Here is a 56430-nt window from a genome sequence, read left to right as displayed (position 1 = left end):
TGCACAAGTCCACCGCCCTGCGCCTGCTGCGCACCCTGCACGAACACGGCCTGGTCTTCCGCCAGTCCGACCAGCGCTACCGCCTGGGCGCCCGGCTCTTCGCGCTCGCCCAGGAGGCCGTCGAGAACCTCGACGTGCGCGAGATCGCCCACCCGCACCTCCTCGCGCTCAACGAGAAGTGCGGCCACACCGTCCACCTCGCGGTGTACGAGGACCACGAGGTCGTCTACATCGACAAGGTCGAGAGCCGCTACCCGGTCCGGATGTACTCGCGCATCGGCAAGCCCGTCGCGATCACCGTCGCCGCCGTCGCCAAGCTGCTGCTCGCCGACTTCCCCGAGGCCGAGCGCCGCGTCATCGCGGAGAAGCTCGACTACCCCACGTACACGTCCCGTTCGACGCCCAACGCGCAGGCCTTCCTCAGGGAGCTCGCGCTGGTGCGCGAACAGGGCTGGGCCACCGACCTCGGCGGCCACGAGGAGTCCATCAACTGCGTCGGCGCGCCCATCCGCGGCGCCGACGGCCGGGTCGTCGCCGCCATGTCGGTGTCCGCGCCCAACGTCGTCGTCACCGCCGACGAACTCCTCACCCTGCTCCCCGCGGTGCGCCGCACCGCGGAAGCGATCAGCCGGGAGTACTCCGGCAAGGCCCCTATCAAGGAAGACGGAAGCACCCCATGAGTGACACCACCGCGAAGGTCGCGCTGACGCCCGCCACCCACACCACCCCGCCCGCCAAGTTCTCCCACGGCGTGAAGAAGGGCAACATCCTCCAGGTCGCGGGCCAGGTCGGCTTCCTCCCCGCCGAGGAGGGCAAGGCCCCCACCCCCGCGGGCCCGACCCTGCGCGAGCAGACCCTCCAGACCCTCGCCAACGTCAAGGCCATCCTCGAAGAGGGCGGCGCCACCTGGGACGACGTGATGATGCTGCGCGTCTACCTCACGGACGTCGACCACTTCGCGGAGATGAACGAGATCTACAACAAGTACTTCGAGGAGCAGCAGCTCTCGGCCCCGCCCGCCGCCCGCACCACCGTGTACGTCGGCCTGCCCAAGGGCCTGCTCATCGAGATCGACGCGCTGGCCGTACTCGGCTGACCAAGCCCTGACCCCCGTCACGCACGCCGTTCGTCACGGCGCGGCGCCCCACACCCCCGAGGCGCCGTGCCGTGATCCCCCCTGCCCAGAAAGCCCCATGCACTTACGAGGTCAACGATGTCCCCGTCTGCACTCTCCGCGCCCCTCGCGGCCACCGCCCCACCACCACCTGAGGTCCCGCACACCGGCGGCCTGATGACCGTCATCGACGGCACGGCGGGCCTGCTGACCGTCGCCGCGCTCGGCATCCTGCTTCTGCTCTTCCTGATCATCAAGGCCAGGCTGCAGCCCTTCGTGGCGCTGCTCGCGGTCTCCATAGCCGTCGGCCTCGCGGCGGGCCTGTCGGTCACCGAACTCTTCGGCACGGTCCAGAAGTCGAACGCGACCTCGCTCATCGAGACCGGCATGGGCGGCATCCTCGGCCATGTGGCGATCATCATCGGCCTCGGCACGATGCTCGGCGCGATCCTCGAAGTCTCCGGCGGAGCCGAAGTGTTGTCGCGGCGCCTCCTCGAACTCTTCGGAGAGAAGCGCGCCCCCGTGGCGATGGGCCTGACGGGCCTGATCTTCGGCATCCCGGTCTTCTTCGACGTGGGCATCTTCGTCCTGGCGCCGATCGTCTACGCGGCGGCGAAGCGCAGCGGAAAGTCGATCCTCCTCTACTGCCTCCCGCTCCTCGCCGGCCTCTCCATGACCCACGCGTTCCTGCCCCCGCACCCGGGCCCGGTCGCGGCCGCGGGCCTGCTGAAGGTCGACCTGGGCTGGGTCATCCTCATGGGCATCGTCTGCGGGATCCCCGCCGTCCTCGCGGCCTGGGTGTTCTCCGCGTGGGTCGGCAAGCGCATCTTCGTACCCGTGCCGCAGGACATGCTGGAGGCCTCGGAGGAGGCGAAGGCCGCGGTGCTCGCCGAGCAGAAGGCGCAGGGCCGGACGCCCCAGGAGCAGCCGGTGGCCCTCGGCACGGTGTTCCTGATCATCGGCACCCCTCTGACCCTGATCCTCCTGGCCACCTTCTCCTCCATCGCCTTCGACCCCTCCACCGCCCGCTCGGTCATCGAGTTCTTCGGCAACCCCTTCGTGGCCCTGACGATCGCGCTCGCGATGGCGTACTACCTCCTCGGCATCCGCCGCGGCTGGTCCCGCAAGTCCCTGGAGACGGTCTCGACGGCGTCCCTGAAGCCGGTCGGCAACATCCTCCTGGTCGTCGGCGCGGGCGGGATCTTCGGCGCCGTCCTCAAGGGCAGCGGCATCGCGGACGCCCTGGCCGACACCTTCAACGACGTCGGCCTGCCCGTCATCGTCCTCGCCTACCTGATCTCCCTGGTCCTGCGCGTAGCCCAGGGCTCGGCGACGGTCGCCATCGTCACCACGGCGGGCATCGTCGCCCCGATCCTCGCCGAGGGCGACTACTCCCACGCCTTCACGGCCCTGGTCATCATGGCCATCTCCGCGGGCTCGATCTTCGCCTCGCACGTCAACGACGGCGGCTTCTGGATCGTCGCGAAGTACTTCGGCATCTCGGAGCGCGACACGCTCCGCACGTGGACCGTCCTGGAGTCGGTCCTGTCCCTGGCGGGCTTCGCGGTGGCGGCGCTGGTGAGCCTGTTCGTCTAGCGGTTGTACGTGGTGGTACGTCTGTAAGTGGTTGTACGTCTGTACGTGGCTGTACGTCTGTACGTGGATGGGGCGTCCGGTGGCCGGTGAGCCGCTGGGCGCCCCGCCTCATGTGCGGGACGGCGTCAGCCGCGCGGCTTCTCCCCGTACAGCGGGAAGCGGTTCGTTTCGACGTCGAAGGCGAGCGGCTGGGGGAGGGGGATGGTCTCGCCGTACTTGCCCTGCTGTGCTTCCTGGTACGCGCCTGCCTTTGGGTGTGCGTACAACGTCCATGTGCCATGACGGGGATCAACGACAACGAGAACGGTCACACCCGCACCCGCGTACCAGTCGACCTTGTCCCTGATCTCCTTGGACCTCTCGGACTTGGAGATCACTTCGACGGCGAGTGCTGCGTCCTCGGGGGCCGCGAGCCAGTCGTCGTCCTCCTCCCACTCCGTGGGCAGGACGAGGAGGTCCGGCGTGACGTAGTCGTCGGGATCGTCGGGCAGGGCGATGGAGGACACCTCGTAAGCGGCCAGCCCCTCGGGCAGCCTCGCGTCCAACTGCCGCCTCAGCCGTGCGATCACACCCGCGTGCTTCCCACGCGGAGTCGGGGACATCACGAGCTTTCCTCCCAGGATCTGCACGCGCAGACCGGTCGCTTCCTCGATCTTCTCGGCGACTTCGCGCAGATTCCCAGGACGGGGCCGAAGCGTACGCAGACGGCCGGAACGCGGCTCGGACATCGCCAGCGACCTCCGTCCCTCGGGCTCCGTGGCTGCGCGGGCGGGCGCGGTGGGAGGCCCCGTGCCCCGCTCAGCGGTGCCCCCACCGTACTGCGCGCCCCCTTCGGCCGCACTGGTCCCACGCCCGCCGCGCGCGCCCGTCGGGGCCCGCAGCCGCTGCTCTGCTTGCGTCATGTCGCTCTGCCCCTTCCTGATTCCGTCGCGGACTGTCCGCGTGTCATCACGGTAGGTCACCCCACTGACAATCAGTCGTCCTCCCGCATTCCGCCCACAGCAGCTTTCCGCCGGACGCGTCGCCGAGGAGATCCGAGCCCCACGCGTCCGCGCACGCGCGCACGAGGTGCAGGCCGCGCCCGCTCTCGGCGGCCCCCGACGGCGCCTGGCCGAGCGGGCTGCCGAAGCCGGGCGGGAGGTGGGGGCTGGAGTCCCAGACGGACACCCTTACGCGGTCCGGTTCGGCCGCGCGCAGGCGGAGGGCGTAGGGGTCCTGCGTGTGGAGGTGGGCGTTGTTCAGCATCTCGGCGGCCATCAGCTCGATGGTGGGGGTGAGTTCGGCGAGTCCGTACGACGCGAGGACGCAGCGCAGGGTGGCGCGGGCGATGCCTGGGGCGCGGGGGCCGTGGGGGAGTTGGAGGGTGTAGGCCCAGGGTGGGGATACGGTTGGGTTCATGGAAGTGCCCTTTCGGGGAGCGGGGTTGGGGGTGCCCGTTGACGTTGCCGCTCCGTCGAGCGGGGTACTTCCGGGCGGGTCGGCCTGAGGGAGAAGGTAGGGCATGGGCAAATGTCATTTGCGTGAATCCGAGATACATAGCCCAACTTCCCTCGTGTGAGTGACGGCCCAACCAGGCATGTACCAAGAGGAGTTCGCATGGCGACGAGGCCTGCGATGACGGCTCGCAGGGCCCGGCTGGCAGCCGAGCTTCGCAAGCTGCGCGAGCGAGCGGGCATGACGGCGACCGAGGCGGCACGCGCGCTCGGGACCAGCCAGGGGCAGCTCAGCAACGTCGAGTCGGGCCGGTTCGGCGTGAGCGCGGACCGCGTACGAGCCATGGCCCGCATTTACTCGTGTCCGGACCAGCCGTACATCGACGCCCTGGTCGGCATGGCGACCGAGAAGACGCACGGGTGGTGGGAGGCGTATCGCGAGGTATTGCCGTGCGGCCTGCGGTACTTGGCCGAATTGGAGCATCACGCCGTCGCCCTGCGCACCGCCTACACCTCTCACATCGCGGGGTTGTTGCAGACACCGGATCACGCCCGAGAGATCTTCCGGCATGCGATCCCGGCGCCGACGCCGCCGGAGGTCGAGCACTGGGTGTCGCTTCGCATCAAGCGGCAGGGCGTCATCTATCGGGACGACGCGCTCCCGTACCGGACGGTCATGCATGAAGCGGCCCTGCGCATGACGGTCGGCGGTCCGAAGGTGGCACGCGCTCAGTTGCGGCACATCGTCGAGATGAGCGAGCGCGAGCACATCACTGTCCGCATCCTGCCGTTCGACGTCGGCGCGTTCCCTGGGTCGGGCCAGAACATCAACTACCTGTTGGGTTCCGTGCCGCAGCTGGATACCGTGCAGCTGGACCAGTTCCACGGGCCTCTACTGATCGACGCCGAGGCCCACTTGGAGAGCTACCGCCGACTCCTGGACGTCGTGGAGGCCACCGCTCTGGACCCAGAAGCCTCACGGGACCTGATCCGTTCCATCGCCCAAGAACTGTGAAGGGAACAAGCATGATCACGTACGAATGGCAGAAGTCGTCCTACTGCCAGTCGGGCGACGCCTGCGTACACGTAGCCGAAACCCGGACAGGAACGGCCCGCAACGAGGTTCATCTCACCGAAAGCGCCGACCCCGCAGGGGCGATACTCACGGCCCCGCCCGGGGCCTTCGCGGCACTGCTTCGCGCTCTCAAGTAGCGGAGCCTCGGGCCGGTGGCCTGAACTCGATCCTGTGGGCGATCATCCGGACACGAACTGTCATACCCCGTGACTAGAGTTGCGTAGTAGTTCGCGATAGCTATGAAGTCAGGCTTTGGTCACTGCGGGGGTGGGGGCTGGTGGGGTCAGGCAAGTCGGGGGATTCGTCGTGGATGCCGGACGTGCTCGGCGGCGTGCGGGAGGCCGCCGCGGACGTGGCCACGGAGCTGACGTCGTTCGTCAGGTTCCAGCAGCGCGTCGATGAACTGATCCGCGATCTCAAGGGGTCCCCGGCCGGTCCGGGCAAGGTGGGCCAAGAGCAGCTCGTACGCGCCCAGTTCGGCGGCGGGGACGGGGCCTGGGCCGAGGCCGCCGGGCTCTTCGGGGCGTACGAGACGGTGATCACCGAGCTGGAGAAGCTGTCCAAGACGCTGTCCGACTCCATAGAGGGCATGGGCATCGCGGTCCTCGCCTCGCACAAGGGCTATCGGAACGTCGACGAGGACATTCGCGATCGCATGGCGCAGATCAGCGCGGGGATCGCGGAGCGGTACGAGGCCGACGGCGCCGCAGGCAGGGAGAAGCCGGGCCGTGCGGACCGAGGAGGACCGGCGGACGGGGCGGGCGACGCGGGAGGGACGATCTGATGGGGACCTCCTTCGAGTCCATGAGCCACGAGCAGATGCTGGCGTGGCTGGACCAGGCGAACAGCGGCGTGGTCCAAGCGGCCGCGGACCGGCTCGTCGCCGCGGCCACGGAGATCCGCAAGATCGCGGACGAGCTGAAGGTGCGCCCCCAGTGGGTGCGGTGGAAGGGCGAGGGTGCGACGGCGTTCCGCACGTGGAGCGGCGACCTGGCCAACTCAACCCATCGTCTCGGCGACTTCAGCGAGGACTCCGCGAAGTGGCTCGCCCGCGCGTCGGAGGCGATCGCCACGGCCCAGGCGTCGATCCCACGCGACAAGGGCGGCGCGGCGGGCAACTTGAAGGCGGCGCAGTCCGCCCCGAACGATCCGGACGCGCGGGCGGTGGCCTCCAAGTCGGCGGGCGAGCTGGCGCGGATCGAGGCCGACAAGGAGAAGGTCCGCCAGGAGGCGGCAGCGGAGATGCGCAAGCTGGGGCAGGCGTATCAGTTGTCGGCGCAGCAGTTGGAGGGGTTGGAGAGGCCGCGGTTTCCTCGGGTGCCGCCGGAGATTCGGCCGGCACAGACGTGGCGCGTCAGTGAGTTGCCTTCTGGTGAGGGTGGCGGGGCTGCGACATCTACTGGAGGGCCTGGGGGAGCGCCAGCTGGCGCGGTACCGCCCGGTGAACCGTCCCGGCCGCCGGCTGCTGTACCCGGGCCCAGTGGGTCGGGAGGCGGCCCTGATGCGCCATCGGGCGTGGGCCCGCAGCCCATGCCTCAAGGCCCAGACCCTGTAGGCGTCCGAGTCGACGGTACGGGACCGCTTCCTGACGCCCCGCCCGCACCTCCACCTTCTCCTCAGGGAGCACCGCCGACCCCGGTCAAGCCCGATGGAACGGCGCAACCCATAGGTCTATTTCCGCCACCTTCGGGACAGCAACCGAGTCCGCCCGCCAAGCCCACGATTCCGTTGGGTCCAGGGCCCGTTGGGCCCGGCGGCCGTTCGCTCCTGCCGCCAGGGGGCGGCCCGGTGGGGCCTGTTCCCGGACGGACGGGTAGTGGACCGGTAGGACCGGCCCCCGGGCGCACGCCCAGCGGGGGACAGCCCTTGCCTCAGCGCCCGACGGGCCCGGCACAACCGGTGGTCGGCGGCACCCCCAGGGTTCCACCCGCGGGCCCGCCTGCTGGGCGTATGCCGAGCGGTTCCGGCATCGTCGGTGGCCGTCCCACGCCGTCAGCCCCCGGTGGGCCGACCGGAGGCTTGCCCCGAGGGGCAGTCGCCGGGGGGTCTCCCACGGGGACGGGCCCAGGAGGACCAGGTGCCGGACGAGGGGCGGCGGCGGGACAACGACCGATGGGCGCCCCCAACGGCATCGCGGGCGGGCAGCCCCGGCGTCAGGGACCGATGCGGGGCGCCATGCCGCCGAACTCGACGCAACCCTCACGCTCACGACGTAACGAGGAACGGGACGGCAGACCGGACTACCTCACCGAGGACCAGGAGACCTGGCACCCGGACAGCCGCCGGGTGGTCCCGCCCGTCATCGACTGACCCACATTCATCCCCCCACTCAGAATCCACGAGGTCATGAGAGAGCAGATGGCTGCCAGGACGCAGCACAACCGACGGTGGCCGAGCGTTGTCTCGGGTGCCGTGGGCCTCCTGCTGGTAGGCGTCGCGGCCACGCCTGCGCACGCGGAGTCCGTACGCGGGAAGCAGTGGTACCTCAACGCTATGCAGGCCGAGAAGATGTGGCAGACCAGCACGGGTAAGGGCGTCACCGTCGCCGTCATCGACACGGGAGTCAACGCTGACCTGCCGGATCTGCGGGGCCAAGTGCTCCCGGGCATGGACCTCGCGCCGGGGAGGGCGGGAGACGAACACACCGATCCACAAGGCCACGGCACTTACATGTCACTCATGATCGCGGGAACGGGCAGGGGAAGTGGCACCTTCGGCCTCGCGCCGGGCGTCAAGGTTCTCCCCGTCCGAGTCCAGGATGACGGGCTGAACAGCAATCGATACATCATCAGAGACAACAAGCGCTTCGCTCGTGGCATCCGTTACGCGGCCGATCACGGCGCGAAGGTCATCAACCTGTCGGTGGCACTCGTGAAGGGATCACCGCAGCTCACCGCAGCGGTGCGGTACGCCATGGATAAAGGCTCGCTCGTTTTCGCCGGAGTCGGCAATGAGGGGACCTCGGAGCTTCGCTACCCAGCAGGCACCCCAGGCGTGATCGGCGTCGGGTCTGTAGGCAGAAACCTCCACAAGGCAAAGGAGTCCCAGTACGGCCCGCAGGTGGACCTCGCCGCACCCGGCGATGAGATCTACACAACGTGCGCATCGGGCAAGGGCATCTGCAACAGTCACGGCACCAGCAACGCCACCGCCCTAGCCTCCGCCAGCGCCGCCCTCATCTGGTCCAAGCACCCCGACTGGACCAACAACCAGGTCCTCCGCGTCATGCTCAACACCATCGGCGCCCCCACGGACGGCGCGAAGCGCAACGACTCCATCGGCTATGGCATCGTCCGCCCCCGGGTGGCCCTCCAGAAGCCGGGCGACCCGGGAGCGCCGGACGAGTACCCCCTCCCAGACCTCAAACAGTCCACACCCGAGCCCACGCCCAAGCGCTCGTCGCCCACCCCGTCAACCGCCCCCGGATCAGTCACACAGGCCAAGACCGACGACGGCGACGACGGCGGCATGGGCACAACAGCCAAGATCGGCCTGGGCGTCGGCGCCGCCGCGCTGATCGGCGGCGTGGTCGCCGCAGTGGCCGTCATCCGCAGGCGCCGAGCCGGCACGTCCCCCAACGCGTTCGGGAGGCCATGACATGGCGTGGGAAGAGTGGGAGCGGCTCAAAGCGGATGCCGCTGAGCGTCGGCCCGAGCGGATGCAACTGAACCAGCTGCCGACCGGACGCGGGGGCCGGGACGGGGGCGGCAAGGACCTCGTCGTCCACGACAACGAACTCGGCCGGCTCGGCAACATGGCCTACGACCTGCGGGAGCGGTTCCGTGTGGACAGCGACCACGCCCGGCAGGCCACGTTCGACGCCTCCGTGGAGCTGATGAACGACGGCCTGGACACCGGCTCCGCGCTCACCGAGTTGCATGACGCGTGGAACAGCAAAGCCAGGGTCCTCAAGGACGCCTGCGCCCACATCTCCAACGGTCTGGACTTCGCCCGCTCTCAGCACGCCAAGGATGAGGACAAGGTCGCGACGTCCATCAAGGCCTCGGCCATCTCCCGGTATCTGACGTAGGGCGAGGACGTAGAGGGAACTGATGCTGACCGTCTCGGAGTTGCTCCAGCTCCGTCTGGGCAAACTGCAGGAAGCCGTCACCGACTGGCAGGCCATGGCAGGCCGCCTGCAGCGGCTGGCCGACGGTAAGGAAGGGATCTCCGCCGCCGACCTGGCCCAGCAGGCCAACGCCGCCGACTGGCGCGGGGTGAACGCCACCGTGACGAGGGAGTTCGTCACCAAGACCAGCCGCGAGTTCAGCCAGGCGGCTGCGGAGGCGAAGACGATCCTGGGCCTGCTGCGCGACACGCACAGCGACCTCGCCAAGCACAAGAGCGACCTCCGGACGGCCATCGACGACGGGCGCGCGCGGCGGATCCGCCACGAGGAGAACGGCTCGGCGCGCTACGCCCACCCGCAGGGTCTCCTGGGCAGCGAAATCACGGACAAGCCCAGCCAGGCAGAACTGGACGCCGCGGCCAAACGGGTCACCCGCATCCTGTGGGAAGCCACCGAGACGGACCGGATCGCAGCCCAGGCCCTGCGCGGCATCGCCAAGAACAAGCACGACTTCCGCACCGGTGGTCCCAAGGACCTCAAAGAGGCGGACGCGCGGCAGGGCAAGAAGGAGGCCGAGTACTGGGCGAAGAAGATCAAGGAGGGCGATGTCAGCGAGTGGAGCGACAAGGAACTCGCCCGCTTCAACGAGTCACTGAGGAACCAGCAGGACAACGAGGCCTTCACCACCACGTTCGCCACGAGGCTGGGCGGCGAGGGAACCCTCCGGTTCTGGCGCGACCTGGCCGACCCGCCCGGCGCCGACATCGAGGGCGACCGGGCCAAGGTGCTGGCCCACGTCCAGGACAACCTCAGCATGTCGCTGGCGAACGCCACCCACGTCGACACCCCGGCCATGGACGAGTGGAAGCGCGACGTCATCGCGGCCGGAGACAAGCAGTTCCCGCTGCGCGAGGGAATCCAGGGCCCCTACGGGTTCCAGATCGCCAGCAGCCTCATGAAGAAGGGGAAGTTCGCATCGGGCTTCCTCAACGACTACGGCACGAATCTGATCGAGTTCGAGCGGGAGAAGGGGCAGAACCGCGCCAACGGTGATCCGGAAATCCTCTGGGGCGAAGACAGCCAGCTCGACTACCCACCCTCGGGCAAGCCGAACGATCCCGTGGCCGGATTCCTGGAGGGCCTGGCCCACAACCCCGACGCCTCAGCCGAATTCTTCAAGGGCTCCACGGAGGGCGAGGGCCTCGAGCCGATCGACAACTTCGACTACCTGGTGGGCGCGAAGGGCGACGGGGACGACGCACCCGACCCCCGCGCGTGGCCGCAGGGCAAGGACGGCAAGCCGGCCGGGTACGCGAGCCTCGGGCACGCACTGGAGTCGGCGACGCTCGGGTACGCGTATGACGACAAGAACCCCGAGATTCCCCCGATGAAGACGGACGCGCAGATCGAAGCACGCCAGGATCGAACCGACCTCATGAAGCGGGTCGTTGACCACTATGGGAGCGCCGATCTCATCGACGGACAGCCGGGGATACGGGACAGCCTGGCACGCATGGCCGCGGGGCATGTCGACAGCCTCACGTACCGACTACCTGGTGGGCGCGAAGGGCGACGGGGACGACGCACCCGACCCCCGCGCGTGGCCGCAGGGCAAGGACGGCAAGCCGGCCGGGTACGCGAGCCTCGGGCACGCACTGGAGTCGGCGACGCTCGGGTACGCGTATGACGACAAGAACCCCGAGATTCCCCCGATGAAGACGGACGCGCAGATCGAAGCACGCCAGGATCGAACCGACCTCATGAAGCGGGTCGTTGACCACTATGGGAGCGCCGATCTCATCGACGGACAGCCGGGGATACGGGACAGCCTGGCACGCATGGCCGCGGGGCATGTCGACAGCCTCACGTACAGGATGACCAACTTCGGGGGTAGTCGGGATGTGACCAGCGTCAACGAGCTGTTTGACGCTCAGAAGAAGCACCTGGTCGATTTTGGATACGGGACCCAGAATTTCCTTCGGGCTCTGGCTTCGGATCAGGATTCGTACGCGACGGTGTCCAGCGCCCAACAGATCTACGGTGCCAGCCTCATGGCGGCTCAGGGAAATGACCACGACGCCGCCATGAATGCAGCCGGATATAGCCTTAAAGTGCACGGGGCGCTTGATCAGGCCCGGTTTGAGGCAATCGGTAAGGAGTTCGCCGATGAAGAGGCCGAACGCAACGAGGCACTGGAAAAGCAGGCCGGGTGGCGGAACTTCGCCGCAAGCGCCACCATCGGCACGGTAGTCGGGGTAGGAGCGGCCACTGTCATCCCCGCAGGAGCAGCCGCCGCCATCGCGGTCCCTCTCGCTTTCGAGGCCGGGGGTGGGGCCGTGGAGACATTCAGCGCGAACACCTTCGATTGGCTGAAGGCCGACGAGTACGACAATAGCCAGCAGGCGATCAACAGCATCGACGAGGCGAAGGAAGTGGGCCGAAATAATGCTATGGCTCCGATCCTCAAATATGCGCAATCCGAGGGGCTAGTCGGCAAACCAATGGACGCGTATATGCCAAACCTGGAGGGCAGTTACGGTAGTGGTGGCCGCGAGACGGACACCGACGATGCGAGGGGCTACTGATGCGGAACACCCGCCTTGCCGCCCTCTCCCTGGCCTGCGCACTCCTCGCGGCGGGAGGCTGTACCAGCGGCGACGGGAAGCAGGACCGTACGCGACGCGAGAGTCAGGCATGCACGAAACTCCTGGGAAAGGAAGGAATGGCCTGGCTGAAAGAGCACACTACGGTGCCCAAGCTGAACCCGAACACCTCCGAGACGATCGCTCACGCGCGCTCAAAATTCCGCAAGCAGGTGCCCGATTGGAAGCCCGAAGAGACTGACATCATCCGTCACACCGCGCGATCCGTGATGTGCGATGCAAGGAATCCTAAGCGTGGTGCAGCTGCCGAGTTTACGCTGGCCTACAGCGCAGCCGCTCTTCCCTTCGATGAATTTCCCGGCCCTAACACTATGTGGACCTCGGTCAGCCTCGGCCCGGACGCCAAGCTTGTCTACAGGAAGAGCCGCTATCTCGACTTGCGGAAATACTATGTCTACGTCAGGTGCGGAGTGCCTGGGGCGTCCGCCTCACAGCTGAATGATGTGACGCTGGAAGGGGGGATGACCGACCTCCTCACTGACGACCTCAATAGCTACCGCACCCACCTCCAACTCCTCCTCCACTCCGCCAAGGTGATGGCCGACGCCTTCAAGTGCACCAACAAACCACAGATCCCGGCGAACCTCCCTTCCTCCATCAAGGACTGACCGTCACCAAAGTGCACGGCGAGGGCCCCGAAGGAGAACAGGAACACCCTCGCCGTGCCTGACGGATCGCGCTGACCGCCGTCAGCTACCCGAGCAGTACTGCTGCTCCTTCCCGATCGACCGGTACATGCAGTCCGAGTTCTCCAGGAGTTGGAGCACCGCGTCCTTGTTGCGCGAGGTCTCGCGCTCGATGACCTCGTCGGGTGGGTAGAAGCCGCCGCCGCCCGCGGACGACGGGTACATCTCGAAGGTGTAGCTGAAGATCTTCTGGTTGCCCCAGAGCCAGTCGTCGATGGTGCCGTCGGTGATGTAGAGGTCGCTGGCCTGCTCAGGGGTGTAGCCGTTGCTCGCGGCCATCTTCCGGCCGACCGCCGCGTGGGCGTCGCGGTCGTCCTGGGTGAGGCCGGGGGCCGTGTCCGCGTACGTGTAGCCGTAGGGCCACAGGACCAGTTCGCTGTACGTGTGGAAGTCGATGCCCGCCTTGATCTGCTGCTTGCCGCCGACCACGCGGCTGCGGACGAAGTCGGCCACGACCTTGACCTCGGGCGCGGACTCGGCGGCCCGGCCGCGGTACGTCTCGGAGCCGGGGGTGCCGGAGGAACCGCCGCAGCAGCCCCACTTGTAGGCCCAGTTGCGGTTCAGGTCGGTGCCGGTCGCGCCGCCGGAGTTGGGCTGGCGGTTCAGGCGCCAGCTGCGGTACGAGCCGGTGGCGATGTCGTACTCGCCGCCGTCGGGGTTGACGTCGGGGACGATCCAGATCTCGCGCGAGTCGACCATCTTCTTGATCCGCGCGTCCGTCGCGTACCCCGCGCCGAGCTCGCGCAGCAGGTAGAGGGCCATCTCCACGGTGAGGTGCTCACGGGCGTGCTGGTGGTGGGTGAAGAGGACCTCGGGCTCGGCCTCGTCCGTCGCGACGTTGTCGCTGATCTTGATGGCGACGATGTCGCGGCCCTGGTACGACTTGCCGATCACGCGCTTCTGCATCAGGTTCGGGTACTGCTGCAGGCGCTGGTCGATCTCCGCGGTCATCTCCGCGTAGTTGTGGTAGCGGGAGTCGGCGGGCGGGAAGTCCCGCACCCGGACGGGCTCGCCGCCCGTGCGCTTGGGCGGGGCGGGCAGCTCCTTGAGGGTGTACCCGAGCGAGCGCAGCTTCCTGGCCTGCGCCGCGTCCGCGGTCACGACCACCGCGTGGTCGTCGGCCTCGTCGATGGACACGCCGGCCGCGGCGATCGCCGTGCGGGACGCGGGCGTCGAAGGGCCGGGGATGGAGTACTGGCGGACGTTCTCGTCGGCCGCGGTGGCGGCCGCCGCCTTCTTCGCCGAAGGGGACGACGCGTCGGACGCGTTGGCGCTGAGGGGCGCGGCGACCGCGAGGGCGAGCACGGCGGCGAGGGCCGCTGATCTCTTTCCGCGTATGCGAAGTCGCATGAATGCTCCTGTGGGGGTGGGGGGGCGGTGCATTGCGACGCATGTGGTGCGGGTGCGCGGGTGCGCGGGTGCGCGGGTGCGCAGATTGCGCGGATGTGCGGGTGAGCAGGCCCATGGTGGGGGACTGGCATGTTCTCGTCAATGCCGCTTTGAGTCGACTGTGGGTGAGCTGTGTGAACGGCGACGCCCCAAGACACACTCCGCGACACCCCCGAGCGCGTGCGCGCCGCACACCCCGCGTACGACCCCTTGTGCACCACGTACCCATGCGCTTTCTTGATCGCATGGCTGAAACCACAGGCGGTGACATCGAGGACGTCGGTACCGGCACGGGCGGTACCCGGCTCCGCAAGGCCAGTTGGAAGTACGTGGGCCCGGGCATCGTCGTCGCCGCCACCGGCGTCGGCGCGGGTGACCTGGTCGCCACCCTCATCGCGGGCAGCAAGTTCGGCTACACCCTGCTGTGGGCCGCGATCATCGGCTGTCTGGTCAAGATCTCCCTCGCGGAGGCCACGGGCCGCTGGCACCTGGCCACCGGGCGCACCCTCTTCGAGGGCTGGCGCAGCCTCGGCCACTGGACGACCGTCTACTTCGCCGGGTACGTCGTCGTCTGGGGCTTCGTGTACGGGGCCACGGCCATGTCGTCCAGCGCACTGCCCCTCGTCGCGCTCTGGCCGGGCGGGCCGGGCCTGAAGACCTGGGCGGTCATCTGCGGCCTGCTCGGCCTCGCCTTCGTCTGGTTCAACCGGTACGCCGTCTTCGAGAAGGTCATGACGGTCGTGATCGGCATGAAGTTCCTGATCGTCGTGTACGTGGCGATCAGGGTGTCCCCGGACCTCGGCGACGCGCTCGCCGGGCTCGCGCCCGCCCTGCCGGACGGCTCGCTGCTCTACACCCTCGGCCTGATCGGCGGCGTCGGCGGCACCATCACCATGGCCGCGTACGGGTACTGGGTGAACTCCAAGGGCTGGACCGACATCACCTGGCTCAAGGTGATGCGGCTCGACAACCGCGTCGCGTACATCACGACCGGCATCTTCGTCGTCGCCATGCTGATCATCGGCGCCGAGCTCCTGCACTCGTCGGGCATCGCCCTCGCCAAGGGCGACAAGGGCCTGATCGACCTCGGCGACGTCCTGGAGGACCGCTTCGGCACGGTCACCGCGAAGCTCTTCCTGATCGGCTTCTTCGCCACGTCGTTCGGCGCCCTGATGGGCGTGTGGCACGGCGTGAGCCTGATGTTCGCGGACTTCGTGGAGCGCATCCTCAAGGAGCGGCGCCTCATGCGGGGCAGCGGGGACGGCGGCGGGGGCGGCGAGATGGTGGCCGAGGTCGCCGCGGGCAAGCGGGAGAAGTCGCTGCCGTTCCGCGCGTACCTCCTCTGGCTCACCTTCCCGCCCATCGGGCTGCTCTTCCTGGACCAGCCCTTCGGCCTCGTCGTCTTCTACGGCGTGCTCGGCGCCTTCTTCATGCCGTTCCTCGCCCTGACCCTGCTGTGGCTGCTCAACTCCTCGCGCACGCCGAGACAGTGGCGCAACGGCATCGTCAGCAACGTGATGCTGGCGGCGGCGGGGCTCCTCTTCATCGTCCTGTGCGTGCAGCAGGTGCGGGAGCTGCCCTGGTAGGCCCTCTGCACACGGCTGTACGCGGATGTACGCGGACGTGCGGCAGCGCCGCCGGGGGAGCGGCGGCGCTGCGCCAGGGGTGGGGGGTCGGTGGGAGTGTCGGTGGGAGTTACGGCAGGCCGTGTACGTGCGGGCCGACCGCGTTGGACCACGCGCTGCCGTTCGCCGCGTCCCAGTTGGTCGACCACGTCATGGCGCCGCGGACGCCCGGGTAGGTCCTGGAGGGCTTGAAGGAACCGCAGTTGGTGCCGCGGGCCAGGCAGTTCAGGGCGTTGTTCACCACGGTCGGGGAGACGTAGCCCGAGCCCGCGGCCCGCGGCTGGGCGGGCGTGCCGATGCCGACCTGCGACGGGGCGAGGCCGCCCTCCAGCTGGATGCAGGCGAGCGCCGTCAGGAAGTCCACGGAGCCCTGCGCGTAGACCTTGCCGTCGCAGCCGAGCATCGCCCCGCTGTTGTAGTACTGCATGTTGACGACGGTGAGGATGTCCTTCACGTTCAGGGCCGTCCTGAAGTACGCGTTGCTCGTCGACTGCATGTCGATGGTCTGCGGCGCCATCGTCAGGACGAAGCCCGGTCCTGCCTTCTGGCCGAGGGACTTGAGGGCCTGGGTCATGTACGTGGCGTTGAGGCCGTTCTCCAGGTCGATGTCGACGCCGTCGAAGCCGTACTCCTGCATGAGCGCGTACACGGAGTTCGCGAAGTTCGTGGCGGCGGCCGAGCTGTTGACCGACACGGCGCCGCGCTCGCCGCCGACCGAGATGACGACGGACTTCCCCGCCGCGTGCTTGGCCTTGATGTCGGCCTTGAACTGGGCGACGGTATAGCCGCCGAGCCCGGCCGAGTCGAGGTTGAAGGTCACCTTCCCGGGCGTGCCGGTGGCGTCGGCGAAGGCGACGGCGATGATGTCGTACTGGTCCTGGACCTGGCTGAGCTTCTGCACGGTCGCGCCGTTGTTGAAGTTCTGCCAGTAGCCGGTGACGGCGTGCTTGGGGACGGCGCGGGTCCCGAGGTCCCGCGTGTCCTGTGCGTCGGCGCTGCCCGTGCCGCCGGTGGCGAGGCCCGTGAGGGCGAGCCCGAGTGCGGCGAGGCCACCGACGAGGGCGCCCCTCAGCCGGCGCCTCGATCTGCGTGAGCGGTCCATCTTCTGCCTCCGTGGGGGGAGTTGAGGAGGGAGGTGGGAAAACGGTGGCCACCGCTGGTCGTACAAGCTGGTCCAGACCAATGGACTTGTCAAGGCCTCAAGGAAAATCCCGCCCGGAGCGCGCGCCCCGGACGGGATTCCCGACTCACTTCCCCGGCCGGCCCGTCACGGCGTGGGCCCCAGCCTCCGCCAGGGGAACACCTCCTTGCCCTGGCTGTCCCGCTCCGGCGTGCCGGGCTCGACCGTCGTGTACCAGGACGCCGCCCAGTAGTGGCCCTTCCACGCCACGTACGCCCCCGTCGCGGGGTCCGCCGTGTTGCCGCCCCAGAGGTGCGTGCCCGGCGCGGTGGCGCCGAACTCCGCCTCCACGTCCTTGCCCGTCGCCGAGCGGAGCGTGAAGAGCTTGCCGTGGGCGGGCGCGGCGGGGCCGCCCTCCGCGCCCGTGGCCGGGTCGACGGAGACGAAGTGCCACTTCTGGGCGTCGGACGCGCCGCAGGCGGCCGTCCTGATGTCCTCGCGCGCCCCGGCCGCGGTCAGGCACTTGCCGGCGTTGCCGATCGTGTACCAGCCGCCACCGGCCGGCTTGGGGCTCCACAGCTGGTTGTTCTCGCCGTTGATCGGCTCGATCAGGTGCGCCCGCGACTCCCCGCGGTGGTGGTCCATCAGGCCGCCCTGGTACTCGAACTGCCAGCCCTTGTCGCCCTTGTCCCAGGCCGCCCAGACCCGGCCGACGGTCTTGCCGTGCGCGGTGCCCTTCTTCCACTCGGGTGCTCCGCAGTCCTTGGCGCCGCCCGTATCGGGCTCGACGGTCGTCGTGCCCTTGCGGCCGTCCTGGACCGAGCCGTAGGTGTGGCCGCCGGTGGACACCGTGACGTTCGCGGGCCCGGTCACCGGCAGCCAGTACTTCAGGCCGATGTCGTGGGACTTGCCCGCGGGCACGGACTCGCAGTAGCCGAGCTTGAGCGTCACCCGGTGGAAGTCGGCCTTCAGACCGCCGACGTTGGGCCCGGACCTGCCGGGCTTCACCGCGTCCTTCAGCTCCGTCCAGCCCTCGTCCTTCAGCAGCGGCGAGGTGGTCGTGGGCAGGTCGAAGGCGATCTCCGTGCCGGGCCCCAGGGTCCTGCCCGAGTTGTTGCTGATCCGCAGCTTCGGCTGGATCGGCCACAGGTCGCCCTCGGCCGTCGGGTAGTCGACGAACTCGGCCGTCACGTCGACCACGTCGTCCGGCAGCTCGGTGTCACCGGCCCGCGAGGTCCGGTACCCGCCGGAGCCGTGCAGCGCGTCGTCGAGGCGGCTCGTCACGTCGTAGCCCATGCCGTACTCGCCGTTGCCGCGCTTGGTGTAGTCGCCCGCGAGCTCCCACAGCATGACGCCGCCGATGCCCTGGTCCTTCACGTACTGGGCCTTGGCGTCGATCGACGCGTCGTTCTCCGTGGACAGGAACACCTTCTTCTCGGCGTTCCACAGCCACGACGCCTTGAGCGTGCCGTCGTACTTCTCCGCGTACGTGCCCTTGAGCCTGCCCGACTCCTTGCCGGTGTCGACGTACGAGGAGAGGTAGCCGGGCGTGACGCCCGCCTGGAGGTTCTTGGCGTGCCACAGCGGGTTGGAGCCCGACGCGACCTCCTCGCCGCGGGTGCCCAGGTCGTGCCAGACGTTGTCGATGCCCTCGGCGCCGTGGCCGCACTCCGTCTTGGCGCCGTTGCCCGTGCCGGTGCCCGGCTGGCACTGGCCCTGGTCGGGCAGTTGCGACGTGCCCCACAGGCCGTCGGAGCCGCCGGTCACGTTCTGCCAGCCGCGCGTGTAGTACGGCACGCCCAGATTGATGCGGCCCGGCGCAAGCGCGCCCCGGTAGTAGTGGTACGCCCAGTCGACGTTGAAGTACCCGGTCCTGTCGAACTCCTTCTCGCCGTAGACGTTCGCGGCCGCCAGCTCCGCGTCCTTGCCGTCGTCGTACAGCGGGGCCTGCGGGCCGACGTACTTGTTCCACGAGCCGTGCAGGTCGTACGACATCACGTTGACGAAGTCCTGGTACTGCAGGGCCTGTCCGGCGTCGTAGCCGCGCACCAGATAGCCGGAGGCGGAGCCCGCCGACGTGAGCAGGTAGTAGCGGCCCTGGTCGGCGCCCGCGCGGTCCAGCTTCGCGCGCAGCGTCTTCATCAGCGCGTTGTAGCCCGCCTGGAGGCCCTTGCGGCGGCCGTTGGACAGCTGCCAGTCGGCCGGGTTGCCGCTGTTGGGCAGGGCGGTCGGGTACTCGTAGTCGATGTCCACGCCGTCGAAGCCGTACCGGTCCAGGAAGGCCGCCGCCGAGTCGGCGAACGTGTCGATGCCCGCCTGGTTGACCGAGCCGTCCGCGTTCGTGGCCATGGTGTAGAAGTTCTTCGTCTCGGCCCAGCCGCCCACCGAGATCAGCGTCTTCACCTGCGGGTGCTTCTTCTTGTAGCGGGTGAGGAGGTTGAAGTGGCCCTTGTACGGCAGCGAGTCGTCCATCTCGGCCCCGCGCACGCCCGGCCAGGTCATGCCGGTGGCCGGGTTCGCCGGGTCCGAGGTGTCGCCCACGGAGATCCTGTTGCCGTCGTCCACCTTCGCGAAGGCGTAGTTGACGTGCGACACCTTCGACCAGGGGATGTTCTTCACCAGGTAGCGCGGATCGCCCTTGGCACCGGTGCGCCAGCCGGTGAAGTAGCCGACGACCCGCTTGTCGTGCCCGTTCCCGCCGAGCCACTCGCGCCCGTCGTCGCCGTACACCTTGCAGTACGGGGTGTCGACGCCCTTCGTCGCGGCGAGCCCCTCGGGACGGCACCGCTCGTGCGGGCCGGACGTGGAGGGCTTGGCGGAGCGGTCGTCGGCGGCGTTGTCGACGGGGTCACCGGCGCCGCCGGTGGACGGCGGGGTCTCGGGGGTGCCGCCCATGCCGGGGGTGTCGCCGTGGTAGGTGTACGTGTTCATGTCCTTCACGGCGGACATGGGGTCGCCGTCCTGGTACATGTCGACGGCCACGAAGTTCGGCTTCTTGCGGGCGGCGGGGGCACAGAACCGCTCGGCCCTGTTCTGCACCTTGGAGTTGTCGTTCCCCGGGGTGACGCCGATCGCGCTGTCCCGGAAGTGGTTCATGGTGAACAGCCGACGGAAGTTCTTCTCCTCCCCGCTCATGGGGTAGTCGTCCCACCGGCTGTAGCAGCTCCAGTCGGAGTTCCCGGTCGCGCCGCCCATCGACCAGTAGTTCTCGACGGTCCAGTCCTTGTAGAACATGAACCCGAGGTCCTTCTTGTCCGTCTTGCCGGTGAAGAGCAGGAGCCGGTTGTCGGCCCGCACCATCTCGGAGACCTTGGGCCAGCCCTTCTCCTTGACGTTCCAGCGCTCGGAGTCCGGTCGGAAGACAAGCCCGTCCAGCTGACCGCCCGGGCCGAGGTCGTCGCCCACCTCGTCGCGCAGGTCCTCGGGTTCGGTGTAGTCCTCCAGCATCACCGTGACGATGTCCTTCGGGTTCGCCTTCAGGAAGTCGGCGATGTCGGTGAAGACCGTCGACATGGTCTGCCCGGTGGGCAGACAGACACCGCCGTGGCACATCCGCACCCGGCCGTTCATATAGCCCGCGTCGAGCATCAGCCCGCGCACACCGTTGTTGAGCTGCTTCTTGATGGAGTGCGACTGGTTGGGCACGGGGGCGCCGCCGCTCGCGTCCTCCTGGTTGTAGAACGCGTTGTGCGTCGTCAGGAACGTCATGTCGTCCAGCGTCGGATCCGCCGGCATCGGCGACTTCGGCGGGTTGATCGGCGTGACGTACCAGCTGTCGTTGGTGAGGTCCTTCTCGGTGATCTTCACCTGCATCGGCGAGTCCATGACCGGCTCGCCCCACAGCCTGCGGTTCGTGCCCGGCACGAAGATCTGGTACTTCTCGCCCTTGTCCAGGCGGAACTCCCAGTCCGTCTTCTCCGCGTCACAGGCGCCCATGACGAGGCGGGCGTCGCCCTCCGGGTTGTTCTTCTCCGTCAGGCACTTCCCGTCCACGTCCGGGTTCTTGATCTTGTACGTGCCGTTGGCGTTCCGGGAGAACTCCCACTGTGCGGCGTCCTCGTCGCCCTTGGGCCGGTGGGTGGCGACCCATTCCTTGGAGGCCGACATGTGGTAGCCGCTGAGGACGTTCTGGACGTAGAACTTCCCGTCGGTCGGCGGCCCCTCGTCGCCGTCCGCCATGGTCTCGGTGGCCGTCGTCGCCGGAGCGGCCGCCGCGCCCCCGGTCGCCTTCGCCGCCGCGGGCCGCCGCGGCTTGTCGGGCCGGTCGGGCCGCTTCGGCCCGTCCGGCCCGTCCGGCTTGCCCGGCGCCTGCGACTTCGTCGATCTCCTCGGTCCGTCGTCCGCGACCGCGGGGGTCGCGAGCAGGGCCAGCGCCAGCGCCGTGCACAACCCGGCCGCCGTGCGTCTCACGCGCACAGGGGTCCCCTCTCCTCGTATCTCCTCGTGCCTGGTCCGGGCGCGAACGCGCCCGCGCGGAGGATCGCAGCGGCCGATCACCGGCCGGTCAACGTCCCATGAACGCCACCGGGAAGCGGACGTATCACGACAACCGTCAAGTGAACAGTGAGGAGTTGGGTGTTGGCAGGGCCCCTGCCTGGATATGGTGCACAGTCAGAAGCGCACGTGAACGCGAGCGTGCGGACGGAAGCGTGAGGACTCGGAGCCGGGGGTGTGCGCATGCCGACCGCGATAGCCGTCACCAGCCCCGATCTGGTGCTGCCCTCGCCCGACCGCCACACGCCGTCCGCCGCCGTCCTGCAGAGCGCCGTCCGGTCCCCGAAGACGTACTCCCTCGACCAGGCGCTCACCGAGATGCACACGCTCATCGAGTACCACGGGTACGTGATCGTGCTGTGCCCCGCGTCCGCGCCCGACGGCGTCCGGCACCGCCTGCACGCCGTCCGCTCGGTGCTCGAGAGCGACCGCATCGCGCTGATCCGCAGCGAACTCCCTCCGCTCGGCCTGGCCGTACTCGCCCTCCAGCTGCGGCAGTTGTCCATCTGCGACTTCAGCCCCGGAGTCCTGGCCAGCGCCGCCAGGCTCCTCAGCCACTACATCTACGCGGGCGCCCTGCTCGGCTCCGTCGCCAAGCTCGACCGCGTCCCCGTCACCCTCAAGGCGCACACGAAGTCCTGGGTGCCGGGCGCGCAGTTCGGGGTGCTCGCCACGCCGGAGCCCGAGCTCGTGAAGGCGGCCGGGGACGCGGTGCCGTCCGGGCCCGGATTCAGTACGAAGATGCTGTACGCCGCCGGGCAGCTGCCGACCGGCTGGGTCACCGACACGCTCGCTCCCGCCTGGCAGGTGCAGGGCGCCACCGACGTGCGCCTGCCCGCCGAGTCCGCGCGCTGGTGGGCCACCGGCAAGCTCGTCGAGTTCGCCGCGGCCATCCCGGACATCTCCGTGCTCTACCAGCTGGTGTCGTCCGTGCGGAGGGAGGACTGCCGCTGGTGCGGTCTCGAACTCATCGGTGACCGCTGCGCGTTCTGCGCCGCGCCGCTGCCGCCGGCACCCGCCGCCCAGGCCTCCGTCCCGGCGGTGGAGCCGGCGGGCACACGCGCGCTGCCCCGGGGCGCGACATAGCCCCCCGCCGCGGCGCGTGCGTACGCGGTGCCCCCTGCCCGTACCCGCGCGGCCGCCCCGCACGCACCACCCCGTTCACTGTCCGTAGCCGTATGCACGCGTCGCACGATCGAGGTAGGTAGTCCCGCCCATGAATTCACGCCAGCGCCGAGGTGTCATCCTCCTTGTCCTGTCGGGCCTGAGCGCGATCGGCGCCTTCGCGGGGGTCCTCTCGGTGATCCGCGACGTGAACTCGAAGGTCGGGCCCGAGGTCGCCGCGTACGAACTCAAGTCGGACATCGCGCCCTACAAGGAGCTGGAGCCCGACCAGTTCAAGAAGGTCGAGATGCCCGAGCGCTGGCTCTCGGAGAACGCCGTCACCAGCCTCCGCGAGATCCGCGGCAAGATCGCCGTCACCCAGCTGCGCAAGGGCTCGCTGCTCCAGACCGACATGATCGTCAAGCGGCCGCGCCTGGAGCCGGGCCAGCAGGAGATCGCCATCATGATCGACGCCGCGACCGGCGTCGCCGGGAAGATCACGCCCGGGTCCACGGTCAACATCTACGCCACGTTCAAGGCCGAGACCGACCGGGGCAAGGACCAGTCGAAGGTCATCGTGGAGGACGCGAAGGTCATCGACGTGGGCAAGCTGACGGCGCTCGACCCCGACCGGGACGACCGCAGCCGGCGGCGCGCCGAGGAAGCGGTGCCGATCACGTTCGCCCTGGGCACGCGGGACGCGCAGCGGGTCGCGTACGCGGAGTCCTTCGCGTCGCACGTGCGGCTTGCCCTGGTCGGGCGGGGCGCCGACGCGGACGTTCCGCGCGGCGATCGTACGTACACCTTGGACGAGGACAAGTAGGGGGCGCCGTGGACGGTGTTGTGCGTGGTGCGGCTCGGTGGACGGGATGCCTTCCCACCCGCCCGCCCGTGACTCTCGCCCGGACGGTGGACGTCGCTGGTGGGGGCTGCTCGCCGTCGGCGGCTGCGGGCGCGGCTGCGGCTGTGGCTGCGGGGGTGCGGTCGGAGCGGCCGGAGCGGCCGGTCGTGGGCGAGCGGGTGGGAGCACCCCGCCGCGGACCTGCGGGCGCGCCGGCGCGTCCAGGCGCCCGCCTGCCGCGCCCGCCCCAGCACGCGAACACCGCAGCCGGGGGAGGAGACGCGTGACCACCCGGATTCTGCCCGCCGTCGCCGACGTGGACGCCGCTCGCGCGTTGACCGGGCTCGCCGCCCAGCTTCCCGACGTGGACCCCGCCGCGCCGGTCACGGACTCCACGGCGCTCATGGACACCCTGGCCCACCTGGCCGCCGAGTCCCTGGACGAGCTCCCCGAGGTCGTCCTCGTCCACGAGCGCATCGGCCCCGTACCGGCCCTCGACCTGATCCGCGACCTGGTCCTGCGCTTCCCCGCGGTGGGCGTCGTCCTCGTCACCGCCGACACCAGCCCGGCCCTCCTGACGGCCGCGATGGACTGCGGCGCCCGCGGCATCGTCACCTTCCCGCTCGCCTACGACGCCCTCGCCGAGCGCGTCCAGGCCGCGGCCGCCTGGTCCACGGGCATGCGGCGGCACCTCGGCACGACCGCCGTCGAGCTGTACGGCGGCGGGCCCGGCGCGGCCCCCGCGGGCGGCGGCCAGGTCATCGCCGTGACCGGCGCCAAGGGCGGCGTCGGCACCACCCTCACCGCCGTCCACCTCGCCCTCGCCACCCAGGCGTCCGGCCGCAGCGCCGCCCTGCTCGACCTGGACCTGCAGTCCGGCGACGTGGCCTCGTACCTGGACGTGCAGTTCCGCCGTTCCGTCGCCGACCTCGCCTCGATCAGCGACATCACGCCACGCGTCGTACAGGACGCCGTGTACGCCCACGAGACCGGCGTCGGCCTCCTCCTCGCCCCTTCCGAGGGCGAGCGCGCCGAGGAGATCACCGACCGCGTCGCCCGCCAGACCGTGAACGCGCTGCGGGGGCGGTACGACGTCGTGGTCGTCGACTGCGGCACCTACGTCACGACGGCCAGCGCGACCGTCGTGGAAATGGCCGACCAGGCCCTGCTCCTCGTGACCCCCGACGTCGTGGCTGTGCGCGCCGCCAAACGCATGGTCCGGCTGTGGGACCGCCTCCAGATCCGCAAGGCCGAGGAGACGGTCACGGTCGTCAACCGGCACGCGCGCGGCACCGAGATCCAGCCGTCCCTCGTCTCCCGCGTCACCGGCACCCGTACCGCCCGCGTCACTGTGCCGGACGCCCCCAAGGAGCTCCAGGCCCCCGTGGACGCGGGCCGCCTCCAGGACCTCGACGCCAAGTCGACGGTCAAGCAGGGGCTGTGGGGGCTCGCGGGGGAGCTGGGCCTGGTGGACGTCGAGGCGGCGACCGGGGGCGGCAAGAAGGGCGGGATCTCCCTGCGGCGGTCCCGGGGCGAGGGGGTTCGTTCGGACCGCGGCGCCGTCACCCTCGAATTCGCCGGGATGTTCCCGCTGCTCCTCGTGGTCATGGGCATCCTCTGGCAGTGCACGCTGTACGGCTACTCGTACTCCCTCGCGGGCAACGCGGCGGACGAGGCGGCGCGCGCGGCGACGGCGGCGGCCGCGGTGGACGGCGACTACGCGGGGGCGTGCGAGAGCGCGGGCAAGAAGCACTTGCCCGGCGCCTGGAAGGACGCGGCGATCTCGTGCGCGTGGAACGGCGACGTCATGAAGGCCACCGTCGACGTCGAGGTCCCGGTGTTCTTCCCCGGGGTGGAGACGGGCTGGACGGTCGAGGCGGAGGCGGGGGCGGCGGATGAGAGGGCGGATACGCGATGACGACCCAGATGCGCGGGCGGCGCCGGCCGCCTGCTGCCGGTCCTGTCCGTGCTCGTCGGTCTCGCCGGGGACGAGGGTTATGGGCGGGCGGGTGGGAGAAGCCGCGCAGCGGCGGCGACGGTTGCCGCCCACGCGCCGGGCGCCCCGCCGGTAAGAGGGCAACCCATACCCGGCAGCGCGCCTACGGCGACAAAGGCGTCTCCATGCTGGAATTCGCCGGTTTCCTCCCCATCCTCCTGCTCGTAGGGCTCGCCGCGATCCAGCTCGGCCTCGTCGGGTACGCCGCCAACCAGGCGGGCTCCGGCGCCCGTGCGGCGGCCCGGGTCGCGTCGCAGGGCGAGGGCGGCGGTGAGGCGGCGGGCCACGACGCCATGGACAGCGGCCTGACCGCGGACGTCAGCGTCTCCGACGGGGGCGACACGACCACCGCCACCGTCACCGTCGACGTACCCACGCTCCTCCCGTTCATCGACACGGACTGGCAGGTCACCAAGTCCGCGACGATGCCGAACGACGACACCCCCGACGGCCCCGAGACAGGAGGCTGACGCCCGCATGAGCCTGCGCTCCCGTATCGCGTCGTCCCCGGCGGACGCCACCACCCCCAGCCGCGACGACAGCCTCGTGGCGACGTACCGCGCGAAGCTCCTGGAGGAGATCGACCTCGCGGAGATGTCGTCCCTGACGGCGGCCGACCGCCGGGTCCGCCTGGAGCGGGTGCTCGGCCACATCATCAGCCGCGAGGGCCCGGTCCTGTCCGCGTCCGAGCGGGCCCATCTGATCCGCCGCGTCGTCGACGAGGCCCTCGGCCTCGGCGTACTGGAACCGCTCCTCGCCGACGCCTCCATCACGGAGATCATGGTCAACGGCCCCGACTCGATCTTCGTGGAGCGCGCGGGCCGCGTCGAGCAGCTGCCGCTGCGCTTCGCGTCCGAGGACCAGCTGATGCAGACGATCGAGCGGATCGTCTCGACGGTCAACCGCCGCGTGGACGAGTCGAACCCGATGGTCGACGCGCGCCTGCCCACGGGCGAGCGCGTCAACGTCATCATCCCGCCGCTCGCCCTCACCGGCGCGACCCTCACGATCCGCCGCTTCCCGCGCGCGTACACGCTCCCCGAACTCATCGGCCTCGGCTCGCTCGACGAGCACATGCTGATGCTGCTCGCGGCCTTCGTCCGCGCCCGTTTCAACATCATCGTCAGCGGCGGCACCGGATCGGGGAAGACCACCCTGCTCAACGCGCTCTCCGGCCTGCTCCCCGCCCACGAGCGCATCATCACCATCGAGGACTCGGCGGAACTCCAGCTCCAGCAGGAGCACGTGATCCGCCTGGAGTCGCGGCCCCCGAACGTGGAGGGCAAGGGCCAGATCACCATCCGCGACCTCGTACGCAACAGCCTGCGCATGCGCCCCGACCGCATCATCGTCGGCGAGGTCCGCGGCGGCGAGACCCTCGACATGCTGCAGGCCATGTCCACGGGCCACGACGGCTCCCTCGCGACCGTCCACGCGAACACGGCCGAGGACGCCCTCACCCGGCTCCAGACCCTGGGCTCCATGTCGGAGGTCCAGGTCCCCTTCGAGGCCCTGCGCGACCAGATCAACTCGGCCGTGGACGTGGTCGTCCAGCTCGCCCGGCACGCCGACGGCTCCCGCAAGGTGGCCGAAATCGTGCTCCTGGTCTCGCACGGGCGCCAGCAGTTCCGCATCGCGCCCGTCACGCGCTTCATCCCGCACCCGGTCGGCCCCGACCGGGTCGTCCACGGCTTCTTCGAGCACCTGCCCCTGCCGCGCCCCGTCGCCGAGCGGCTGTATGTCGCGGGCGAGCCGGTGCCGCCCGCCTACGGCGTGGCCGAGGCCATCGACGTACTGAACACGCGCGAAGCGATCGGCTGAGGAGAGCACAGGACACCCGATGAACAACCCCACGCTCCTGGCCCTGGGAGCCACCCTCCTCACCGGCACGCTCGCCGTCGCCGGCCTCCAGACGTACGCGTCCGGGCGCGCGAAGAACCAGGCCCTGGTGGACCGCCTGTCCGCCGACGGCACCGCGGGCGACCTGGAGCCCGGGGGCCGCAGGCGCCGCTTCACCGCCGTCGACCGCCGCCTGCGCCGCACCCGTCTGGGCCGCGAGCTCCATCTGCGTCTGTCGGCGACGGGCCTCGACCTGACGCCCGGCGAGTTCTTCACGTACGTCATGGCCGTCGTCGCGGCCCTGTGGCTGATCGCGGCGGCCTCCCTGGCCCCGTTCTTCGGCCCGATCGCGGGCGTCGTGGCGGTCTGGAGCGCCGTCATCTTCCTCAACTGGCAGCGCCAGAAGCGCATCGAGGCGTTCATCAACCAGCTCCCCGACGTGGCCCGCATCCTCGCGAACGCGACGGCGGCGGGCCTCGCCCTGCGGACGTCGCTCGCGATGGCGGCGGAGGAGCTGGAAGCCCCCGCGGGCGAGGAACTCTCCCACGTCGCCCACCAGCTGACCCTGGGCCGCTCGATCGACGACACGCTGGAGGAGCTGGCCCAGCGCCTCCCGTCCCGGGAACTGATAGTCCTCGTGACGACCCTGGTCCTCGCCAACAAGGCGGGCGGCTCCGTGGTCAGCTCCCTCAGGAACCTGACCCAGACCCTGGAGGACCGGAAGGAGACCCGCCGCGAGGTCCGCACGATGCTCTCGGAGGTCCACGCCACGGCCTTCACGGTCCCGCTCCTCGGCCTCGGCTCGCTGCTGCTCATCAACTCCTCGAACGAGGGCGCCCTGGAGCGCGTGACCGGCTCCCCGCTGGGCCAGACCCTGATCCTGATCTCGCTGGGTCTCTACGCGGTGGGCTTCTTCGTGATCCGACGGCTCGGCAAGATCGAGGTCTGAGAGGGGAGTTGAGGATACGGTGCTGGCGTTGGGGTTGGCCGCGTTGATGGCCCTGGCCGTCGCGGGCGTCTGCCAGGGCATCCGCATGTACCGCGCGGAGGCCAAGCTCCCGCCGGACCTGGCGGTCGCCCTGGAGGTCGGTGCCTCGCGGGTCTCGACGGCGGGCGGGGCGGTGGACCGCCTGGGCATGCGGTTCGCGCCGCTGGTCCTGCGCATGATGGGCCCGAAGCGGGTGGCCGCGAAGCGCCGTCGCATCGACATGGCGGGCAACCCGGGCGGCCTGACGATCGACCGCTACGCCGCCCGCCGCGCCGTCTACGGCGCCTTCGGCGTCGTCCTCGGCCTGGTCTTCCTCACCAACGGCCAGCCCCTCTTCGGCGCGATGACCCTGGTCTTCGGGGCGGTCGCCGCGGACGCCCTGATCTGGCAGGCCATCCGCGAACGCCGCGAGGTCATCGACCGCACGCTCCCCGACTTCCTGGACGTCCTCGCGGTGGTCGTCTCGGCGGGCCTCGGCTTCCGCCAGGCCCTGGACCGCGTGGCGGAGAAGTACGAGGGTCCCTGGGCCGACGAACTCCGCATCACGCTGCGCCAGATGGACATGGGCGTCAGTCGCCGCCAGGCCTTCGACGAGCTGCGCCGCCGCAACGCGTCCGAACAGGTCGCCCAGTTCGTCTCCGCCCTCCAGCAGGGCGAGGAACTCGGCTCCCCCATCGCGGAGACCCTCATCCAACTCGCCACGGACATGCGCCGCACGGACGCCCAGAACTCCCGCCGCCGCGCCGCGAAGACCATCCCCAAGGCGACGATGGTCACGCTCGTCTTCATGCTCCCGGCCACGATGATCCTCATCGCGGCCGGCATGTTCCTGGGTTCGGGATCGGACCTCGGCTCGATTCTGGGGGACTAGCGGGGTGCGCGCGGTGCGGCCCCGGGCCCGGCGGCGGCGCATGCCGACCTCGCCGAGAGGGAAGAGAACTGGCCAACTTGCTTGCCCGCACGGGCGTTGGATGCGCAGAGTCTCTGCCGGTGCACGTGTTGTGGCGTACCTTGCCCCTGGCGACAGTGGCGTCGGTCGCGGTATGGGCAGCGGTACTGGGATGGGTACTGGGTCGGAGAGAAGGGTCGTCCGTCGTGCTGAAGGATCGCTTGCTGGGGGCGTGGGTGACGTGGACGCTGACTATGGCTTCCCGGGTGAGCCGGATGTCGGGGAGGGACGCGGACCGGGGGGCGGGGTTCGTGGAGTATGCGGGGTTGATGATTCTTATTGCCGGGATCTACACGCTCATCGATCAGTTGGGCTTGGACGGCAAGATTTCGCAGGCGATCGGCAACGCGGTCAACGACGTCATCGGAGGCTGACCCGCCGCCACTTGCGGAGCGATCGCGGACAGACGCTACCGATATATATCTGGCTGACCGGAATCCTGCTCTTCGCTGCGTTCGCGTTCTTCGCATTCGCCCAAGCCGCATCCGCGCGGAACGGAGCACAATCAGCGGCGGACGCGGCGGCGTTGGCGGCCGCGCAGGATGCCAGGGACGAACTGGTCGAGGGCTTGGGCAAGGCGATCGGCACCGGCGAGGGCGACGAGTGGCTGGACTGGCTCGACGGGGACTTGTTCAAGGGAGAAGGCGCCGAGGCGGCGGCTGACGCGCTGGCCGCCGAGAACGACTCGAAGGTCACGGGCTTCGGCGCGGCGGAAGTCAATGGCTTCCCCGGCTTCCGAGCGGAGGTCACGACCAACTACACGGTGGGCGACTCGATCATCCCGGGCACGGAGTCGCAGCACGCCAAGGCCTCAGCGACCGCTGTGATCAGGCCCCGCTGCGATGCCGGTGCGCCCGATGACGCGGAAGACGCCGTGGAGTTCATCTGCGACGGCGAGGATGACCCCATAGAGATCGACCCGGACGACTTTGACCCGGACGACCTGCCGGACGCGTCCGTGCTGTTCTCCGTGCACCTTGCCGACTGACAAGCGACCAACGAGTAAAGGAAGCCGTTGAGATGAAGCTTCGGCGCACCATGAAGACCCGCAGGGCAATGACCGCGGTGGCGATCACGACTGGGTTGGTCCTCACGGTGGCCGGCTGCGGCGGAGGCGGGGACGACGACTCGAAGTCCGACGAGAAGTCGTCTGCATCGAAGCCCGCCAAGGACGCGGGCGACGACGGCAACGAGAAGGACGACACCGCGTCGAACGAGACGCTGGCAGAGGTCAGGAGCAACGGCATCACGCTCACAGTCACCTCGGCCCAGCGGGACGAAGGCGGCTTCCTGACCATCAGCGGCAAGGTCACCAACGGGACGTCGGGGATCTGGGTCGCCAGCGAATGGCGGAGTGACGAGACCGAGCTCAAGAAGAACGGCGGGTCGCTGGCCGGTGCGGCCATCGTGGACCCGGAGGGCAAGAAGAAGTACCTCGTGCTGCGGGACACCACTGGCCGGTGCTTGTGCACCAAGTTCGAAGGCGGCATCAACCAGAACCAGACCGCCGACTGGTTCGCCCAGTTCCCGGCACCTCCGGAAGACACCACCAAGGTGCAGTTGCAGGTACCGACGATGCCTCCGGCCCCCATCGAGCTCAGCGAGGGTGAGTGACCCATGGCTCACCCGCGAAGGCGCGCTCGACGCGGAGCTCTCGCCACGACGACGGCCACCTCCCTCGCCGCCGTACTTCTCCTCCTGCCCACCCCCGCCTGGGCCGACGACGACCCCTCCGCACCCCCCGGCTCCACCACCACCTCCCCACCCCCCGAAGTCGACGCCAACAGCCCCGGCCTGAAGCTCGCGGACGGGGCCACGCTCGCCCCCGCCAAGGTGCTTGACATCAAGTCCGTCGTCGAGGACATGGGTGGCGAGGAGCGGCGTGAGGACACCAACACGGACGTGAAGTTCGCGCTCCAGGCGGAGGTCCTGTTCCCCAAGGACAGCGCGAAGCTCAACCCCGAGGCGAACGCCCGCATCAAGGCGATCGCGGACGAGGCGAAGGTGCAGAAGGCGACGGACGTCCGGGTCTTCGGCTTCACGGACAACCTGGGCACGTACGGCCACGGCAAGAAGCTGTCGAAGGACCGCGCCGAGGCCGTCCACGACAGGCTCGCGAGCTTCCTCGGGCCGGAGGTCACGTACTCCGTACGCGGCTACAGCGAGGACTACCCGATCGCGGACAACGGCTCGGAGGAGGGCCGCAAGAAGAACCGCCGGGTGGAGGTGTCGTTCCCGCGCGGCGCGTCCGGCGCGTCCGGCGGCGCCACGGCGGAGGGCGGCGGCTGACGCACGCCTCAGCCGGGCCAGGCGCCGGTCCGCCTCCCGGGGCCGCCGGGAACCTCAGCGCGGACCAGCAGCGCCTGCTCGGCATCATGCGCGTCAGGGCGGCGCCGCGCCAACGCGGCCTCGACCACGAGGAGTGGAAGCACGCGACGCGGCCGCCGGAGACCGCTCCCCTCGCCTACCGCGCGCCCGTCTCCTCGAGCTGGTAGAGCTCGGGCACGGAGACCTTGATGGGTTCCTGCGTGGTCCGTGCGATCACGACGACCACGGGCTCGTCCGGGTCGGGGTGCTCCTCGCGGTGCGGGACGAACGGCGGGACGAGCAGGAAGTCGCCGGGACCGGCGGAGATCCGTACCTCCTCCGTGCCGTCGTGGAAGACGAACACGGGGTGGCCGCTGACCACATAGATCCCCGCCTCCGACTCGCCGTGGTGGTGGTTGTCCGTCGAGCTCAGCGGCGCGTTCTCCACCAGGCCCATCCAGAGCTTCTTCGAGCCGACCGTGCCGCCGCTGATGGCGGTGTTGCCGTCCAGCTCACCGGCTCGCACGTGGTGGACGCGGTTGTTCAGCGGCCCGTTGCCTGTGTGGGTGGTCATCGTGTGGCCTCCTGAGGGTTGTTGACGCTCTTGCGTCGGTCATCAGGCTGCGACCACCGCGGCCGGAGCCGCAACTGTTGTTGCTATAATGGCAAGGCGCGTACGCCTACGGCCGGTACCGGACCTTCTCGAAGGGCCAGTCCGATGCCAGCCAGGCGGCGACGGCCTCGTGGACGGCCGCGTCCAGGTGCCGGCGGTCGGCCCGCACCCACGACCGCACGTCGGCGACCCCGGCGTCGTCGCGCGACGGATAGACGTACACGCACCCGATCACGTCCCCGCCCGGCTCCTCCAGAACGGTGTACGTGAACCCGCGCCGCTCGGCGAAGTCGACGGCGTGCCGCTCCAGGTCGCGCAGATTCTCGGCGAGGCTCATGCCGCCGGGCGGCGGCCATCCGCCCTGGAAGTCGGGGGTGGACCGGATGTAGTCGATGCTCGACGTCCAGGCGGAGTGGTCCGCGTCGTTGTGCTGCGGCCCGAGCGGTTCCAGGCGGAAGCCGTCGCCGGTGAGCGCGAGGGGGACGATGAAGTCGTCGGGTACGAACGGGTGTGAAGGCATGCGGCGCAGGCTATCCGGCGGGCCCGCCGTGCGGCCCTTTCGAATAAGCAGCGACCGTACCCAGAGGGTGACGCACTGTTTCGGCCACAGCGCACGTGCACGGGAGTCGATATCGGCCCGCAGCGAGGTGGAAACTCGGCAAGGCACCTGTGTGAACGTTCCGCAGGTGTGAGATCCCCCGCGGCGAGATCACGTCACCGGTGGCCTCAACTTCGTTGCGCTTGCAATGCCTTGTGGGACAGGATGCTCGGTGCGCTGCGCCGCGCGACCTGAGCGCAGCGTGAGGCGTGGTGGGCGGCCTGACGGGGTTGCTCCTGGCGAGAGCTGATGCGGGGGTGTGGGTTCGTGAAGTTCGACATGGGTGAGACGACGCTTGCGACGTTGGGGAAGCAGACGTCGGGGTCCAGTGACGATCTGGGCGCGCTGATCCGGGCGTTGGTGTCGGCGGCGGAGCCGTTGGAGGGGAAGTTCAACGGGGCGGGCAAGGCGACGTTCGATTCGTTCAAGCTGCGGGCGGATGAGATCACGGCGGCGCTGAATGGTTCGCTGCAGTCGATTCTGGGCGGTCAGGCCGGGATGGACGAGGCGTTCGGGACGGGCACGCAGGAGCAGTCGGACAACGCCAGCCGGAACATGGGGGCGGCGAATTTCCAGGCGGCCCGTTTCTCCGGCTGATCGGCGCTGTGCGACAGGGGCTGGGGTGCTGGGGTGACCCCGCTCGGCCCATTCCATTGATACGGGTGATACGGGGAGTTTTGCCATGGCTGGGAATCAGGACCGGCGTTCGTACGACACCGGTGCCTCCGCCGACGTACAGGGCAGTCTGCACATCGTCATCGGTCAGCTGGAGCGGGTGCTCGGTGACCGCGACCGGGCCGTGAAGGCGGCGATGGCCGACTATCAGGCCGACGGTGTGTCGGACGAGTACCACGGCAAGGAAGTGCGCTGGAACAAGGCGGCGAACGAGGTGCGGGAGATCATCCGCCTCGTGCGGTCCACGTTGGAGGACAACGACGGGACGGCGCAGACGACGCTGGCGAAGGCGCGGGCCGCGGTCAACAACATCGGCTGAGCGCGCGGCGGTTCGGGGCAGTCGGGGGTCAGCCCGCGCATACGGCGCGGCCTGGCTGACGGGGATCAAGGGGGCGTGTGGTGACGGCGTGGGACATCGATCCCGGCGGGGTCGGCGGCGTGCTGAAGCGAGCCGGTGGGTCGGCCGAGCGCATGGCGAAGGCCGGCAACAAGATGCAGAAGACGCTGCCGAGCGCGGCGGCTTCGGCGGGCACGATCGTCGAGGGCGGGCACGAGGGGGACGGGAAGACCCGCGAGGAGGGTGGGGAAGGCGCGCAGGGGCCGGTGGCCTCCGCCCTCGGGGTGTTCGCCCGGCAGTGGAACGACGATCTGAAGTCCATTTCGCGGCGGGCCGCGAGCTCCCTGCTCGGTGCGCATCTGGCCACGCAGGCGTACGTGACGGGCGATCTGGACATGGCCGCGAGCAAGAACCGTGACGCCATCAACGGCATCGTGCCCGACATGCCCGGCGTCAAGGGCGGTGGCAGTGACGGGGGCGGGGGCGGCAAGAAGTGAGTAACGAGCCCATCGACCCGAACGGGATACCGCAGTTCACCGGCGACCTGGAGCAGTTGGAGCGGGACGTGTCGGACCTGCGCCGCGAGGCGTCGCAGTTCCGTGACGCCGGCGGGGACGTGCACTCCGACTTCCAGGGGCTTTCGGCGTTCTACGAGGCGCCGGAGGCGGAGCGGTTGTTCGCCACGACGAAGCCGGTGAAGACGAAGACGGACGCGTTCGCCGACGACCTGGAGAAGGTGGCGCAGGCGCTGAGCGAGTACGCGACCGATGTGCGGCCGATCGTGAAGAAGCTCAAGCAGCTGCAGACCGAGGCCAGCGCCTTCTACATCGACGAGGTCTCCACCGATGAGGACTGGCGCAAGGACGACGACAAGCGTGAACACAACAACCGCCTCGTGGAGGAGGTCAAGGCCGCTACCCAGGCCTTCCGGGCGGCTGAGATCGGCTGCCACAACAAGATCACTGGGCTGGTCGGTGGGGTCAGGCTGAGACCCAGCAGTGACGGCACCACCAGCTGCGACACGTACGGCTACACCGATGAGGTCCTGGACCAGGCCGAGACGTTTCCCTGGGGCGGGAAGGTCGAGAAGGACCGGGACGGCATCGACTGGCTGGTCCACAAGGCGAAGGACGTGGGCAAGGGCTTCTTCGTGGACGGCCTCGGCGGCTCGGTGAAGGCGCTCGGGACGCTGGTGGGCAAGGACGGCTGGGGTGCCGCCGGGGAGGCGTGGACCAATCTGGCCAAGCTCGGCACGGGTCTGGCGCTGACGATGAGCCCCGCCGGCGGGGCCTTCTGGATGGCGAAGGACGACCAGCTGCCCGGCTGGCTGCGGGATTCGCGCAGGGCGGTCGTCGACACGGGCAAGGGGCTGATCGCGTACGACCAGTGGAGCAAGAACCCGGCGCGGGCCGGGGGCCTGGTCGGTTTCAACGCGCTGACGATCGTGGCGACGCGCGGCGCCGGTGCCGCCGCCAAGGGCGGCGCGGCGGCCAAGACGATCTCGGCGGTGAGCCGGTTCGGCCGCGCGGTGGATCCCTTCACGTACGCGGCGAAGGGCGTCCAGTTCGGGGCGACCAAGGTCGGCGACCTGATGGGGCGGTTGAAGGACCTGCGTCCGGGTGCGCTTGTGGACACCACCGGCGGCCCCTACCGGCTTGCGGACGACACCGGCGCCACCGCGCGCCCCGCGGGCGTACCGGACGACGCCAGGCCGTACACGAACAGCAAGGGCAGCACCATCTACATGACGCGCGAGGGTGCCATTGTCGATGAGCACGGCAAGGTCCTCGGACGGGTGGCCGAACCAGTCCATGCTGGCAGGGCCGCCGGCCATGACGAGCTCGTTGGCATGCGCGGCTCCGGGGAACATGTCGGTCCTGCTCCAGGGGATCTCCGCGACGGCATCGACCCCCATGGGATGGGAACACGCCGTGACTTCGAAGCCCGCATCGCTCCTGAATCGAAGATCCCTGTCCCTCCAAAGGAGGCAGGCGATGTGATCCTGGATACAGGAGACCACGTCTATTATCGTGATGGCGCGACAGCCATCGGATACGACCGGAACACCCTTGTGAACTTTGGCCTCGTGAAGCCGCTGGGCGGTTATCACGATGTCGTCGTGCACGGCAATGGCCGGGGCTTCTTCGAGCCGGGACGCGTCAATGAAGCGGGCATGGGATTCTCTCCCGGCGATGTACACCCGTCGCATATTGCTGAGGCGATTCGCAACAACCCTAGCTACGATGGCGGTGCTGTGCGGCTCGTCTCCTGTCATACGGCATGGCTGCACGGTAATAAAGCAGTGGATCTACCGCCGGGTGGGTCGGGTGCGACGACCACTGCAAATGGGGGACTTTTGCATAATTCGGCCGCTCAAGAGATTGCGAACGAGCTTGGTGTTCCGGTGATGGCGCCGACCAACAAGGTGGGAGTCTCTCCGCTGCGGGGGCCCAACCAGGTCCCGAGGATCGCGGACAATGGGTATTGGCGAATCTTCCTCCCATTGGCCAAGTAGAGAGGTTTCCATGCAGATCGCAGACCACTTCACGGAGCTCTGGTCACCGAACTTCGGGCGTCCTCGCGGCAGCGTACGAGACTTCCTCTCCCTGCGCGCCCAGCCTGATCAGGGCGATATCGTGGGCTATCTCCGGGCAGGGCATGAAATCCTGTCCGTGATGGGTGCTGCCCCGGACGTACTGGGATCGGGGGAGGATATCGTGGGCGGCGACTCCCTCTACACGGATGGTGAGTGGCTGTGGCGTGGCGACCTATGGTTCTACGTGCGTTCTCATCACGTGCAGGTGCCCGAAGCCTTCCTGGTCCACATGCGAGATCGTGGATATTCCATGCCGCATGTGGAACACCCGAGGCTCCTCGAAATTCTGGATTGGGTGGAGGAAAGATGGTGAGGTGGCCAGTCCGATGCCGCAGGCTCGCTTTCTTGCTCATTCCCTCAACAATGCCCGAACGTTCACGCCTCGACGTTATGTAAGTCACCACCGGCGACGACCTGGAGGTAAAGCATGTCTTACCCGCCTCCCCCTGCCGACTGTGGTCCGCTCGCCGGTGAGGGTCCTCCGGTGTATCCCCAGGCTCAGTTGATGTACTCCCAGGCTTCGGCGACTTGGCATGCGGAGCCCGTGCCGGGGCGCGTGGCGGCTGGACCCGGTTCGGTGTTGGCCGATCGTCCCGGCTTCGGCTCGGCTCTCGGTAAGCGGATTTGCGGGGTACGGCATGACAAGGTCGTCGGCACCGTGGCCGTGCGGCGTCAGGGGGAGTGATGGCAGCCCAGGACTACGACAGTCAATTGCTGGAGTCCGTTGCCGTTCGGCGGCGGCGGATTCGGGATGCGGTGTTGTTCGGTGGGGAGCGGCAGCGGCGGTCCGTGGATGAGCGGATGGGGAAAGTGTTCGCCGGGATTGTGATTGCCGCCGTGTTGGGGGCGGGATGCGTGGGGTGGTCCTTTGTTGCGCATCGGGTGATGAAGGAGAAGCCGGGTGGGGGCGCGCCTTCCGTTACCCGTTCCTCTACGGACGGTGTGTCTGAATCGCCCTCTCCTGCTCCTTCTTCTCGGTGATAGGTTTTAACTTGTGATATCTGCGGGGGCATTGAGCCGGGTGACTCTGGTGGGGGAGCGGCGGCGGGTGGATCTCGTACTGCCCTCCCAGGAGCCGATCGGGCTGTTGCTGCCCGACGTCATGCGGCTGTTGGACGATCAGGTGGGGGACCGGCCCGCGCTGCGGCATCTGGTGGCTGTGGACGGGGCCGTGCTCGCGCAGGACAGCACCCTGGAGAGCGCCGGTGTGGTCGACGGTGCCGTGCTGCGGCTCGTCCGTGTGGAGGACGCTCCTTCCGCGCCCGTCGTGCACGACGTGACCGATGAGGCCGCCGAGGATCTCGACGTGCGGGCCTGGCGGTGGGGGAGCCGGGCCCGGCAGGTGGTGTGCGGAGGGCTCGTCGTCGGATGGGCCCTGGTCGCCGGGGTGTTGGCCCGCGGGGAGTTCGACGGGGCCCGCGTCGGCGGCGGGCTGCTCGGCGTCGCCGGGGCCGCGGCCCTCGCCGGTGCGGTGTGCGGGCGCGTGCGGCGGACCAGCCTCGCCGTCACCTTGATCCTCGCGGCCGGCGCGCTGGGGGTGCTCGGGGCCTGGACGCTCGGGGACGCCGAGGCGTGGGCGGCCGGTGGGCGGCTGGCCGGTGTCGGCGGTGCCGTCGTCCTGGGGCTCGCGCTGCTCGGGTGGTGCACTCCCGTCGGGCGTGGGGCATGGGTGGGGGCGGGGGCGCTCGCGGGGTGCGGTGTCGCCTGGGAGGTCGTCCTCGCGTTCCAGTCCGAGGCCGCCCGCGTCGGTGCCGTACTCGCGGTTCTGTCCGTAGTCGTACTCGGCGTCCTGCCGCGGCTCGCGCTCATGGCATCGGGGCTCTCCGGGCTCGACGACCGGCGTTCGGGCGGGGTGTCCGTGAGCCGGTACGAGGTCGGCAGCGCGCTGGCCGCCACGCACCGGGGCCTCGTGCTCGCGACCCTGGTGCTCGCCGGGTCCGCCGCCGTCGCCGGTGTGCTCGCCCTGGGCGAGGTGTCGGTGTGGGCCGTGCCGCTCGCCGTGGCCGTCGCGCTGGTCCTTGCGCTGCGGGCGCGGGCGTTTCCGCTCGTCGCCGAGGTCGTCGGCCTGGTCGTGGCCGCCGCCGTCGTCGTCGTACGCCTGGTCTGGGCGTGGCTGGAGCACTCCGGCGCGGCGGGACCGCTCGCGCTGCTCGTCGTGCTCGCCGTCGCCCCGCTCCTGGTCCTCGCCGTGCGGCCCGCGGAGCACGTACGGGTGCGGCTGCGCCGCTTCGGGGACGTGGTCGAGTCGGTGGGCGTGATCGCGCTCGTGCCGCTGCTGCTCGGTGTGTTCGGTGTGTACGGGCGTCTGCTCGACACCTTCGCGTAGGAGGTGGGGACCGACATGGCACAGGGCGCGCAGGGCGCACAGGGCGCAGAGCGTGCACAGGGCGCGCCGGGGCGGGACTGGCAGCGGGACGTGCTGCGGGAGCTGGGGGCGGGCGGGCCGACCGGAGCCGCCCCGGCCGACGCGAACGCCCCGGCCGGCGCGAACGCCCCGGCTGGCACGAGCACTCCGGCTGACGCGACCACCCCGGCTGACGCGACCACCCCGGCCAAGCGCCCCCAACCCAAGCCCACCCCACCCCTCCCCACCCCCGAATCCACCCCCACCCTCGACCCCCGCCTCGCCCTCGCCCAGGGCCGCCCCCACCACGGCGACTCCGCGCTCCGCCGGACGGGGCGCACGATCCGCCGACTCACCTCGTCCGCCGCGCACGAGGTCACGGAGGAGTCCCGCACCGCCCGGGAGATCCAGCAGCCGGTCACCACGGGCCGCGTCGTCGCCGTGACCTCCATCCGCGGCGGCGTCGGCAAGACGACCGTCGCCGCGCTGCTCAGCCGCGCCTTCGGCCACTACCGGCACGACCCGGTGCTCGCCCTGGAGGCGGACGCGGCGCTCGGCACGCTCCCGGTGCGCCTCGGCGCGGAGTCGGTCCGCTGGGCGTGCGCGGACCTGGCGCGGATCCTGCACCCCGCCATGCAGCTGACCGACATCACGGGCTACCTGGTGCCCGTCAGCGACGGCGGCTGGCTGCTTCCCGCGAGCCAGGGGCGGGTCGGCGCGCCCCTGGACGTGGCGACGTACCGCACCGTCACGCTCGCCCTGCGCCGCTACTTCGCCGCGACCGTCGTCGACTGCGAGACGCTCCCGGGCGAGGTCGCCCGCACCGCCATGGACACCGCGCACGCGCGCGTGGTCGTCGCCCCGATGACGCCCGAGGGCGTGGGCGGCACGCGGCTCGTCCTCGACTGGCTCGGGCAGCTCCCGCACTCCGCGCTCGCCACCACCGTCGTCGCCCTCACCGCGGGCTCACCCGACATGACCCTCAACGCGAAGGCCGCCACCGCGCACCTGCGGGAGACCGGAGTCACCGTCGTGCCCGTCCCGTACGACCGCCACCTCGCCGGCGGCGGGGCCATCGACCCCGCCCGGCTCGCCGACGGCACCCGACGGGCCGTCACCCGGCTCGCCGCCGAGGCGATGCAGCGTGCCGTGCGGGTGCGGTGAGGGAGACGGAGAGGAAGACATGACCCACCGCCTCGTCCACCGCCCGGCCCGCTCCACCCGCCCCCCTGCCGCCCCCGACCGGCACGTCATCGAGCCGCCCCCGAACCTGCCCGAGGGCAAGCTGGGCAACGCCGCGACCGCGCTGCTCCCCATGGCGGGCGTCATGGGCTCGGTCGTGATGATGACCGTGATCCGGTCCAGCCAGTTCGCGGCGCTCGGCGCGGTCGTGCTCGTGTTCGCGCTGCTCGGCGCCGTCGCGCTGTTCCTGTCGCAGCGCGGCAAGGCGCAGCGCACGCGGCGTACGCAGCGCGAGCGGTATCTGGAGTACGTGGAGGAGCAGCGCGCCGAACTCGCCGCGGAGGAGAGGGAGGCGAGGGACCGCGCCCGGCTCCTCAACCCGCCGCCCGAGGCCCTCTACGACCTCGTGCGGGACCCGGCGCGCCGGTGGGAGCGCCGCCGCGCCGACGCCGACTTCCTCGACGTGCGCGTCGGCACCGGTGACGTGCCGGCGCAGGAGGTCGTGATCGGGCAGCACAGCGGGAGCGGGGTGCTCACGCCGCCCGATCCGTTCATGCTCAACGAGGCGCGCGCCCTGCAGGCGCGGTTCGCCGTGGCCCAGGACTTCCCGCTGACCGTGCCGCTCGACCGGGCGGGCAACGTGAGCGTCGTCGGTGACCGCGACGGCGTCCTGAACGTGGCCCGCGCGCTGCTCGTGCAGACCGCGGTCACGCACGCGCCCGACGACGTGGCGATCGCACTCGGCGCGCCCGGCGAGCGGCTCGCCGACTGGGAGTGGGGCAAGTGGCTGCCCCACGTCCTCGACCGGAGCGCCGGTCAGGACGCGTACGAGGAGCCCGTAGCCCTCCGCCGGATCGCGCCCGACCTGATCCAGCTCGCCCGGCTGTGCTCGGCCGACCTGCGCCGCCGCGCCTCGTACGCGGCCGAGGTGCGCCGCGGCCTGTCCGACAAGCGGGCGCTGCTCATGGCGGACCGGATGCTCGTGGTCAGCGACGTGTACGGGGAGACGGCGTGCGAACTGCCGCGCCCCGACGCGGCCGTCGGGCTCGCCGACATGGGCGTCACCGTCCTGCACCTGCTCGCGGAGCAGATCCACGAGCCGGACGAGGTGAGCGTCCGCATCACCGTCGACGGCGACCGGATCACCGTCGAGGACCTGCGCCCCGACCGGGCCCGGGCGCCGCACGGGCGCGTGGACGCCGTCAGCCCGCCCGGCGCCGAGGGCCTCGCCCGGCTGCTCGCGCCGCTCAGGCTGTCCGCCGAGTCCGCCGCCGAGGGCACCCCGGTGTCGGGGCCCGTCGACTTCCCCGCACTGCTCGGCGTCGACGACCCGGCCGCCCTCGACCTGGCCCGCCTGTGGGCGCCGCGTTCCGAACGCGACTTTCTGCGCGTACCCATCGGCGTCGACGACCGGCACGAGCCCGTCCTCCTCGACCTGAAGGAGTCCGCCGAGCTCGGCATGGGGCCGCACGGCCTGTGCGTGGGCGCGACCGGCTCCGGCAAGAGCGAGCTCCTGCGCACCCTGGTCCTCGCGCTCACCGCCACGCACGCGCCCGACGACCTGGCGATGGTCCTCGTCGACTACAAGGGCGGCGCCACCTTCGCGCCGTTCACCGGCCTCCCGCACGTCGCGGGCGTCATCACGAACCTGGAGAACCAGGCCGACCTCGTCGAGCGCGTCCACACCAGCCTCGCCGGTGAGATCACCCGCCGCCAGCAGGTCCTGAAGGACGCGGGGGACGTCGCCGACATCGGGCACTACGCGGCGCTCCGCGCCAAGGAGCCGGGGCGGGGCCTCGAACCCCTGCCGCACCTCTTCGTCGTCATCGACGAGTTCGGCGAACTCATCACCGCCAAGCCGGACTTCATCGACCTGTTCCTGTCCATCGGGCGGATCGGGCGGTCCATCGGCGTGCATCTGCTGCTCTCGAGCCAGCGCATCGAGAGCGGCAAGCTGAAGGGCCTGGAGACGTATCTGTCGTACCGGCTCGGCCTGCGGACCTTCTCCGCCGACGAGTCGCGCACGGTCCTCGACACCGTCGACGCCTTCCAGCTGCCGCCGCTGCCCGGCTTCGGCTATCTGAAGGTGGACACGTCCACGTACACGCGCTTCAAGGCCGGGTACGTGTCCGGGGCCCGCCGCGGCCCCGCCCTGCCGGACGACGCCGCCGACGACCGGCCGTCGGCCTGGGCGTACCCCGCCTACAACACGGCCCCGCAGGACGACACCGCCCCCGCCGAGGAGACCGCCGCACGCGAGCGCGAGACCGGGCCCACCGTCATGTCCACGATGGTCGGCCAACTCGCCACCGCCGCCCCGCCCGTGCGCCGCATCTGGCTGCCGCCGCTGCCCGCCGCCGTCGCCCTCGACACGGCGGCCGGACCGCTCGGCGTCTCCGCGCGCGGACTGCACCTGACCGGCGCCCACGGCCACCTGTGCGTCCCGCTCGGCGTCCTCGACGACCCGGCCAGGCAGTGGCAGGGCGACTGGATCCTCGACCTGAACGTCGCGGGCGGGCACGTCGCCGTCATCGGCGGGCCGCAGTCCGGCAAGACCACGCTCCTGCGCACCCTCACCCTGTCGCTCGCGCTCACCCACACCCCGTACGACGTCGCCGTGTACGGCCTCGACCTGGTCGGCGGCGGCCTCACGGCGCTCGCGGGCCTGCCGCACGTCGGCGGCATCGCGTCCCGCGCCGACCACGAGCGGCTCGCCCGCACCGTCGCCGAGGCCACGGCCCAGCTCGCCCTGCGCGAGGAGCTGTTCCGCGCGCACGGCATCGACTCCCTCGACCAGCTGCGCCGCCTGCGCGCCAAGGGCGGGCTCGCCGAGCTCGGTGCCACCGACATCGTGCTGCTCGTCGACGGGTTCGGTGCGCTGCGCGAGGAGTTCGCCGACCTCGACGACGCGATCGCGGAGCTGCTCAAGCGCGGCGGCGGCTACGGCATCCACGTCGTCGCGGGCATGCTGCGCTGGAACGACGTCCGCATCGCCACCCAGTCCCTGTTCGGCACGCGGATCGAGCTGCGCCTGAACGACCCCACCGACTCCACGATCGACCGCAAGCTCGCCGGGACGTTCGGCTCCGGCACCGCCGCCACCCCCGGCCGGGCCCTCACCGACGGCAAGCTCTTCGCGCAGACCGCGCTGCCCCGCACCGACGGCGGCACCGGCACCGGCGACCTCGGCACCGCCCTGGAGGAAGCGGCCCGTACCGTCGCCGCCACCTGGCACGGCGAAGTCGCCGCCCCCGTACGCGTCCTGCCGCTCGCCCTGCCCGCCGCGAAGCTCCCCTCGCCGGCCGCCGAGCCGGACCGCCTGCCGGTCGGCGTCGACCAGGACACCCTCGGTCCGGTTCTCCTCGACCTCTTCGACCGCGACCAGCACCTGCTGGTCCTGGGCGACAACGAGTGCGGCAAGACGAACCTCCTGAAGCTGATCGCCGGGCAGCTCCTCGCCCGGCACGGCGACAAGGACCTCGTCTTCGGCGTCTTCGACCCGCGGCGCGGCCTGCGCGGCCACATCCCCGAGCCCTACCGCGGCGGCTACGCCCACAACGCCAGGCTCGCCGCGGCCCTCGCCACCGGCATCGCCGCCGAACTCGACAAGCGCCTCCCGGAAACGGCCGACCCCGACGCACCCGGTCCCGACGTCCCCTTCACCGGCCCCCGCATCGTCATCCTCGTCGACGACTACGACATCCTCACCACCGCGGGCCAGCAGCCCCTGGCCCCCTTCCTGCCCTACATCTCCTCCGCCCAGGACATCGGCCTGCACTTCGTCGTCGCCCGCCGCGTCGCCGGGGCGTCCCGCGCCCTCTACGAGCCCTTCCTGACGGCCCTGCGCGAGACCGGCGCCACGGCCCTGGTGATGACCGGCGACCGCAGCGAGGGCCAGCTCTTCCCGGGCCTCCACCCCTCCCCGCAACCCCCGGGCCGCGGCACCCTGCTCCGCCGCGGCACCCGGCCCCACCTCATCCAGACGGCACTCACCCATGAGGCCCGCGACAAGGAATCGCCGTGACCAAGGACGTCATCGCCCTCACGCCCACGATGCCCGACCCGATGGCCCTGCTCGCCGGTCTCCACGCGGGCGGGCCCGACCTGGGCGTGACGACCACCGCCGACGACGCCGTCATCCAGCTGTGCACCCCCGCGGGCCGCCCGCTCGTCTCGGTCGAGGCACCCGTGATCGTCCACACCCCGGGCGAGGCCGAGCGCCTCCTCGGCCCCCGCGTCCCGTCACCCGAGGTGCCGTTCTGGTGGACCGAGGCGCGCGCCTCGACCGCCGTGCCGGAGGCCGAGGACCTCGCCGGGTCGTTCTGCGGCCGCCTCACGCTGCTGCTCGGCGGCACGACCTGGCCCCCGGACGCGGCCACGGTCCAGGTCGTCCGGACGCCCGACGAGCCGGACGGCCAGGACGTCTCCCCGCGCCCGGCTCCCGACGGCGCCCTGCCCGCCGTCGACGTCCTCACCGCATCCACCGCCGTCGTCCTCGCCGACCGGCCCGTGATCGCCCTGACCGCGTGGCTCTCCGAGGTGCTGCGTGCCACGGTGTCCTCCGGCCGCGCCCTGCACATCGTCACGCCGCCCCACGCACGCCTGAGCCTGCCCCTGCGCACGGCCCTGACCGGGCCGCCGAACCGCTGGGTGGTCCAGGACCCCGACTGCGGCTACTACGACGGCCTGTCCGGTGCCGTACTCCGCTGGCAGGACGGCACCTTCGCACCGGCCCTCGACCAGCACGGCGAAGCCACGGTCGCGGCGGCCTTCACCCCGTCCGGAGCGGCCACCGAGCGCCAGCTCACCGTCTCCTTCCGCACCCACCACGCCCCGGACGCCGACCTGGTCGTCGGCCGCGCCCTGGAGACCGCGTGGCAGCACCTCACCGGGGCCGCACCGGCCGGCTGGGGCACCGCCGAACCCATCAACCTCCCCTGGTCACCGCGCCAGTTGACGGCCCTGGCCCGCGACCGCGCCCCCGAGCCGAGCCATCTGCTCGCCGTCGGCCACCCCGAGCGGCCCGCGCTCGCCACCCTGCGCGTGTCCCGCACCGAGTCCGGCGTCGCGGAGGACGTCACCCTCTCCCTGGGCCACAGCGCCGACGAACCCCCACCGCTGCACGCCGTCGAGCCGCTCGCCGAGGCACTCGTGGCCGAGCACGGCCTGAGCACGATGCTCGTCACGCTGCGTCGCGCCCGCCGCGACCTCACGGCCCCCGCCCGCTTCGAGCTCCCGCCGGTTCCCGTCTCGTTCACCCTGGGCGCCGCGGACATCGGCACCCTCGGCCTCGACCACGCCCGCCGTCCGCCGCTGCCGCACCGCCCCGTCCCGCTCGGCCCCAGCGGCGCCCCCGCCCTGCACTACCCCTTCGGCGACGGAAGCGACGCGTCCGCGTGGAACGACCTCCAGGCGCTCACGCGGCACCTCAAGGCCGGACGGCCCGGCAACCCCGGCAACCGCGGCGGCTGACCTGAGGCGATTAACCGGAGGCGACGGACCGCCCCGGCTTCGTACGATCACTTCCATGCGCACGTTTGACGAGCTCGTTGCCGAAGCCGAGGCCGCTCCCACCGCGGGGTGGGACTTCTCCTGGTTCGAGGGGCGGGCCACCGAGGCCCGGCCGTCGTGGGGGTACGCGCGGGCCATGGGGGAGCGGCTCGGGCGGGCCGCGGCCGCGCTCGACGTGCAGACCGGGGGCGGTGAGGTGCTCGCGTCCGCGCCCGCGCTGCCGCCGGTCGCCGTGGCCACGGAAGGGTGGCCGCCGAACGTGGCCAAGGCGACGGCGCTGCTGCACCCGCGCGGCGCGGTCGTCGTGGCCTCGCCCGAGGACGCGCCGCTGCCGTTCGCGGACGGCGCGTTCGACCTCGTCACCAGCCGGCATCCCGTCACGCCGCACTTCGACGAGATCGCCCGGGTGCTGCGGCCCGGCGGGACGTACTTCGCGCAGCACGTGGGCCCGAGCAGCGTGTTCGAGCTCGTCGAGTACTTCCTGGGGGCGCAGCCCGAGGAGGTCAGGAGCGCCCGGGATCCGGAGGGGGAGCGGGCGCGGGCCGAGGCCGCCGGGCTCGACGTCGTGTCGCTGCGCGCCGAGCGGCTGCGAATGGAGTTCCACGACATCGGGGCCGTCGTCCACTTCCTGCGGAAGGTGGTGTGGATGGTCCCGGGGTTCACGGTCGACGCGTACCGGCCGCGCCTGCGCGAGCTGCACCAGCTGATCCAGGACGAGGGGCCGTTCGTGGCCCACAGCACCCGGCACCTCTTCGACGCCCGCAAGCGCTGACCACGGGGGCGGGCGGGTACTGTCGATCAAGTCGGTACGCAGACGAGGAGTTGGACATGGCGAAGGGCAAGGGGCCGTATGCCTGCGGTCTGGACGCGGCCGTGGATGTCGTCGGCGGCAAGTGGAAGCCCCTGATCCTGTGGGCGCTGTACGCGGGCGGCACCCTGCGGTTCGGGGAGCTGCGGCGGCACGTACCGGGTGTCAGCGAGAAGATGCTGATCCAGCAGCTGCGCGAGATGGAGACGGACGGCATCGTGCACCGCGAGGTCTACCGCGAGGTGCCGCCCAAGGTGGAGTACTCGCTCACCGAGCTCGGCCAGTCCCTGAACAAGGCCCTGGTGCCGCTCGGCATCTGGGGCGACGAGCACATGGAGCACCTGGTCGCGGTGCAGGCCGCCAAGGCCGACGCGGCCACTCCGCGCAGCGCCTGAGGCACAGCGGTGTACCGGGGCGGCGGGTGAAGCTCCGCGCGGGGCAGGGTAATTCGGGCAATTCGGGGGAGGCGCGGCCTTCGATTCCGCATCGTTATCGATTGTTCGGGAAACAGGCTCGATTCGGCCATCCGTCTGGCGTAAGTTCAGACCAACGCTAATTCGCGTCAGCAAAGCTGCGCGGTGGTGCCGCGCAGCGGAGGGGGCTGCGCGGCCTCGTGCGCCCCTGTCGCGCGCAAGCCCCCTCACCCCTTCCGCACCCAAGTGCGCCACCCCGCACCCCCGCGCGCCGACCGCGCTGCCCCACGCGCCGCCCGGTGAGGTGCGGGTACCGCCCCACGCGCCGCCCGGCGCGATGCGCACACCAGTCGGCGCACCCCCGCATGACCGCCGAGTGCGCCCCCGAACCGTCGTCGTGCGCGTCCCCGTACAGCTCGCCGAGCGCGTCCCCGCGCGACCGTCAGACGCCCCCTCGTGCGGCGGTCAGGCGCACCCCCGTACGACCGTCAGGCGCACCCCCGCCCGCACTCCCCACGCCGCCATCGCGCCCGCCTCCGCCTCCAGGACCTGACGCGCCCCGAGCCGGGGAAGCCCGACCCGGCCCGGCCGCATCGTGCGGACCGAGAGGACCCGCAGCTCCCGGTCCAGGTACGCCACGTCCACGGCGAACCGCATGCCCAGCGTGTGCACGCCCCGCGTCCGGGTCAGCAACAGCGCGCCCGCCACGCCGTCCCGGCCGAGCAGTCCGCGCCGGCGCGCGCCGGACGAGTCCGCGATCTCCAAGGGGATCTCCAGGGGGATCTCCGGGGGAATCCTCGGGGGAATCTCCGGGGGGATCCCCGGAGGGCCCGGCACCACCAGCGTCGCCATGCGCGCGACGCTAGCGCCCGCCGCCGTCAAGCGCGCGCCCTTCCTCCGGGTCACCCTTCAGGGGTACCGACCGAAGCGGTGAGAACCCGCCCCGAGGGCCGAAACCCAGTGGGGGAGCGGGCTCAGGCAGTCGTCGGGCGGTTTCGGAGCGTAGTTGTGGCACGCCGATGCACCGCGAAGCACTTACGAAGGGTTATGGTGGAAACCCCCCCTCGGGCCGGTCCGTCTCCCCCCCCACGGACCGGCCCGTTTTTTTGTGCCCGCCCCCGGGGCCGCCCCGGACCCCCTTCCGGACCCCCCTTCCAGACCCTCTCCGGACCCCTTCCGGACCCCTTTCCGGGCGCCCGCACGGGCGCTCCCGGGCGGGCCACCAGGGCGCCCGCCCGGGCCCGGGTCAGCTCCTGCCGGCCCAGATGTTCGTCCCCGGCGTCGACACCGCGAACGTGTCGATCTCGGCGAGCTCCGCGTCCGTGAGCTTCGGGCCCGCGAGCGCCGCCACGTTCTCCTCGAGCTGGCGCACGCTCGACGCCCCGATGAGGGCCGACGTCATCCGCTCGTCCCTGAGCACCCAGTTCAGCGCCAGTTGCGCCAGCGACTGCCCCCGGCGCGCGGCGATGTCGTTCAGGCCATTGAGGCGGCGTACGACCTCGTCGCTCAGGATGTCCGGGTCGAGCGACTTGCCCTGGGTCGCGCGCGAGCCCTCGGGGACGCCCTTCAGATACTTGTTGGTGAGCAGACCCTGCGCGAGCGGCACGAAGGAGATGCAGCCCATGCCCTCCGCGTCGAGGGTGTCGAGCAGGCCGTCGTCCTCGGTCCAGCGGTTGATCATCGAGTACGAGGGCTGGTGGATCAGGGGCCGCACCCCCATCTCGCGCAGGAGACGGGCCGCCTCCGCGGTCTGCTCGCTGGTGTACGACGAGACGCCGACGTACAGCGCCTTGCCCTGCTGGACCGCGGACGCGAGCGCGCCCATCGTCTCCTCGAGCGGCGTGTCCGGGTCGAAGCGGTGCGAGTAGAAGATGTCGACGTAGTCCAGGCCCATCCGCCGCAGCGAGGCGTCGAGCGAGGACAGCAGGTACTTGCGGGAGCCCCACTCGCCGTAGGGGCCGGGGTGCATGAGGTAGCCCGCCTTGGTCGAGACGATCAGCTCGTCCCGGTAGGGGGCGAAGTCCTGGGCGAAGAGCTTGCCGAAGTTCAGCTCGGCGCTGCCGGGCGGCGGGCCGTAGTTGTTCGCCAGGTCGAAGTGCGTGACGCCCAGGTCGAAGGCGCGGCGCAGGATCGCGCGCTGGGAGTCGAGGGTGCGGTCGTCGCCGAAGTTGTGCCAGAGGCCGAGGGAGACGGCGGGCAGCTTGAGACCGCTGCGGCCGCAGCGCCGGTACTCCATGGAGTCGTAGCGGTCGGGAACCGCGCGGTACGCGGAAGTGTCCTCGTTCATGGGAGCGAAGCTACTTCAGTGCACGCGTGGTCGGTACATAAGGACAGGCGCGTACAAAGGGCGTGCAAAGCCGCTCCGACGGGCCGAGGGGCCCTCGCGCAGCGGTACTCTTTCGGCTTCGGGGACTGCCGCTCGCACGGCTGGGCCGACACATGCGCTGTGTCTCTCGGGGGCCGACCCCCAAACCCCCCGGCCGGTCGGGTTCCCGGGGCAGCGGTCAACTTTCGTGAGAGGTGGAATTCCGTGAGCTTGCGCGACCTGGTGTACGGACTTTACGCACGCCGGGTGGAAGGCCGCCTCGACCACGACCAGGTGCCCAAGCACATCGGCGTCATCCTCGACGGCAACCGCCGCTGGGCGAAGGCCTCCGGCGGCACCACCGCCCAGGGCCACCAGGCGGGCGCGTACAAGATCGAGGAGTTCCTCGGCTGGTGCGCCGAGACCGACGTCGAGGTCGTCACGCTGTGGATGCTGTCCACGGACAACCTGGACCGTCCCGACGAGGAGCTCATCCCGCTCGTCGGCATCATCGAGGACACCGTCCGCAGCCTCGCCGCCGACGGCCGCTGGCGCGTGCACCACGTCGGCACCCTCGACCTGCTCCCCGGCTCCACCCAGCGCGTCCTGAAGGAGGCGGAGGAGGCGACGCACACGCACGAGGGGATACTCGTGAACGTCGCCGTCGGCTACGGCGGCCGCCAGGAGATCGCCGACGCGGTCCGCTCGCTCCTTTTCGACCACGCCGAGCGCGGCACGCCGATCGAGGACATCGCCGACAGCGTCGACGTCGAACAGATCTCCAAGCACCTCTACACCAGCGGCCAGCCCGACCCGGACCTGGTGATCCGGACGAGTGGTGAGCAGCGCCTGTCCGGGTTCATGCTCTGGCAGTCCGCTCACTCCGAGTACTACTTCTGCGAAGTCTTCTGGCCGGCCTTCCGGAAGGTGGACTTCCTGCGTGCGCTGCGCGACTACGCCGCGCGCCACCGCCGTTACGGCGGATGACCCGCAGGTCCCGCTGAGGTCGCGGTAACCAGGAGTTAACCAACGCGCCGTCATATGCCATGGCATGGCTGCGCTTGTTCGAGGGAATAAGCCTTCCAGGTCGGCGTCCGATTCACGGGCGCCGGATCTCAGCGGACGGCACGGGGCCGTCCGCCCGGGAGGCCCTTTGCGCAAGGACGACCGCGCGCCGAGCGCGGACGACACGGAGGGCCGGTCCTCGGCCCGCGCATGGGGGCCGCAGACCGGCCCAGTTCCCTCCGTCGCTCCCCGACCTCATCCGAGGGGGTACGTCCTTCCGTGGTGACCAGCACAAAGCGCAGGCAAGGCCGGCGCACCTACGTCCTTGACACCAGCGTCCTGCTCGCCGACCCGAACGCGCTCGCGCGCTTCGACGAGCACGAAGTGGTGCTGCCGATCGTCGTCGTGACGGAGCTGGAGGCCAAGAGGCACCATCCAGAGCTCGGTTACTTCGCCCGGCAGGCGCTCCGCCTGCTCGACGACTGCCGGATCAGGTACGGGCGCCTGGACGCCCCCATCCCGATCGGCGGCCTCGGCGGCACGCTGCGCGTCGAGCTCAACCACTCCGACCCCGGCGTCCTGCCCGCCGGTTACCGCCTGGGCGACAACGACTCCCGCATCCTCGCGGTGGCCCGCAACCTCCAGGCGGAGGGGTACGACGTCACGGTCGTGTCGAAGGACCTGCCGCTGCGGATCAAGGCGTCCTCCGTGGGCCTCCTCGCCGAGGAGTACCGGGCGGAGCTCGCCATCACGGACTCCTCCGGCTGGACCGGAATGTCCGAGCTGACCCTCTCGGGTGAGCAGGTCGACCTCCTCTTCGACGCGGAGACGCTGTACGTCCCCGAGGTCGCGGAGCTGCCCGTGCACACGGGCCTGCGGATCCAGTCCGAGCGGGGCAAGGCCCTCGGCCGCATCACGCCGGAGGGCAACGTCCGGCTGGTGCGCGGCGACCGGGAGGCCTTCGGCATCAAGGGCCGCAGCGCCGAGCAGCGCATCGCGCTCGATCTGCTCCTCGACCCGGACGTCGGCATCGTCTCGATGGGCGGGCGGGCCGGCACCGGCAAGTCCGCGCTCGCGCTGTGCGCGGGCCTGGAGGCGGTCCTGGAGCGCAGGCAGCACCAGAAGGTGATGGTCTTCCGGCCGCTGTACGCGGTGGGCGGGCAGGAGCTCGGCTATCTGCCCGGCACCGAGGCCGAGAAGATGGGCCCCTGGGCGCAGGCCGTCTTCGACACGCTCGGGTCGGTCGCGGGCAAGGAGGTCATCGAGGAGGTCTCGGCGCGCGGCATGCTGGAGGTGCTGCCGCTCACGCACATCCGGGGCCGCTCCCTGCACGACGCGTTCGTCATCGTGGACGAGGCCCAGTCCCTGGAGCGGAACGTCCTCCTGACGGTCCTGTCCCGCATCGGCGCGAACTCCCGCGTCGTCCTCACCCACGACGTCGCCCAGCGCGACAACCTCCGGGTCGGCCGTTACGACGGAGTGGTCGCCGTCATCGAGAAGCTGAAGGGCCATCCGCTCTTCGCCCACGTCACGCTCACGCGCTCGGAGCGGTCGCAGATCGCGGCGCTCGTGACCGAAATGCTGGAGGACGGCCAGATCTGACGGACCTGTCCAAGTTCACCACGGTTACGTGGTAGTTGGCGCCGCCCGGCGAAGCGAGAGAGCTTAGCCGGGCGGCGTCTTGGTGTGCGGGGGTTTCCGCAAAACTCCTGAGGCAAACGGGGTGTGAGCTTTCACACGTAACTCGGAATTGCCTCCCGGCATCCCGCTACGGCAGAGTCTGGGTCCTGTCAGGCCCCGCATACGGCACTCCTGTACCCCCAGCGGTACGGAACAACAGAACTTCATAGTGGCCGCCGTATGCCGCCCGAGCACCACGCGGCGCTCCCGCCACGGGAGTTGTCGACCGGGCCCGTGCCTCCCGTGACCGCTCAACAACGGAGGCCAGCGCCAGGGGCACGATTGCGCCCGCGAGGTCACCTATGCGGGCGATGCTGGAAGGAAACCGTGTGAGCCGGATTTCGGTCCGGGGATTCGCCGTGGCTTCTGCCACCGCGGTCACCACCGTCGGCGCAGTCGTAGGTGTCGCCTCGGGCAACACCCAGTCCTCGGACTCGAACGACATCGAGGCGACGGCAAGCGACGCGACTCTCCTCGCAGACATACCCGCGGGCCAGCAGGCCCAGGTGCAGACCACCTCCGTGGCGCAGCAGGCCGACGCCCAGGCGGCGGCCGCCGACACGGCCGCGAAGAAGTCCGCGGCGGAGGCGGCCCGCGTCCACGCCGCGAGGTCCGCCGTCGCCAAGCAGCAGGCGGCCGAGCAGGCGAAGAAGGACGCGGCCGCGGCCAAGAAGAAGGCCGCGCAGGAGAAGAAGGAGCGGGAGAAGCTCGAGAACAAGGCGAGCCGCTCCTCCACCCGCGACGCGGGCAGCTTCGCGCCGCGGAGCTCCTACACGGTGGCCCAGGTCCAGGCGATGGCCCGGCAGATGGTCCCCGCCGGTCAGTTCCAGTGCTTCAGCAACATCGTGAACCACGAGTCCACCTGGAACTACCGCGCCACCAACGCGTCCTCCGGCGCCTACGGCCTCGTCCAGGCGCTGCCCGGCTCCAAGATGTCCTCGGCGGGTGCCGACTGGCGCACCAACCCGGCCACCCAGATCAAGTGGGGCCTGAACTACATGAACGACCGCTACGGCAGCCCGTGCGGAGCATGGAGCTTCTGGCAGGCGAACAACTGGTACTGAGCGCACGCGCTCTCAACCATCCCACGGCCCCTCACCGTCCTCCGGTGAGGGGCTTCGCCCGTGTACGGTCGGTCCGAACGCTCCGGGGAACCAGGTGGGGTAAGACGGGGGAAGAGGACGGATCATGTCGCGAGTACCAGGGTGGCGCGGACGGGTGGGCGCCGGCCTGACCAGGATCGGGGAACGGCTTGCGGGCGGGGGCGCCTCGGACGGGGACGTCTCGGGTGGGAACGTCTCGGGCGGGGACGGGAACACGTCCGACGGGGCGGTGAGCGCCGCGGCGGTGAGTGACGCCGCGGCCGGTTCCGCGACCGGATCCGTGGCGGGCTCCGCGGCGGGCGATTCGTCCGCCGCGCCGTCACGAGCCGCGCGGCCGTCCGTCGCACCGCCCTCCGACGACGCGGCCCCCGACGACGCGATCCTCGACGGGCAGGACGCCGCCGCGCCGCCCGCGCACCCCGGCCCGAAGCTCTCCCTGAGGAAGCGTTACGCCGACATGGTGCGGCACGCCGCCGAGGCGCGCGGCGAGGCCGACGAGCTCACGGACGAGCCGGTCCCCGGTTCCGCCGCCGCCGACCAGGTGCCCGCGCCGCCCACCTACGCGCCCGCCATAGCGGCCCGGCCCGACCCCGTCGCCACCGTGCCCTGGGGCGTACGCGTCGCCGCCGAGGTCGGCTGGCGGCTGCTCGTCCTCGCGGGCACCGTCTGGGTCCTGATGAAGGTCATCAGCGCGGTGCAGCTCGTGGTGTTCGCGTTCGTCGCCGCGCTGCTCATCACCGCGCTGCTCCAGCCGACCGTCGCCCGGCTCACCCGGCTCGGGCTGCCGCGCGGCCTCGCGACGATGCTCACGGCCGTGCTCGGCTTCGTGGTCATGGGCCTGGTGGGCTGGTTCGTGGTCTGGCAGGTCATGGAGAACGTGGACTCGCTCTCCAACCAAGTGCAGGACGGCATCGAGGACTTGCGCAAGTGGCTGCTCAACAGCCCCTTCCACGTCACCGAGGACCAGATCAACGACATCGCGAAGTCGCTGCGCGAAGCGGTCGGCGCGAACTCGGAGGAGATCACCTCCGCGAGCCTCGAAGGCGTCACCGTCATCGTGGAGGCGATGACGGGCATCCTCCTCGCGATGTTCTCGACGCTGTTCCTGCTGTACGACGGGCCGCGCATCTGGCAGTGGTTCCTCAAGCTGATGCCCGCGGCCGCGCGGCCCGGCGTCGCCGGAGCCGGGCCCAAGGCCTGGCGGACGCTCACCGCGTACGTGCGCGGCACGGTGATAGTGGCCCTCATCGACGCGATCTTCATCGGCCTCGGGATCTACTTCCTGGGCGTGCCCATGGCCGTGCCGCTCGCCGTCTTCATCTTCCTGTTCGCGTTCATCCCGCTCGTGGGCGCCGTGGTCTCGGGCGCGCTCGCGGTGGTCGTCGCGCTGGTCACGCAGGGCGTGTTCACGGCGGTGATGGCGCTCGTGGTGGTGCTCGCGGTGCAGCAGATCGAGGGGCACATCCTGCAGCCGTTCATCCTGGGCCGGGCGGTGCGGGTGCACCCGCTGGCGGTGGTGCTCTCCGTCGCCGCGGGCGGCATGGTCGCGGGCATCGGCGGCGCGGTGGTGGCGGTGCCGCTGGTCGCGGTGACGAACACGGTGGTCGGCTATCTGCGGGCGTACTCACGAGAGGCCGCGCTGAAGCAGGCGCCGCAGCCTCGTGGGGCCACGGCGGTCGAGATCGCCCCGGTGGAGCCGCCGCGGGGAAACAGCCCCGTCTAGGGGGTACCCCCTGCTCCTCAAGAGCTTGGGGGAGTTTGAGGACGAGGCCGTAGGCCGATCGACGGTGCCGCACGGCAAGGGCCCCCGTTCCGAGGAACGGGGGCCCTTGCCGCGAGTGGGATCGCCGGAGCTAGCCGGCGAGTACGTCCTCGGAGTCCAGGGTGACGCCGACCGCCTGGATGACGGACGCGACCTTGAAGGCCTCCTGGATGGTCTCGCGGTCGACGTCCGCCTTGCGGAGGACCTGCTCGTGCGAGTCCAGGCACTGGCCGCAGCCGTTGATCGCGGAGACGGCGAGCGACCACAGCTCGAAGTCGACCTTCTCCACGCCCGGGTTGCCGATGACGTTCATCCGCAGACCGGCGCGCATCGTCCCGTACTCCTTGTCGGAGAGCAGGTGGCGCGTGCGGTAGAAGACGTTGTTCATCGCCATGATGGCGGCCGCGGACTTGGCGGCGGTGTACGCCTCGGGGGAGAGGTTCGCCTTCGCCTCGGGCTCCAGCTCGCGCAGCACCTTGGGGGAGCGGGACGCGATCGCGCAGGCGAGCACCGTGCCCCACAGCTGCTGCTGCGGCAGGGGGCTGTTGCCGATGACCGAGCCCAGGTTCAGGCGCAGGTCCTTGGCGTAGTCCGGTATGGCGGACTTCAGTTCGTCGAGAGCCATGTCTGGGTCAGAGCTCCGTCACTCGCCGGAGAGCAGCGCGACCGGGTCCAGGGTCTCGTCGCCCTTGCTCCAGTTGCACGGGCACAGCTCGTCCGTCTGGAGGGCGTCGAGGACCCGGAGGACCTCCTTCGGGTTACGGCCGACGGAGCCGGCGGTCACCATCGTGAACTGGATCTCGTTGTTCTGGTCCACGATGAAGACGGCGCGCTGCGCGAAGCCGTCCTCGCCCTCGATGCCGAGGTCACGCATGAGCTCGTGCTTCGAGTCGGCCAGCATCGGGAAGGGCAGGTCGGTCAGGTCCGGGTGGTCCTTGCGCCAGGCGTGGTGCACGAACTCGGAGTCGCCGGAGAAGCCGAGGATCTGGGCGTCACGGTCGGCGAACTCGTCGTTCAGCTTGCCGAAGGCCGCGATCTCGGTCGGGCACACGAAGGTGAAGTCCTTGGGCCACGCGAAGACGATCTTCCACTTGCCCTCGTAGGTCTTGTGGTTGATCTGCTCGAACTCCTTGCCCTTCTCCAGCGAGACACAGGCAGTCAGGTCGAACTCGGGGAACTTGTCACCTACGGTGAGCATTGCACTCCTTGCAGCAACGGAAGGCCAAAGCGGACTTACCGCGACGGGTTGGACGGGCTCCAGCCTGCCATGAGTGCCATTGATCAGTGAAATCGGAAAGGGCGCCGTCATTGATCGGTGTCGCTTATCGGTGACCGGTGGGGACGGGCTGTGCCGTCATCGGTCTTCGCGCGCCCCGGGTGGCGAACCTTTAGTGTGCGGGTTTGCGCGCATAAAGCAAACGGTGTCCTTGGTGCCGCCCTGTGGTGATGGTCGACCTGGTGTGTTCTGTCTCATATTCGAGGCGTCCGTGCGGCTTCCCGGGTGGTGAAGTCCTTTACGGGAAAGGCGAGTTGGGGGCAATGGGGGTATCTAAAGAGTAGGTAAAGGACCGTAGTAGTCTTCGCGAATGAACGTCCTGAAAAAGCGGCCGCGGCTGCTGATATTCCTCGCCCTGGCCGTGGTGGCCGCCGTGACGGTGGGTGTGGTCATGGTGATCCGGGCATCCGAGATGGAGACTCTCTCGCCGGGCGAGGAACGCGACCGGGCCGTGGGGGCGGGAGGCAAGCCGGAGGGGCAGGTGGACTGCCAGAAGGCGAAGTGCATCGCGCTCACCTTCGACGGCAATCCCGGAAAGCCCACCGACCGGCTGATGGACCTCCTGGACCAGTACGAGGCGCCCTCGACGTTCTTCCTGGAGGGCCGACGCATCCACAAGTACCCGGATGTGGTGCGGCGGATCTCCAAGGACGGCCATGAGATCGGGAACCACACCTGGACCCACCCGCGGCTGACCGATGCGTCCGACGACGAGATCCGCGACGAGCTCGGCCGCACGGAACGGGCCATCACCAAGATCACCGGCACCAGGTCGACGCTCATGAGGCCGCCGCAGGGCCGTACCGACGACCGCGTCTCGAAGGTCTCGAAGGAGCTGGGGATGGCGCAGGTCCTGTGGACGGTGACCGCGAAGGACTACGAGACGGACGACTCCGCGCTGATAGCCGAGCGTGTTCTCGACGGTGCGGGTCGT

The 56430-nt window shown here is 70.3% G+C and carries 52 protein-coding genes (1 of these 52 only partly in view); 41 read left to right on the top strand and 11 right to left on the bottom strand.

Annotation, left to right across the window (positions count from 1 at the left end):
• The 3 genes from ACFWZ5_RS18180 to ACFWZ5_RS18170 form a co-directional block, all read left to right on the top strand.
• On the top strand, positions 1-680 hold the 3' portion of the coding sequence (locus ACFWZ5_RS18180; RefSeq protein WP_384791833.1) for an IclR family transcriptional regulator. Its footprint begins 91 nt before the window's first position; the window shows 680 of its 771 coding nt (coding positions 92-771); its start codon lies beyond the left edge, outside the window; it ends in the stop codon at positions 678-680.
• A complete protein-coding gene (locus tag ACFWZ5_RS18175) occupies positions 677-1096 on the top strand; it encodes a RidA family protein (protein WP_384791830.1) in 420 nt (139 codons plus the stop codon). The genes ACFWZ5_RS18180 and ACFWZ5_RS18175 overlap by 4 nt, the downstream gene beginning before the upstream one ends.
• 117 nt (positions 1097-1213) lie before the next feature.
• Positions 1214-2710 (top strand): GntP family permease, encoded by a 1497-nt coding sequence (locus tag ACFWZ5_RS18170; RefSeq protein WP_384791827.1) that lies wholly within the window; start codon positions 1214-1216, stop codon positions 2708-2710.
• Positions 2711-2835: 125 nt separating this feature from the next.
• Here the strand turns inward: ACFWZ5_RS18170 and ACFWZ5_RS18165 are convergent, their stop codons facing one another.
• Both ACFWZ5_RS18165 and ACFWZ5_RS18160 read right to left on the bottom strand, forming a co-directional pair.
• The gene (locus tag ACFWZ5_RS18165) at positions 2836-3438 is read right to left on the bottom strand and encodes a Uma2 family endonuclease (protein WP_384791824.1); all 603 of its coding nucleotides are present in this window, start codon (positions 3436-3438) and stop codon (positions 2836-2838) included.
• 220 nt (positions 3439-3658) lie between these two features.
• Positions 3659-4108, bottom strand: a complete 450-nt coding sequence (locus tag ACFWZ5_RS18160) for an ATP-binding protein (protein WP_384791821.1) — start codon at positions 4106-4108, stop codon at positions 3659-3661.
• A 198-nt stretch (positions 4109-4306) separates the two neighbouring features.
• Here ACFWZ5_RS18160 and ACFWZ5_RS18155 point away from each other — a divergent pair, with 198 nt between their 5' ends.
• From ACFWZ5_RS18155 to ACFWZ5_RS18115, 9 genes are all read left to right on the top strand, one after another.
• Entirely contained in the window at positions 4307-5158 is an 852-nt protein-coding gene (locus ACFWZ5_RS18155) for a helix-turn-helix domain-containing protein (protein ID WP_384791818.1), read from the top strand.
• A gap of 11 nt (positions 5159-5169) precedes the next feature.
• A complete protein-coding gene (locus tag ACFWZ5_RS18150; RefSeq protein ID WP_384791815.1) occupies positions 5170-5355 on the top strand; it encodes a DUF397 domain-containing protein in 186 nt (61 codons plus the stop codon).
• Between the two features lie 173 nt (positions 5356-5528).
• Positions 5529-6002: a hypothetical protein gene (locus ACFWZ5_RS18145; RefSeq protein ID WP_384791812.1), complete on the top strand. Its 474-nt coding sequence runs from the start codon at positions 5529-5531 to the stop codon at positions 6000-6002.
• 1328 nt (positions 6003-7330) lie between these two features.
• Complete coding sequence (locus ACFWZ5_RS18140) at positions 7331-7528, top strand: hypothetical protein (RefSeq protein ID WP_384791809.1); 198 nt, start codon at positions 7331-7333, stop codon at positions 7526-7528.
• A 183-nt stretch (positions 7529-7711) separates the two neighbouring features.
• Positions 7712-8815, top strand: a complete 1104-nt coding sequence (mycP, locus tag ACFWZ5_RS18135) for a type VII secretion-associated serine protease mycosin (RefSeq protein ID WP_384791806.1) — start codon at positions 7712-7714, stop codon at positions 8813-8815.
• A 1-nt stretch (position 8816) separates the two neighbouring features.
• The gene (locus tag ACFWZ5_RS18130) at positions 8817-9248 is read left to right on the top strand and encodes a hypothetical protein (protein ID WP_384791803.1); all 432 of its coding nucleotides are present in this window, start codon (positions 8817-8819) and stop codon (positions 9246-9248) included.
• Between the two features lie 22 nt (positions 9249-9270).
• Complete coding sequence (locus ACFWZ5_RS18125) at positions 9271-10974, top strand: hypothetical protein (RefSeq protein WP_384890844.1); 1704 nt, start codon at positions 9271-9273, stop codon at positions 10972-10974.
• Positions 10975-10999: 25 nt separating this feature from the next.
• On the top strand, positions 11000-11872 hold the full coding sequence (locus ACFWZ5_RS18120) for a hypothetical protein (RefSeq protein WP_384890841.1): 873 nt from the start codon (positions 11000-11002) through the stop codon (positions 11870-11872).
• Entirely contained in the window at positions 11872-12558 is a 687-nt protein-coding gene (locus ACFWZ5_RS18115) for a hypothetical protein (protein ID WP_384791797.1), read from the top strand. The genes ACFWZ5_RS18120 and ACFWZ5_RS18115 overlap by 1 nt, the downstream gene beginning before the upstream one ends.
• 81 nt (positions 12559-12639) lie before the next feature.
• Here ACFWZ5_RS18115 and ACFWZ5_RS18110 read toward each other — a convergent pair whose 3' ends face one another.
• Positions 12640-13986 (bottom strand): M14 family metallopeptidase, encoded by a 1347-nt coding sequence (locus tag ACFWZ5_RS18110; RefSeq protein WP_384791794.1) that lies wholly within the window; start codon positions 13984-13986, stop codon positions 12640-12642.
• A gap of 284 nt (positions 13987-14270) precedes the next feature.
• Here ACFWZ5_RS18110 and ACFWZ5_RS18105 point away from each other — a divergent pair, with 284 nt between their 5' ends.
• Positions 14271-15611, top strand: coding sequence for an Nramp family divalent metal transporter (locus tag ACFWZ5_RS18105; protein ID WP_384791791.1), 1341 nt, complete (start codon positions 14271-14273; stop codon positions 15609-15611).
• A gap of 109 nt (positions 15612-15720) precedes the next feature.
• Here ACFWZ5_RS18105 and ACFWZ5_RS18100 read toward each other — a convergent pair whose 3' ends face one another.
• Both ACFWZ5_RS18100 and ACFWZ5_RS18095 read right to left on the bottom strand, forming a co-directional pair.
• Positions 15721-16752: a chitinase gene (locus ACFWZ5_RS18100; protein ID WP_384791788.1), complete on the bottom strand. Its 1032-nt coding sequence runs from the start codon at positions 16750-16752 to the stop codon at positions 15721-15723.
• A 165-nt stretch (positions 16753-16917) separates the two neighbouring features.
• The gene (locus tag ACFWZ5_RS18095) at positions 16918-21186 is read right to left on the bottom strand and encodes a glycosyl hydrolase family 18 protein (RefSeq protein WP_384791785.1); all 4269 of its coding nucleotides are present in this window, start codon (positions 21184-21186) and stop codon (positions 16918-16920) included.
• A gap of 261 nt (positions 21187-21447) precedes the next feature.
• Between ACFWZ5_RS18095 and ACFWZ5_RS18090 the strand changes: the two genes are divergently transcribed.
• The 11 genes from ACFWZ5_RS18090 to ACFWZ5_RS18040 all read left to right on the top strand — a co-directional run bounded on the left by ACFWZ5_RS18090 (position 21448) and on the right by ACFWZ5_RS18040 (position 31270).
• Positions 21448-22350: a hypothetical protein gene (locus ACFWZ5_RS18090; RefSeq protein WP_384791782.1), complete on the top strand. Its 903-nt coding sequence runs from the start codon at positions 21448-21450 to the stop codon at positions 22348-22350.
• A gap of 130 nt (positions 22351-22480) precedes the next feature.
• The gene (cpaB, locus tag ACFWZ5_RS18085; RefSeq protein WP_384791779.1) at positions 22481-23191 is read left to right on the top strand and encodes a Flp pilus assembly protein CpaB; all 711 of its coding nucleotides are present in this window, start codon (positions 22481-22483) and stop codon (positions 23189-23191) included.
• 301 nt (positions 23192-23492) lie between these two features.
• A complete protein-coding gene (locus tag ACFWZ5_RS18080; RefSeq protein WP_384791776.1) occupies positions 23493-25127 on the top strand; it encodes a CpaE family protein in 1635 nt (544 codons plus the stop codon).
• A gap of 203 nt (positions 25128-25330) precedes the next feature.
• The gene (locus ACFWZ5_RS18075; protein ID WP_384791773.1) at positions 25331-25675 is read left to right on the top strand and encodes a TadE/TadG family type IV pilus assembly protein; all 345 of its coding nucleotides are present in this window, start codon (positions 25331-25333) and stop codon (positions 25673-25675) included.
• A 7-nt stretch (positions 25676-25682) separates the two neighbouring features.
• A complete protein-coding gene (locus ACFWZ5_RS18070; RefSeq protein WP_384791770.1) occupies positions 25683-27026 on the top strand; it encodes a CpaF family protein in 1344 nt (447 codons plus the stop codon).
• 19 nt (positions 27027-27045) lie between these two features.
• Positions 27046-27993 (top strand): type II secretion system F family protein, encoded by a 948-nt coding sequence (locus ACFWZ5_RS18065; RefSeq protein ID WP_384791767.1) that lies wholly within the window; start codon positions 27046-27048, stop codon positions 27991-27993.
• A 19-nt stretch (positions 27994-28012) separates the two neighbouring features.
• Entirely contained in the window at positions 28013-28903 is an 891-nt protein-coding gene (locus tag ACFWZ5_RS18060; RefSeq protein ID WP_384791764.1) for a DUF5936 domain-containing protein, read from the top strand.
• Between the two features lie 272 nt (positions 28904-29175).
• Entirely contained in the window at positions 29176-29355 is a 180-nt protein-coding gene (locus ACFWZ5_RS18055; protein ID WP_384791842.1) for a hypothetical protein, read from the top strand.
• Between the two features lie 11 nt (positions 29356-29366).
• On the top strand, positions 29367-29969 hold the full coding sequence (locus tag ACFWZ5_RS18050; RefSeq protein ID WP_384791761.1) for a pilus assembly protein TadG-related protein: 603 nt from the start codon (positions 29367-29369) through the stop codon (positions 29967-29969).
• Between the two features lie 32 nt (positions 29970-30001).
• Positions 30002-30595 carry a hypothetical protein gene (locus tag ACFWZ5_RS18045; protein ID WP_384791758.1) on the top strand — a complete coding sequence of 198 codons (594 nt, stop codon included), beginning with the start codon at positions 30002-30004 and terminating at the stop codon, positions 30593-30595.
• A 3-nt stretch (positions 30596-30598) separates the two neighbouring features.
• Positions 30599-31270, top strand: coding sequence for an OmpA family protein (locus ACFWZ5_RS18040; RefSeq protein ID WP_384791756.1), 672 nt, complete (start codon positions 30599-30601; stop codon positions 31268-31270).
• Positions 31271-31445: 175 nt separating this feature from the next.
• Here ACFWZ5_RS18040 and ACFWZ5_RS18035 read toward each other — a convergent pair whose 3' ends face one another.
• Both ACFWZ5_RS18035 and ACFWZ5_RS18030 read right to left on the bottom strand, forming a co-directional pair.
• Positions 31446-31862, bottom strand: coding sequence for a cupin domain-containing protein (locus tag ACFWZ5_RS18035; protein WP_384791754.1), 417 nt, complete (start codon positions 31860-31862; stop codon positions 31446-31448).
• A 106-nt stretch (positions 31863-31968) separates the two neighbouring features.
• Entirely contained in the window at positions 31969-32421 is a 453-nt protein-coding gene (locus ACFWZ5_RS18030; protein WP_384791751.1) for a GNAT family N-acetyltransferase, read from the bottom strand.
• A 345-nt stretch (positions 32422-32766) separates the two neighbouring features.
• Here ACFWZ5_RS18030 and ACFWZ5_RS18025 point away from each other — a divergent pair, with 345 nt between their 5' ends.
• From ACFWZ5_RS18025 to ACFWZ5_RS17970, 12 genes are all read left to right on the top strand, one after another.
• Positions 32767-33096: a hypothetical protein gene (locus tag ACFWZ5_RS18025; RefSeq protein ID WP_384791748.1), complete on the top strand. Its 330-nt coding sequence runs from the start codon at positions 32767-32769 to the stop codon at positions 33094-33096.
• 85 nt (positions 33097-33181) lie between these two features.
• A complete protein-coding gene (locus ACFWZ5_RS18020) occupies positions 33182-33493 on the top strand; it encodes a pore-forming ESAT-6 family protein (protein WP_384791745.1) in 312 nt (103 codons plus the stop codon).
• Between the two features lie 80 nt (positions 33494-33573).
• Positions 33574-34008, top strand: a complete 435-nt coding sequence (locus ACFWZ5_RS18015; RefSeq protein ID WP_384791742.1) for a DUF6507 family protein — start codon at positions 33574-33576, stop codon at positions 34006-34008.
• Positions 34005-36026: a hypothetical protein gene (locus tag ACFWZ5_RS18010; protein ID WP_384791740.1), complete on the top strand. Its 2022-nt coding sequence runs from the start codon at positions 34005-34007 to the stop codon at positions 36024-36026. The genes ACFWZ5_RS18015 and ACFWZ5_RS18010 overlap by 4 nt, the downstream gene beginning before the upstream one ends.
• Before the next feature lie 10 nt (positions 36027-36036).
• Entirely contained in the window at positions 36037-36420 is a 384-nt protein-coding gene (locus ACFWZ5_RS18005; RefSeq protein WP_384791737.1) for a hypothetical protein, read from the top strand.
• A gap of 371 nt (positions 36421-36791) precedes the next feature.
• The gene (locus ACFWZ5_RS18000) at positions 36792-37088 is read left to right on the top strand and encodes a hypothetical protein (RefSeq protein ID WP_384791734.1); all 297 of its coding nucleotides are present in this window, start codon (positions 36792-36794) and stop codon (positions 37086-37088) included.
• Positions 37089-37155: 67 nt separating this feature from the next.
• Positions 37156-38433 carry a type VII secretion integral membrane protein EccD gene (gene eccD / locus ACFWZ5_RS17995; RefSeq protein WP_384791731.1) on the top strand — a complete coding sequence of 426 codons (1278 nt, stop codon included), beginning with the start codon at positions 37156-37158 and terminating at the stop codon, positions 38431-38433.
• Between the two features lie 15 nt (positions 38434-38448).
• Positions 38449-39615 carry a type VII secretion protein gene (locus tag ACFWZ5_RS17990; RefSeq protein WP_384791728.1) on the top strand — a complete coding sequence of 389 codons (1167 nt, stop codon included), beginning with the start codon at positions 38449-38451 and terminating at the stop codon, positions 39613-39615.
• Positions 39616-39634: 19 nt separating this feature from the next.
• Positions 39635-43657, top strand: coding sequence for a type VII secretion protein EccCa (gene eccCa / locus ACFWZ5_RS17985; RefSeq protein ID WP_384791725.1), 4023 nt, complete (start codon positions 39635-39637; stop codon positions 43655-43657).
• A complete protein-coding gene (locus ACFWZ5_RS17980) occupies positions 43654-45105 on the top strand; it encodes a DUF6177 family protein (RefSeq protein ID WP_384791722.1) in 1452 nt (483 codons plus the stop codon). The genes eccCa and ACFWZ5_RS17980 overlap by 4 nt, the downstream gene beginning before the upstream one ends.
• Before the next feature lie 55 nt (positions 45106-45160).
• Complete coding sequence (locus ACFWZ5_RS17975; protein WP_384791719.1) at positions 45161-45916, top strand: class I SAM-dependent methyltransferase; 756 nt, start codon at positions 45161-45163, stop codon at positions 45914-45916.
• 56 nt (positions 45917-45972) lie between these two features.
• Positions 45973-46347, top strand: a complete 375-nt coding sequence (locus ACFWZ5_RS17970) for a winged helix-turn-helix transcriptional regulator (RefSeq protein WP_384791716.1) — start codon at positions 45973-45975, stop codon at positions 46345-46347.
• A 483-nt stretch (positions 46348-46830) separates the two neighbouring features.
• Here the strand turns inward: ACFWZ5_RS17970 and ACFWZ5_RS17965 are convergent, their stop codons facing one another.
• Together ACFWZ5_RS17965 and mgrA are read right to left on the bottom strand one after the other, a co-directional pair.
• Positions 46831-47217: a DUF192 domain-containing protein gene (locus ACFWZ5_RS17965; RefSeq protein WP_384791713.1), complete on the bottom strand. Its 387-nt coding sequence runs from the start codon at positions 47215-47217 to the stop codon at positions 46831-46833.
• A gap of 394 nt (positions 47218-47611) precedes the next feature.
• On the bottom strand, positions 47612-48652 hold the full coding sequence (mgrA, locus tag ACFWZ5_RS17960; protein ID WP_384791710.1) for an L-glyceraldehyde 3-phosphate reductase: 1041 nt from the start codon (positions 48650-48652) through the stop codon (positions 47612-47614).
• Between the two features lie 243 nt (positions 48653-48895).
• On the opposite strand from mgrA, the gene ACFWZ5_RS17955 reads away from it, so the two are divergent.
• The 4 genes from ACFWZ5_RS17955 to ACFWZ5_RS17940 all read left to right on the top strand — a co-directional run bounded on the left by ACFWZ5_RS17955 (position 48896) and on the right by ACFWZ5_RS17940 (position 54181).
• Positions 48896-49657 (top strand): isoprenyl transferase, encoded by a 762-nt coding sequence (locus tag ACFWZ5_RS17955; protein WP_384791707.1) that lies wholly within the window; start codon positions 48896-48898, stop codon positions 49655-49657.
• A gap of 297 nt (positions 49658-49954) precedes the next feature.
• Complete coding sequence (locus ACFWZ5_RS17950) at positions 49955-51277, top strand: PhoH family protein (protein WP_384791705.1); 1323 nt, start codon at positions 49955-49957, stop codon at positions 51275-51277.
• A 389-nt stretch (positions 51278-51666) separates the two neighbouring features.
• The gene (locus ACFWZ5_RS17945; protein ID WP_384791702.1) at positions 51667-52419 is read left to right on the top strand and encodes a transglycosylase SLT domain-containing protein; all 753 of its coding nucleotides are present in this window, start codon (positions 51667-51669) and stop codon (positions 52417-52419) included.
• A gap of 124 nt (positions 52420-52543) precedes the next feature.
• The gene (locus tag ACFWZ5_RS17940) at positions 52544-54181 is read left to right on the top strand and encodes an AI-2E family transporter (protein ID WP_384791699.1); all 1638 of its coding nucleotides are present in this window, start codon (positions 52544-52546) and stop codon (positions 54179-54181) included.
• A 130-nt stretch (positions 54182-54311) separates the two neighbouring features.
• Here the strand turns inward: ACFWZ5_RS17940 and ACFWZ5_RS17935 are convergent, their stop codons facing one another.
• On the bottom strand, positions 54312-54845 hold the full coding sequence (locus ACFWZ5_RS17935; RefSeq protein WP_384791696.1) for an alkyl hydroperoxide reductase: 534 nt from the start codon (positions 54843-54845) through the stop codon (positions 54312-54314).
• A gap of 18 nt (positions 54846-54863) precedes the next feature.
• Positions 54864-55418, bottom strand: coding sequence for a peroxiredoxin (locus ACFWZ5_RS17930; RefSeq protein ID WP_055697876.1), 555 nt, complete (start codon positions 55416-55418; stop codon positions 54864-54866).
• A 388-nt stretch (positions 55419-55806) separates the two neighbouring features.
• Between ACFWZ5_RS17930 and ACFWZ5_RS17925 the strand changes: the two genes are divergently transcribed.
• A partial coding sequence (locus ACFWZ5_RS17925; RefSeq protein WP_384890837.1) for a polysaccharide deacetylase family protein occupies positions 55807-56430 on the top strand: 624 nt, incomplete at its 3' end.

The organism is Streptomyces sp. NPDC059003, from assembly GCF_042740445.1.
Lineage (GTDB): Bacteria > Actinomycetota > Actinomycetes > Streptomycetales > Streptomycetaceae > Streptomyces.
Note: the sequence above shows the minus strand (reverse complement) of the source record. Positions and strands in the feature narration are given on the sequence as shown.

What these genes read in the sequence shown, in the direction of transcription:
- ACFWZ5_RS18145 (WP_384791812.1), top strand. Translation starts at nt 5,529, where the DNA reads ATGCCGGACGTGCTCGGCGGCGTGCGGGAGGCCGCCGCGGACGTGGCC.
- ACFWZ5_RS18035 (WP_384791754.1), bottom strand. Translation starts at nt 31,862, where the DNA reads ATGACCACCCACACAGGCAACGGGCCGCTGAACAACCGCGTCCACCAC.
- ACFWZ5_RS18110 (WP_384791794.1), bottom strand. Translation starts at nt 13,986, where the DNA reads ATGCGACTTCGCATACGCGGAAAGAGATCAGCGGCCCTCGCCGCCGTG.
- ACFWZ5_RS18075 (WP_384791773.1), top strand. Translation starts at nt 25,331, where the DNA reads ATGCTGGAATTCGCCGGTTTCCTCCCCATCCTCCTGCTCGTAGGGCTC.
- ACFWZ5_RS18105 (WP_384791791.1), top strand. Translation starts at nt 14,271, where the DNA reads ATGGCTGAAACCACAGGCGGTGACATCGAGGACGTCGGTACCGGCACG.
- eccCa (WP_384791725.1), top strand. Translation starts at nt 39,635, where the DNA reads ATGACCCACCGCCTCGTCCACCGCCCGGCCCGCTCCACCCGCCCCCCT.
- ACFWZ5_RS17970 (WP_384791716.1), top strand. Translation starts at nt 45,973, where the DNA reads ATGGCGAAGGGCAAGGGGCCGTATGCCTGCGGTCTGGACGCGGCCGTG.
- mgrA (WP_384791710.1), bottom strand. Translation starts at nt 48,652, where the DNA reads ATGAACGAGGACACTTCCGCGTACCGCGCGGTTCCCGACCGCTACGAC.
- ACFWZ5_RS17940 (WP_384791699.1), top strand. Translation starts at nt 52,544, where the DNA reads ATGTCGCGAGTACCAGGGTGGCGCGGACGGGTGGGCGCCGGCCTGACC.
- ACFWZ5_RS18065 (WP_384791767.1), top strand. Translation starts at nt 27,046, where the DNA reads ATGAACAACCCCACGCTCCTGGCCCTGGGAGCCACCCTCCTCACCGGC.
- ACFWZ5_RS17965 (WP_384791713.1), bottom strand. Translation starts at nt 47,217, where the DNA reads ATGGCGACGCTGGTGGTGCCGGGCCCTCCGGGGATCCCCCCGGAGATT.
- ACFWZ5_RS18030 (WP_384791751.1), bottom strand. Translation starts at nt 32,421, where the DNA reads ATGCCTTCACACCCGTTCGTACCCGACGACTTCATCGTCCCCCTCGCG.
- ACFWZ5_RS17930 (WP_055697876.1), bottom strand. Translation starts at nt 55,418, where the DNA reads ATGCTCACCGTAGGTGACAAGTTCCCCGAGTTCGACCTGACTGCCTGT.
- ACFWZ5_RS17945 (WP_384791702.1), top strand. Translation starts at nt 51,667, where the DNA reads ATGCTGGAAGGAAACCGTGTGAGCCGGATTTCGGTCCGGGGATTCGCC.
- ACFWZ5_RS18045 (WP_384791758.1), top strand. Translation starts at nt 30,002, where the DNA reads ATGAAGCTTCGGCGCACCATGAAGACCCGCAGGGCAATGACCGCGGTG.
- ACFWZ5_RS18020 (WP_384791745.1), top strand. Translation starts at nt 33,182, where the DNA reads ATGGCTGGGAATCAGGACCGGCGTTCGTACGACACCGGTGCCTCCGCC.
- ACFWZ5_RS18125 (WP_384890844.1), top strand. Translation starts at nt 9,271, where the DNA reads ATGCTGACCGTCTCGGAGTTGCTCCAGCTCCGTCTGGGCAAACTGCAG.
- ACFWZ5_RS18055 (WP_384791842.1), top strand. Translation starts at nt 29,176, where the DNA reads ATGGCTTCCCGGGTGAGCCGGATGTCGGGGAGGGACGCGGACCGGGGG.
- ACFWZ5_RS18040 (WP_384791756.1), top strand. Translation starts at nt 30,599, where the DNA reads ATGGCTCACCCGCGAAGGCGCGCTCGACGCGGAGCTCTCGCCACGACG.
- ACFWZ5_RS18100 (WP_384791788.1), bottom strand. Translation starts at nt 16,752, where the DNA reads ATGGACCGCTCACGCAGATCGAGGCGCCGGCTGAGGGGCGCCCTCGTC.
- ACFWZ5_RS18165 (WP_384791824.1), bottom strand. Translation starts at nt 3,438, where the DNA reads ATGTCCGAGCCGCGTTCCGGCCGTCTGCGTACGCTTCGGCCCCGTCCT.
- ACFWZ5_RS18005 (WP_384791737.1), top strand. Translation starts at nt 36,037, where the DNA reads ATGCAGATCGCAGACCACTTCACGGAGCTCTGGTCACCGAACTTCGGG.
- ACFWZ5_RS18175 (WP_384791830.1), top strand. Translation starts at nt 677, where the DNA reads ATGAGTGACACCACCGCGAAGGTCGCGCTGACGCCCGCCACCCACACC.
- ACFWZ5_RS17935 (WP_384791696.1), bottom strand. Translation starts at nt 54,845, where the DNA reads ATGGCTCTCGACGAACTGAAGTCCGCCATACCGGACTACGCCAAGGAC.
- ACFWZ5_RS18160 (WP_384791821.1), bottom strand. Translation starts at nt 4,108, where the DNA reads ATGAACCCAACCGTATCCCCACCCTGGGCCTACACCCTCCAACTCCCC.
- mycP (WP_384791806.1), top strand. Translation starts at nt 7,712, where the DNA reads ATGCAGGCCGAGAAGATGTGGCAGACCAGCACGGGTAAGGGCGTCACC.
- ACFWZ5_RS18150 (WP_384791815.1), top strand. Translation starts at nt 5,170, where the DNA reads ATGATCACGTACGAATGGCAGAAGTCGTCCTACTGCCAGTCGGGCGAC.
- ACFWZ5_RS17990 (WP_384791728.1), top strand. Translation starts at nt 38,449, where the DNA reads ATGGCACAGGGCGCGCAGGGCGCACAGGGCGCAGAGCGTGCACAGGGC.
- ACFWZ5_RS18070 (WP_384791770.1), top strand. Translation starts at nt 25,683, where the DNA reads ATGAGCCTGCGCTCCCGTATCGCGTCGTCCCCGGCGGACGCCACCACC.
- cpaB (WP_384791779.1), top strand. Translation starts at nt 22,481, where the DNA reads ATGAATTCACGCCAGCGCCGAGGTGTCATCCTCCTTGTCCTGTCGGGC.
- ACFWZ5_RS18155 (WP_384791818.1), top strand. Translation starts at nt 4,307, where the DNA reads ATGGCGACGAGGCCTGCGATGACGGCTCGCAGGGCCCGGCTGGCAGCC.
- ACFWZ5_RS18130 (WP_384791803.1), top strand. Translation starts at nt 8,817, where the DNA reads ATGGCGTGGGAAGAGTGGGAGCGGCTCAAAGCGGATGCCGCTGAGCGT.
- ACFWZ5_RS17975 (WP_384791719.1), top strand. Translation starts at nt 45,161, where the DNA reads ATGCGCACGTTTGACGAGCTCGTTGCCGAAGCCGAGGCCGCTCCCACC.
- ACFWZ5_RS18115 (WP_384791797.1), top strand. Translation starts at nt 11,872, where the DNA reads ATGCGGAACACCCGCCTTGCCGCCCTCTCCCTGGCCTGCGCACTCCTC.
- ACFWZ5_RS18170 (WP_384791827.1), top strand. Translation starts at nt 1,214, where the DNA reads ATGTCCCCGTCTGCACTCTCCGCGCCCCTCGCGGCCACCGCCCCACCA.
- ACFWZ5_RS18140 (WP_384791809.1), top strand. Translation starts at nt 7,331, where the DNA reads ATGGGCGCCCCCAACGGCATCGCGGGCGGGCAGCCCCGGCGTCAGGGA.
- ACFWZ5_RS18090 (WP_384791782.1), top strand. Translation starts at nt 21,448, where the DNA reads ATGCCGACCGCGATAGCCGTCACCAGCCCCGATCTGGTGCTGCCCTCG.
- ACFWZ5_RS18000 (WP_384791734.1), top strand. Translation starts at nt 36,792, where the DNA reads ATGGCAGCCCAGGACTACGACAGTCAATTGCTGGAGTCCGTTGCCGTT.
- ACFWZ5_RS18120 (WP_384890841.1), top strand. Translation starts at nt 11,000, where the DNA reads ATGAAGACGGACGCGCAGATCGAAGCACGCCAGGATCGAACCGACCTC.